The sequence below is a fragment of the Trichocoleus sp. Lan genome, assembly GCF_039961855.1.
GTDB lineage: Bacteria > Cyanobacteriota > Cyanobacteriia > Cyanobacteriales > FACHB-T130 > FACHB-T130.
The window spans coordinates 57672-115342 of record NZ_JAMPKA010000011.1; the positions used below are offsets into that span (position 1 = coordinate 57672).

General features: G+C 47.1%; 53 protein-coding genes (2 of these 53 cut by a window edge). 22 read left to right on the forward strand and 31 right to left on the reverse strand.

Annotated elements, in window-relative coordinates:
* Nucleotides 1-26 carry the 5' portion of a GPW/gp25 family protein gene (locus NDA03_RS11710; protein ID WP_190412625.1) on the reverse strand. It extends 388 nt beyond the left edge of the window, so the window shows 26 of its 414 coding nt (coding positions 1-26); its start codon is at nucleotides 24-26; its stop codon lies off the left edge, out of view.
* A gap of 628 nt (nucleotides 27-654) precedes the next feature.
* Here NDA03_RS11710 and NDA03_RS11715 point away from each other — a divergent pair.
* Nucleotides 655-2331, forward strand: coding sequence for a WD40 repeat domain-containing protein (locus NDA03_RS11715; protein WP_348238093.1), 1677 nt, complete (start codon nucleotides 655-657; stop codon nucleotides 2329-2331).
* A gap of 141 nt (nucleotides 2332-2472) precedes the next feature.
* Here NDA03_RS11715 and NDA03_RS11720 read toward each other — a convergent pair whose 3' ends face one another.
* The 7 genes from NDA03_RS11720 to NDA03_RS11750 all read right to left on the reverse strand — a co-directional run bounded on the left by NDA03_RS11720 (nucleotide 2473) and on the right by NDA03_RS11750 (nucleotide 14286).
* Nucleotides 2473-2763: a PAAR domain-containing protein gene (locus NDA03_RS11720; protein WP_190412623.1), complete on the reverse strand. Its 291-nt coding sequence runs from the start codon at nucleotides 2761-2763 to the stop codon at nucleotides 2473-2475.
* Between the two features lie 113 nt (nucleotides 2764-2876).
* Nucleotides 2877-4970, reverse strand: coding sequence for a VgrG-related protein (locus NDA03_RS11725; protein WP_348238094.1), 2094 nt, complete (start codon nucleotides 4968-4970; stop codon nucleotides 2877-2879).
* 449 nt (nucleotides 4971-5419) lie between these two features.
* Complete coding sequence (locus NDA03_RS11730; protein WP_348238095.1) at nucleotides 5420-5950, reverse strand: hypothetical protein; 531 nt, start codon at nucleotides 5948-5950, stop codon at nucleotides 5420-5422.
* Nucleotides 5951-5978: 28 nt separating this feature from the next.
* Entirely contained in the window at nucleotides 5979-10895 is a 4917-nt protein-coding gene (locus NDA03_RS11735; protein ID WP_348238096.1) for a hypothetical protein, read from the reverse strand.
* A 19-nt stretch (nucleotides 10896-10914) separates the two neighbouring features.
* Nucleotides 10915-11505 carry a phage tail protein gene (locus NDA03_RS11740; RefSeq protein ID WP_190412619.1) on the reverse strand — a complete coding sequence of 197 codons (591 nt, stop codon included), beginning with the start codon at nucleotides 11503-11505 and terminating at the stop codon, nucleotides 10915-10917.
* On the reverse strand, nucleotides 11505-11792 hold the full coding sequence (locus NDA03_RS11745) for a hypothetical protein (RefSeq protein WP_199299674.1): 288 nt from the start codon (nucleotides 11790-11792) through the stop codon (nucleotides 11505-11507). The genes NDA03_RS11740 and NDA03_RS11745 overlap by 1 nt, the downstream gene beginning before the upstream one ends.
* Before the next feature lie 142 nt (nucleotides 11793-11934).
* A complete protein-coding gene (locus tag NDA03_RS11750; protein ID WP_190986726.1) occupies nucleotides 11935-14286 on the reverse strand; it encodes a substrate-binding domain-containing protein in 2352 nt (783 codons plus the stop codon).
* A gap of 72 nt (nucleotides 14287-14358) precedes the next feature.
* Here NDA03_RS11750 and NDA03_RS11755 point away from each other — a divergent pair, with 72 nt between their 5' ends.
* Nucleotides 14359-14568: a Nif11-like leader peptide family natural product precursor gene (locus NDA03_RS11755; protein WP_190986725.1), complete on the forward strand. Its 210-nt coding sequence runs from the start codon at nucleotides 14359-14361 to the stop codon at nucleotides 14566-14568.
* A gap of 111 nt (nucleotides 14569-14679) precedes the next feature.
* Here NDA03_RS11755 and NDA03_RS11760 read toward each other — a convergent pair whose 3' ends face one another.
* From NDA03_RS11760 to NDA03_RS11775, 4 genes are all read right to left on the reverse strand, one after another.
* Nucleotides 14680-16719: an ATP-binding protein gene (locus tag NDA03_RS11760; protein ID WP_348238097.1), complete on the reverse strand. Its 2040-nt coding sequence runs from the start codon at nucleotides 16717-16719 to the stop codon at nucleotides 14680-14682.
* On the reverse strand, nucleotides 16716-18062 hold the full coding sequence (locus NDA03_RS11765; protein ID WP_348238098.1) for a DUF4255 domain-containing protein: 1347 nt from the start codon (nucleotides 18060-18062) through the stop codon (nucleotides 16716-16718). The genes NDA03_RS11760 and NDA03_RS11765 overlap by 4 nt, the downstream gene beginning before the upstream one ends.
* A 100-nt stretch (nucleotides 18063-18162) precedes the next feature.
* Nucleotides 18163-18840: a response regulator transcription factor gene (locus NDA03_RS11770; protein ID WP_190412614.1), complete on the reverse strand. Its 678-nt coding sequence runs from the start codon at nucleotides 18838-18840 to the stop codon at nucleotides 18163-18165.
* A 79-nt stretch (nucleotides 18841-18919) separates the two neighbouring features.
* Nucleotides 18920-20074, reverse strand: a complete 1155-nt coding sequence (locus NDA03_RS11775; protein WP_348238099.1) for a HAMP domain-containing sensor histidine kinase — start codon at nucleotides 20072-20074, stop codon at nucleotides 18920-18922.
* Between the two features lie 240 nt (nucleotides 20075-20314).
* Between NDA03_RS11775 and NDA03_RS11780 the strand changes: the two genes are divergently transcribed.
* The 8 genes from NDA03_RS11780 (at nucleotide 20315) to NDA03_RS11815 (ending at nucleotide 25346) form a co-directional block, all read left to right on the forward strand.
* Entirely contained in the window at nucleotides 20315-20863 is a 549-nt protein-coding gene (locus NDA03_RS11780) for a Pvc16 family protein (protein ID WP_190412612.1), read from the forward strand.
* Nucleotides 20864-20962: 99 nt separating this feature from the next.
* Entirely contained in the window at nucleotides 20963-22681 is a 1719-nt protein-coding gene (locus NDA03_RS11785; RefSeq protein WP_190412611.1) for a phage tail sheath C-terminal domain-containing protein, read from the forward strand.
* Between the two features lie 82 nt (nucleotides 22682-22763).
* Nucleotides 22764-23234: a phage tail protein gene (locus tag NDA03_RS11790; RefSeq protein WP_190412610.1), complete on the forward strand. Its 471-nt coding sequence runs from the start codon at nucleotides 22764-22766 to the stop codon at nucleotides 23232-23234.
* Nucleotides 23235-23341: 107 nt separating this feature from the next.
* Entirely contained in the window at nucleotides 23342-23842 is a 501-nt protein-coding gene (locus tag NDA03_RS11795) for a phage tail protein (protein ID WP_190412609.1), read from the forward strand.
* Between the two features lie 122 nt (nucleotides 23843-23964).
* A complete protein-coding gene (locus NDA03_RS11800; protein WP_190412608.1) occupies nucleotides 23965-24471 on the forward strand; it encodes a phage tail protein in 507 nt (168 codons plus the stop codon).
* On the forward strand, nucleotides 24458-24817 hold the full coding sequence (locus tag NDA03_RS11805; protein ID WP_199292022.1) for a hypothetical protein: 360 nt from the start codon (nucleotides 24458-24460) through the stop codon (nucleotides 24815-24817). The genes NDA03_RS11800 and NDA03_RS11805 overlap by 14 nt, the downstream gene beginning before the upstream one ends.
* A gap of 8 nt (nucleotides 24818-24825) precedes the next feature.
* Nucleotides 24826-25203: a phage tail assembly protein gene (locus NDA03_RS11810; RefSeq protein ID WP_348238100.1), complete on the forward strand. Its 378-nt coding sequence runs from the start codon at nucleotides 24826-24828 to the stop codon at nucleotides 25201-25203.
* Complete coding sequence (locus NDA03_RS11815; protein ID WP_339380423.1) at nucleotides 25197-25346, forward strand: DUF6760 family protein; 150 nt, start codon at nucleotides 25197-25199, stop codon at nucleotides 25344-25346. The genes NDA03_RS11810 and NDA03_RS11815 overlap by 7 nt, the downstream gene beginning before the upstream one ends.
* A gap of 52 nt (nucleotides 25347-25398) precedes the next feature.
* Here NDA03_RS11815 and NDA03_RS11820 read toward each other — a convergent pair whose 3' ends face one another.
* A complete protein-coding gene (locus NDA03_RS11820; protein ID WP_348238101.1) occupies nucleotides 25399-26208 on the reverse strand; it encodes a DUF928 domain-containing protein in 810 nt (269 codons plus the stop codon).
* Between the two features lie 546 nt (nucleotides 26209-26754).
* On the opposite strand from NDA03_RS11820, the gene NDA03_RS11825 reads away from it, so the two are divergent.
* From NDA03_RS11825 to NDA03_RS11835, 3 genes are all read left to right on the forward strand, one after another.
* Nucleotides 26755-29112 carry a CHASE2 domain-containing protein gene (locus NDA03_RS11825; RefSeq protein WP_348238102.1) on the forward strand — a complete coding sequence of 786 codons (2358 nt, stop codon included), beginning with the start codon at nucleotides 26755-26757 and terminating at the stop codon, nucleotides 29110-29112.
* A 117-nt stretch (nucleotides 29113-29229) separates the two neighbouring features.
* A complete protein-coding gene (locus tag NDA03_RS11830) occupies nucleotides 29230-29556 on the forward strand; it encodes an ArsR family transcriptional regulator (protein ID WP_190412603.1) in 327 nt (108 codons plus the stop codon).
* A gap of 286 nt (nucleotides 29557-29842) precedes the next feature.
* Nucleotides 29843-30604 (forward strand): MinD/ParA family protein, encoded by a 762-nt coding sequence (locus tag NDA03_RS11835; protein WP_190412602.1) that lies wholly within the window; start codon nucleotides 29843-29845, stop codon nucleotides 30602-30604.
* Between the two features lie 121 nt (nucleotides 30605-30725).
* On the opposite strand, the gene NDA03_RS11840 is transcribed toward NDA03_RS11835, so the two are convergent.
* The 3 genes from NDA03_RS11840 to NDA03_RS11850 form a co-directional block, all read right to left on the reverse strand.
* On the reverse strand, nucleotides 30726-30944 hold the full coding sequence (locus NDA03_RS11840; protein WP_190412601.1) for a hypothetical protein: 219 nt from the start codon (nucleotides 30942-30944) through the stop codon (nucleotides 30726-30728).
* 215 nt (nucleotides 30945-31159) lie between these two features.
* Complete coding sequence (locus NDA03_RS11845; protein WP_348238103.1) at nucleotides 31160-32092, reverse strand: SH3 domain-containing protein; 933 nt, start codon at nucleotides 32090-32092, stop codon at nucleotides 31160-31162.
* A gap of 136 nt (nucleotides 32093-32228) precedes the next feature.
* A complete protein-coding gene (locus tag NDA03_RS11850) occupies nucleotides 32229-32528 on the reverse strand; it encodes a hypothetical protein (RefSeq protein ID WP_190412599.1) in 300 nt (99 codons plus the stop codon).
* Between the two features lie 484 nt (nucleotides 32529-33012).
* Between NDA03_RS11850 and NDA03_RS11855 the strand changes: the two genes are divergently transcribed.
* Complete coding sequence (locus NDA03_RS11855) at nucleotides 33013-34266, forward strand: FtsX-like permease family protein (protein ID WP_190412597.1); 1254 nt, start codon at nucleotides 33013-33015, stop codon at nucleotides 34264-34266.
* Nucleotides 34267-34834: 568 nt separating this feature from the next.
* Nucleotides 34835-35527: an ABC transporter ATP-binding protein gene (locus NDA03_RS11860; protein ID WP_199292335.1), complete on the forward strand. Its 693-nt coding sequence runs from the start codon at nucleotides 34835-34837 to the stop codon at nucleotides 35525-35527.
* Between the two features lie 196 nt (nucleotides 35528-35723).
* Here NDA03_RS11860 and NDA03_RS11865 read toward each other — a convergent pair whose 3' ends face one another.
* A complete protein-coding gene (locus tag NDA03_RS11865) occupies nucleotides 35724-36740 on the reverse strand; it encodes an SDR family oxidoreductase (protein WP_348238104.1) in 1017 nt (338 codons plus the stop codon).
* A gap of 397 nt (nucleotides 36741-37137) precedes the next feature.
* On the opposite strand from NDA03_RS11865, the gene NDA03_RS11870 reads away from it, so the two are divergent.
* The 3 genes from NDA03_RS11870 to NDA03_RS11880 all read left to right on the forward strand — a co-directional run bounded on the left by NDA03_RS11870 (nucleotide 37138) and on the right by NDA03_RS11880 (nucleotide 39427).
* Nucleotides 37138-37749 carry a Uma2 family endonuclease gene (locus NDA03_RS11870; protein WP_190534678.1) on the forward strand — a complete coding sequence of 204 codons (612 nt, stop codon included), beginning with the start codon at nucleotides 37138-37140 and terminating at the stop codon, nucleotides 37747-37749.
* A gap of 135 nt (nucleotides 37750-37884) precedes the next feature.
* Complete coding sequence (locus tag NDA03_RS11875) at nucleotides 37885-38241, forward strand: hypothetical protein (RefSeq protein ID WP_190534675.1); 357 nt, start codon at nucleotides 37885-37887, stop codon at nucleotides 38239-38241.
* Nucleotides 38242-38710: 469 nt separating this feature from the next.
* A complete protein-coding gene (locus NDA03_RS11880; protein ID WP_190412592.1) occupies nucleotides 38711-39427 on the forward strand; it encodes a class I SAM-dependent methyltransferase in 717 nt (238 codons plus the stop codon).
* A gap of 249 nt (nucleotides 39428-39676) precedes the next feature.
* On the opposite strand, the gene NDA03_RS11885 is transcribed toward NDA03_RS11880, so the two are convergent.
* The 3 genes from NDA03_RS11885 to purS form a co-directional block, all read right to left on the reverse strand.
* Nucleotides 39677-40789, reverse strand: a complete 1113-nt coding sequence (locus NDA03_RS11885) for an iron-containing redox enzyme family protein (RefSeq protein WP_348238105.1) — start codon at nucleotides 40787-40789, stop codon at nucleotides 39677-39679.
* Nucleotides 40790-41003: 214 nt separating this feature from the next.
* Nucleotides 41004-41678 carry a phosphoribosylformylglycinamidine synthase subunit PurQ gene (gene purQ, locus NDA03_RS11890; RefSeq protein WP_348238106.1) on the reverse strand — a complete coding sequence of 225 codons (675 nt, stop codon included), beginning with the start codon at nucleotides 41676-41678 and terminating at the stop codon, nucleotides 41004-41006.
* Nucleotides 41679-41786: 108 nt separating this feature from the next.
* A complete protein-coding gene (gene purS, locus NDA03_RS11895; protein ID WP_190412878.1) occupies nucleotides 41787-42074 on the reverse strand; it encodes a phosphoribosylformylglycinamidine synthase subunit PurS in 288 nt (95 codons plus the stop codon).
* Between the two features lie 162 nt (nucleotides 42075-42236).
* Here purS and NDA03_RS11900 point away from each other — a divergent pair, with 162 nt between their 5' ends.
* Nucleotides 42237-42644 (forward strand): Fur family transcriptional regulator, encoded by a 408-nt coding sequence (locus NDA03_RS11900; protein WP_348238107.1) that lies wholly within the window; start codon nucleotides 42237-42239, stop codon nucleotides 42642-42644.
* Here NDA03_RS11900 and NDA03_RS11905 read toward each other — a convergent pair.
* Both NDA03_RS11905 and NDA03_RS11910 read right to left on the reverse strand, forming a co-directional pair.
* Complete coding sequence (locus NDA03_RS11905; RefSeq protein ID WP_190534665.1) at nucleotides 42641-43624, reverse strand: SPFH domain-containing protein; 984 nt, start codon at nucleotides 43622-43624, stop codon at nucleotides 42641-42643. The genes NDA03_RS11900 and NDA03_RS11905 overlap by 4 nt on opposite strands.
* Nucleotides 43625-43669: 45 nt before the next feature.
* Entirely contained in the window at nucleotides 43670-44125 is a 456-nt protein-coding gene (locus NDA03_RS11910) for an NfeD family protein (RefSeq protein ID WP_348238139.1), read from the reverse strand.
* 242 nt (nucleotides 44126-44367) lie between these two features.
* Here NDA03_RS11910 and NDA03_RS11915 point away from each other — a divergent pair, with 242 nt between their 5' ends.
* Both NDA03_RS11915 and NDA03_RS11920 read left to right on the forward strand, forming a co-directional pair.
* A complete protein-coding gene (locus NDA03_RS11915) occupies nucleotides 44368-46554 on the forward strand; it encodes a protein phosphatase 2C domain-containing protein (RefSeq protein WP_348238108.1) in 2187 nt (728 codons plus the stop codon).
* A 184-nt stretch (nucleotides 46555-46738) separates the two neighbouring features.
* Nucleotides 46739-46963, forward strand: a complete 225-nt coding sequence (locus NDA03_RS11920; RefSeq protein WP_190412587.1) for a ferredoxin-thioredoxin reductase variable chain — start codon at nucleotides 46739-46741, stop codon at nucleotides 46961-46963.
* Nucleotides 46964-47026: 63 nt separating this feature from the next.
* Here NDA03_RS11920 and NDA03_RS11925 read toward each other — a convergent pair whose 3' ends face one another.
* The 6 genes from NDA03_RS11925 to NDA03_RS11950 form a co-directional block, all read right to left on the reverse strand.
* Nucleotides 47027-47251: a hypothetical protein gene (locus tag NDA03_RS11925; RefSeq protein WP_190412586.1), complete on the reverse strand. Its 225-nt coding sequence runs from the start codon at nucleotides 47249-47251 to the stop codon at nucleotides 47027-47029.
* A gap of 62 nt (nucleotides 47252-47313) precedes the next feature.
* A complete protein-coding gene (locus NDA03_RS11930) occupies nucleotides 47314-48105 on the reverse strand; it encodes a YdcF family protein (protein WP_190436911.1) in 792 nt (263 codons plus the stop codon).
* Between the two features lie 186 nt (nucleotides 48106-48291).
* Nucleotides 48292-48606, reverse strand: a complete 315-nt coding sequence (locus tag NDA03_RS11935) for a hypothetical protein (protein WP_206753696.1) — start codon at nucleotides 48604-48606, stop codon at nucleotides 48292-48294.
* A gap of 164 nt (nucleotides 48607-48770) precedes the next feature.
* On the reverse strand, nucleotides 48771-50339 hold the full coding sequence (locus NDA03_RS11940; protein WP_190677858.1) for an AAA family ATPase: 1569 nt from the start codon (nucleotides 50337-50339) through the stop codon (nucleotides 48771-48773).
* Nucleotides 50340-50465: 126 nt separating this feature from the next.
* Entirely contained in the window at nucleotides 50466-51074 is a 609-nt protein-coding gene (locus NDA03_RS11945; RefSeq protein WP_190412582.1) for a 50S ribosomal protein L25/general stress protein Ctc, read from the reverse strand.
* A gap of 125 nt (nucleotides 51075-51199) precedes the next feature.
* Complete coding sequence (locus tag NDA03_RS11950; protein WP_190425281.1) at nucleotides 51200-52540, reverse strand: adenylosuccinate synthase; 1341 nt, start codon at nucleotides 52538-52540, stop codon at nucleotides 51200-51202.
* A gap of 168 nt (nucleotides 52541-52708) precedes the next feature.
* Between NDA03_RS11950 and NDA03_RS11955 the strand changes: the two genes are divergently transcribed.
* Nucleotides 52709-53752, forward strand: a complete 1044-nt coding sequence (locus NDA03_RS11955) for an adenosine deaminase (protein ID WP_348232890.1) — start codon at nucleotides 52709-52711, stop codon at nucleotides 53750-53752.
* A 149-nt stretch (nucleotides 53753-53901) separates the two neighbouring features.
* Here the strand turns inward: NDA03_RS11955 and NDA03_RS11960 are convergent, their stop codons facing one another.
* The 3 genes from NDA03_RS11960 to NDA03_RS11970 form a co-directional block, all read right to left on the reverse strand.
* Entirely contained in the window at nucleotides 53902-56655 is a 2754-nt protein-coding gene (locus tag NDA03_RS11960) for an EAL domain-containing protein (protein ID WP_348238109.1), read from the reverse strand.
* Nucleotides 56656-56715: 60 nt separating this feature from the next.
* Complete coding sequence (locus tag NDA03_RS11965; protein WP_190534649.1) at nucleotides 56716-56853, reverse strand: hypothetical protein; 138 nt, start codon at nucleotides 56851-56853, stop codon at nucleotides 56716-56718.
* 312 nt (nucleotides 56854-57165) lie between these two features.
* A protein-coding gene (locus NDA03_RS11970) for an ATPase domain-containing protein (RefSeq protein WP_348238110.1) crosses the window boundary here: on the reverse strand, nucleotides 57166-57671 show its 3' end. Its footprint extends 1639 nt past the window's final position; the window shows 506 of its 2145 coding nt (coding positions 1640-2145); its start codon lies beyond the right edge, outside the window; its stop codon occupies nucleotides 57166-57168.

Genomic DNA, 57671 nt, shown 5'->3' on the forward strand with positions numbered 1-57671 from the left:
CGCTGCTTATCCGATCCTTCTGGCATAAAAGTGACTCTGTGCCTAGTATCGCAGCTACTTTACTAAAGCTGAAAGTCCCCGACTATTCGCCAAAAGTCGAGTTATCCCAAGCTGTCTGTAGTCCTAGGTTCTAGAGGCGGTGCCCTTCTACCTCAAAGCGGGTTGTAGCCGAAGGCAACAGTCGCCAAGCGCAGCCAGTCACCAGCACATACAACATTGCTTAAATGACCTGAATCAGTTTGACACTGCGGGAGCTACCCCGTGTTTAGTGGCTGACTAATCGTTGACTCTCTACCCAGTATCCTGTTTTTGATGGAAATGGAGGTTTTATAAAACCGGGATGCTCTTTGTGTGCGAGGCATACTCCAAGAATTAGTAATGTAATAAGTCGTGCTTGGACAGCACCCCAGAGCAAGTGGTTGGAGCGAATTGGTCAGCAGTTGAAGACAGAGGTTATTGTGGAGCGGGATGCTTTCGCTTGCGGAGCGTTTAAGGCTTAGGGTGGAAACTTTAGCGACTGAACAAGACTTTTGAAGGGTGCTTAGAAGAGATTCTGCTGAAAAGTAACATTATTCTTTAGGAAAGTGCAAGCTCAAATCTGTGGTTTTCTTACAGATATGATTTAGACACCGAATTTAAGATTCTTTTATTGTTATGACAGAACAAATAAGGGAAAAATTCATCTATAACGGGAAAATTTACTATTTAGCTGGCTTAGAACCTTCTTTAAAATATCCGGTTGATGGGATTAATTCTACAGCCGAAGAATCGGTAGATTTTGATGGGATAGAAGATAAAATATTTGATTTATTAAATGAGGAATCAGTTCCTTCAAACGTAATAAAAGTAGGAGTCTTAATTAGACCGCACGACTATGGGATGAAAGAGATTCTATTTTCTACAGCTTGCCGGAGAGGATTTTATTCAACCTATGAAATTGTTAATGAAGAATTGTTTTTGAAGGAAATGACTGTCGGTAGTGTTACTGGTGGTCATAAACCTATAGAAGGAGTTATGCCAACCTACGATAACCATAGTGGTTTTTGTTATCGGAATCTTAAAATTTTTACCCGTTTTACTGGGACAATCACCTTAGGTAAAGACTTCATTGATGGAATTTTCTTAAAACCTCTTTTGGAGATGACATTTTATCAAGGCAAATTAGTTGCGGTTCAAGACCTTTCATTAGACATTTCCATTAGTCTTGCTGTTATCTTTGGCGGGTTAGAAGCTGTTAAGAGACGCTTGGCTAGTGCAGTGCCAGCGCAAAGAATTCTTGCATTAAGTGGTGCCCTCTATTATGGCGAATCAGGCTTGGATTTGGTGATTCCTGCTTTGCTAGATGAATCGGCACAGGTAATGTGGGCTGCTTACTCGCTACTGCGGACAAGGACGGAAACGAAAGCCAAAATTGCCTTGCAAGAATTCAATCCTTATCAATTTTTTGAATGTCTTTGTACCTTTGAGGGGCATTCTGACTATGTTAGTTCGGTAGCGATCGCGCCGGATTGTGAAACCATTGTTAGTGGCAGTGGCGATATGAATATCAAAGTGTGGGATATTCTGACGGGCAAGTGTAGGGGCACCTTCGAGGGGCATTTAGCCTCGGTTGATTCCGTAGCAATCGCGCCAGATGGTAAGACTTTTGTCAGTGCTAGTAGGGACAACAACTTCTGTGGTAGAGGGGGCTTAACGAGTATCAACGTATGGGATATTCTGACGGGCAAGTGTCAGCGCAGCCTACAAATACTAGGAATATTCCCAGATGGTAAAACTTTGATTCATGGTCGTCAGTATAAAACCATCAAAGCGTTAGATAAAGAGACGAGGGAGTGCCTCCGCATGGTAAATAAGTTTTTATGGGATGTTTATTTCGTAGCAATAGCCCCGAACGATCAAACGATTGTTAGTAGCAATGATGACAACATCCTCAAAGTGTGGGATATCGAAGCAGGTAAGTGGAAGGGTTCGCTACAGGGGCATTCACGCCGAGTTTATTCCTTAGCAATAGCCCTGGATGGAAGGACGATTGTTAGTGGCAGTAAGGACAATACTATTAAAGTGTGGGATCTCGTGACGTGCGAGTGTAAGGGCACACTAGAGGGACATTCAGACTATGTTCTTTGCGTAGCAATAGCGACGGATGGTAAAACTATTGTCAGTGGCAGTAAAGACAACACCATCAAAGTGTGGGATCTTGAGACGTGCGAGTGCAGAGGTACGCTAGAGGGGCATTCAAACGTAGTGAGTTCCGTAGCAATAACCCCAGATGGAAGGACGATTGCTAGTGGCAGTTACGACAACACCATCAAAGTCTGGGGAATTCGATAAGGGAAGTTTGAAGTATTCCCTGGCGAGGATGATTTGGGCAATTCAGGGCTGCCCTCGTCGGGATTTGCCGACGCACCTTGGGGAATAAACGATCGCTAACCCAAACTAGAAATAACGAATTCTACCTCTTATAGTTGCTCATTAAGGAGCAACTAATACAGTGACTCCTGTGGCAATCACAGGTAAAGAAATGGGAACTGGAGGCACAGTAGGAGTTGCTCCCACTGCCATTGTGCCCATATGCGCCACTGGACGCCCGCAAGCCAGAACGGTGACAGAACAAGGCATCGCGAGAGCGCCAGCAATTGACGGACCCGTGACAGCATCTCCCAGACAAGCGATAGGTCGCCCCATAACTAAAACGGTTGGTGCCCCCGGTCCGATAATGGGACTACCACTAGCGACATCGCCCAATACGGCTACTGGTAACATAAAACCTTCCTTAATCGTTAATCGAGAATGGCTAATTGTGTACCACGTTTCTATGGTTAGGCATTAGCCATTGGTCGCGATCGCAATTGCTTCTTGCCCGCTCCCCTCAATTGTTAACAATTCAGCCGAATCAGCGGTGCGGTCATACTCGCTGTGGCAGCTGCCATAATCGCCACCGCAGCACCTGCTTGCAGGTTCAACGCTGCGCCAGACTGTACGCTTACAGCAGCAGCCGACTGCGCCGACAAAGCACCGCCGGATTGTAGCGACAACGCCGCACCAGCTTTCATAGTGGCAGCACCCCCAGACTTCAAGTCTAAAACTCCGCCTGCTTGAGCGCTTAACTTGGCTGCGGTTTGAAGTTCTATGCCAGCAGGTGCGAGTTTTATACTACTAGGGCCTGATTGCAGCAGAATTTCCATTGGTGCTGAAATACTCACTTTTTGCACTGCCTGCATCGTGATGGTGTTGGTCATGTCATTCATCAGCAACTTCTGACCGCCAGTTGTTGTGATATCCAGCTTCTTATTGAGATCGTCGATGAGGATCTTATGACCGCCTTTGGTTTTAATTTCGATCTTCTTATTTTGATCGTCTAGGCGCACATAATGACCGTCAGTCGTTTTAATTTCCACAAACTTTTCGCTGTCATTCATGTGACATTTATGAGCGCCTATCGTCTCAATGTAGACACCAGCCTTGCTAGTATCTTTATCCTCTTCCACAAACTGTAATTTATGCCCGGTACGGGTTTTAAATGTCCGCAGGCGGACTTTGCCTTCACCTGAAATTGTATTATCCACATCTTCCGGCGGTGCATCTGTACCGTTCCAGACACCGCCAATGACGTAGGGGCGATGAATATCGCCGTGTTCAAAGGCAACCAATACCTCGTCATTGACCTCCGGCAGACAGTCAAACCCGCGATTTACACCAGCTCCGGCTCCCACCACTCTTGCCCAGTTACTTTCGTGTTCCTCTGTTAAAGTGGGAAACTTTACTCTCACTCGACCCCATTTTTTGGGATCTTTGTTATTCGTGACAATTCCTACTAACAATGTTTGCCCTGCTTGGAGATGGGTTCGGGGAGACAGGGTTGCCAGAAGATCGTCTCCCCGCAATCCACGCACGCTAAATTCGGTAGTGTAGAACCGTTCCTGATAAACGTGACGGGTTGTCGTGACGTAATACTTGCCGCTGTATTTGCCCATACTTGCCAAGTCCACGACCCGTCCCGGTCGAATTCGAGGATCGCCTTCAGCTTTGGCATCAGCGTAGACAAATTCCCCCGATAACTCGTTATACAAAGCTTGCGCGATCGCGTCTGATTCTGCCTGAGAAGAGACTGGCTGATCGACAACAATCATCTTGGGGGTACTGCTAAAGCTAGTGCTAGTTGCTTTGCCCTTGCCTTGTTTGGTATCGGTAATGACTTGTGTTGTTTGACTGCTTTTAGTAGATGCAATCACCTGTTTACTTTTATAATCCCAAGCTCTTACCTCAACAGAATCTACCTGCTCGGCACTTGTTACCCGAACTTGGAAACTATGTATTTCTTGTAACCACTTGAGAGCCAAAGAAGCACCCGCCACCGGCTTGCGGAAGTGCAGTTTCCCATCTTGCACAAACAACTCAAAACCGTTCCGGGCTGCCCGTTCTCGCAAGAATTCCATGTTGGTTTGATTTTCTTGGAAAATATAGCCAACGGGATCGCCAAAGCCATAAGGCCCGCCACTTTCGTCAATGGTGCCCGCTGAAATCCCCAATTCACCAATAATCTGCCGAACAATGTCGGTGTCGGTCATGTTTTGGAAAGAGCGGTTGTAGCGTCCCCGATGTAGGCGGTGGGAAACGTCATACCCGCGAATCACGACCGGAGCTTGAGAACCACTGGTAAAGTGGGTTTCAATTGCTGTAATCTCGCCATTTAAAATGTTGCCCTGCTGTGGATCGTCAAAATCAGCATCTTCTGTAGTGCTAGATTTAAAACCTATTTGAACGGGTTTACCAATTGTTAATAAGTTTTCGTAGCGCCAAAGTTCATCCCCTTCGCGTCCCGGAAAGTAGTCGTTCCTGATGATTAGGGTAAACATGGCTGGGAGATGGAGGCTTTCTTCCACGGAGATTTGAAGAATATCTTCCATCAAACTCACAGGAGCATCATCTCCATCAATTTTTATTTGAGGATAGGATATATACTTTGGCATTTGTAGGCAACATGTAAATGATTTTAGATTCTAAATTTTAGATTTTGGATGAAAGACTGACTGGCAATTTTTTATTTTTTGGTATTTGAACTATAGGGATCTTTTGCTTTATTGCCTGACAAATCTCGAATTTTTAGACCAGATTTTGTAATCTTAAATCAGAACTGTGAGTTTAGTTGGGTAAAAAAACGCTCTACCAAAACTAAGCTAGGATTTTTTAAAACAATCAGGCGTTTTGTTAGTCAAGCAAGGTAATCTACACGTGGATAATTTCTCAATCACCGAAAGGATATTTAAATCCGTGCAGACGTTCATCCAAATTCAAAATTTAGACCGCAAGTTTCAGCTAGTTTAGAAGAAACTCTACGCCCTCGCCCATTCTCCAAAGGTCGAACTACAATTTTTTTCTAACCGTTCTGGTTCGGCGCAATCCAACAAATGATGACCGTTCATGTAGCTTTTCGAGTCTTGCTGCCTCGACTTTCCCCGACGCGATTCACACTAGAAGGAGCTTCTGGAGAGCCTGGGGGGATAAGTACATCTACTTCGTGGAGGGTCAGGTTAGCTGAAGCACGCACTGGAGTGCCATCAGGCAAAAACATGGTCAGTTCGTAGCTGAGCGATTGCACAAAGCAACGGAGGTATTCTTGGGCACCCCAAGTAAAGACATAGACGGGCGGGACATCTTGACCATCGGGAAACTCAACAGCTTTTTTTAGTTTGTTGATGTACCAGAGGACGCTGGTGCCTTCTTCATAGGTATCAAACAAAATTTCTGAGATAGTGAGTTTGTAAGGATCTATACTTTGGAAGCTGACTTTCGGCAGTCCTTTAGCAGTACGTGCGCCTTGAGGAGAATTGATTTGAACACTCCTGCTGAAGGAAAGCTTGGTGGGGTTGAACATGAACTCGATGGTGTCCACACCCTGTGCTGGAACCTTTGGAATAAGTTTTGCTTTGACCAAACGAGTGGTTGACATATTATTCTCCTTAATAATGGCAGTGACTTTACCAGGGCAGGCGTCCTGAATAGTTATTTCCTCGACGCTCTCGCTCTATTTCCAACCGTTGCCGGATAAAACTATAAACTTCACGAGCTAGAAGCTCTAAGTTGTCGGTGGCTTCTTCACTAGAAAAATCATCAACGGTAGATACGCTTTGATCGATTGCTCCTACTTGGCTATCAGTGTCCCCCATTAACTGTATAAGAGCTTCCATTCCAGAGGCTGATGTGCGACGCGAGGGCATGGAATAGGTCTGAATAACATTGCCCAAACTATTGTTTTGTGGGGAATTCATCAGGGGGTGGGAAACATTTGATTGGGAGCTGTTAGAGTCGGATGGTTTGGAAATTATCGGCTTTTGCGGTGCCTCCCACGTCCTCTGTTCTGAGAGAGGTTGTACAACGATTGATTCGCTTGCTTTAGGCGTATTCTCCCCTATTAATTCAGAAATACTTGACCAAGATGTTGGTATCTCTCTGGTGTTCGTAGAACTGTTTGAGGAAGGTAGAGTTTCAGGGGAAGAGGAAAAGGAAAAAGGTGCCATTTGCACTTGTTCTACACTGCTTGAAAATGCTGTAGCTTCTTGGTTATTCTGCCCTGAATCTTCTGGCATTCTCTGGATAGGAATAGGCGGCTCCGAAGCAGACGAGAAGTTTGAGGAGAGCGGTGCAAGAAAGGATTCCTCAACCTTATTGCTGCCCATGTCTGGAAATGGGGAAGCGAGAAGACTGGATTGTTGAGCTAGAGGGCTGAGAATGGATAGATTAGTCAGCACTTGAGGCAATTGAGGCAGTTCTTCGCTCTCGTCAAGCGACTCTGTTTCCACCAAAGGTTGTATAACGGTGGGTTCTGTAATTTGTGTGCTTTGAGGCACCTCTACAGGGGGATTGGCAAAGGATGTAGAAGCGATCGCGTCTTGTGCCAAGCCAGCCAAATTTTCACGTGCTGGTTCGGTTTCTAATTTCGGTTGAATGAGTGTAGCGTCTGGCGTTGTTGTACTTTCAGGTACTTGTATGGAATCGGTAAAAGCGATCGCTGCTGGTGCTAGCCCAGTCACCTTTTCACTTACTAGTTCGGTTGCTAATTTCGGTTGAATGACTGTAGCATCTGGCGTTGTTATGCTTTCAGGTACTTGTCTGGAATCAGTGGAAGCGATGCCTTGTTTTGTATCAACCGGAAAATCTTCACTTGCTGGTTCGGTTTCTAATTTCGGTTGAATGAGTGTAGCGTCTGGCGTTGTTGTACTTTCAGGTACTTGTATGGAATCGGTAAAAGCGATCGCGTTTGGTGCCAATCCAGCTAAATTTTCACTTACTGGTTCGGGTTCTAATTTCGGTTGAATGACTGTAGCGTCTGGCGTTGTTGTACTTTCAGGTACTTGTCTGGAATCGGTGGAAGCGATCGCGTCTGGTGCCAATCCAGCCAAATTTCCACTTACTGGTTCGGGTTCTAATTTCGGTTGAATGACTGTAGCGTCTGGCGTTGTTGTACTTTCAGGTACTTGTCTGGAATCGGTGGAAGCGATCGCTTTTGGTGCTAACCGAGTCAAATCTTCACTTGCCGATACGGTTTCTAATTTCGGTTGAATGACTGTATCGCCTATAATCGGCGTACTTTCGGGCGTCTGTAGAGGAGAGTCGGTTGATTCAGTAGGTGAAAGCGCCAAGTTGAACGCTTCAGGCTCTTTTACCGATGATTCTATGGGGAGTGGTAATTCAGCGATGGGTGCCAAGAATTCTGGCAACACTTCTCCCTTTGTTTGTATAGATAACTCCCCAATCGGTTGTATTAGCGTGGATTCTGTAGGCGTCGTTTCTTCGCGTACAGATTTTGGAGCGATCGCAGAGGTAGGAATCGGGGGAGACGAGCTTACCTGCGATGGAAATTCAGCCCTTAACTGTACCGCAGGCTCAAATGGTTCCAGGACATCTGACACTGGTGATGTTGAGTCAGACGGCTGTGAATTTAAGCTGGCTTGTACAAGGGTTGATATGTTAGGTGTGGTTTCAGGTGGCGCAGTAGCTGGTGTGGAAAGCGAGGGTGTGGGGGCGAAGTTGTCAGTTACTTCTGAAGAGAAATTTTCCTCCATCCTTTGTACCAGTGGGGGTTCACCTGGTTCTGTGGCTGTTGAAAGCGCTGGTGCCTTTTGAACTAGGGATTCTACCTTTGTTACAGGCGCTGTGCTATCCGAACGGTCAACTGTTATATTCTCAGAAGCGATCGCTGGCATTTCAACTGATTCCGCCTCTGTCATCCCAGAAAATGACATTGGTGACTCAATCGATTCCGTAACCTTCGATAACGTAGTTTCTGTGTGGTTTGCTGCTTTTGTTTCCGACAGAGGTTGTACAACAACTCGATCTGTAGTGACTTCTGGCACAGCCTCGGAAGTAGTCAAATTAGAGACTGCGGCTAAGTTTTCGTTTACTGCTGAAGTAAGTTCTAACTCTGTCTCTGGTGGCACCGATGCCGCTTGCGGTGCAGTTAACAGAGGCATTTGTACCTTTTGAACTTGCAGTTCAGCTTGTAACAGCGGTTGTTCTACGGTTGGTGCGATGGCGGCTGTATCTGGCTGCACAGATGAAGGCATAGTGGGTGAGGACGAATCAGCCAGAGGGTTTTTCACCGGAGTCATCTGTTCTGGCGCTGGTGCTGTAATAGATGACGTGAATTCCTCAACCGCTGGTGCCCTTTGAACTTGTGGTTCTGTATGCGAAAGGGTTTGTCCCAAAGTTGGTTGGCTATCAATGGGATCTCGCTGGCTAGCAATGGTGTCTCGTGGTGCTGATGCTACATTTGGTGCTATTTGTTCGTTAATTGCTGGTGCTTTTTGAACTTGTGGTTCTGTATCCAAAAAGGCTTGTCCTAACCTTGCTTCGGTTGCGGCTGTCTTAGTTGGCACCGATGAAGGTGTGGTTGAAGAGGGTAAACTGATCTCGTTGCTTCTTTCAGTTCCTAGTGCTGCATCTGGTTCCGTGGCAACCTCAATCGCCACTGTCCTTTGAATTATGCTGGCTGAGGGTGAACTAGCGATCGCATTGCTTCTCTCAGTTGTTGGTGTTACACCCGGTGTAGAAGCCTCCATTGCTTCTACCCTTTGAATTGTGCTGGAAGAGGGCGAACTAGCGCTCTGATTGCTTATTTTAATTCCTGCTGCTTCAAGGGGTGCCGTGAGAGCATCTATTGGCGACTGAATTGTGCTAGATGAAGGCCAACTAGCGATCTCATTGTTGATTTCAGTTCCTGGTGATTCAATAGGTGCCGTTTGTTCGTCAATTTCTGCTGCCCTTTGAATTGTGCTCGGTGAGGGTGAACTAGTGCCCTGATTGGTTATTTCAGTTCCTGGTGATTCAATGGGTGCCGTTTGTTCGTCAATTGCTGCCGCCCCTTGAATTGTGCTGGCTGAGGGCGAATTAGCGATCTCGTTGCTTATTTCAGTACCTGTTGCTTCAAGGGGTATTGTGCTGGCTGAGGGCGAATTAGCGATGGCATTGCTTCTCTCAGTTGTTGGTGTTACATCCGGTGTGGAAGCCTCAATTTCTGCTGTCCGTTGAATTGGGCTGGATGAGGACGAATTAGCGCTCTGATTGCTTATTTCAGTTGTTGGTGTTACACCCGGTGTGGAAGCCTCATCAATTGCTGCTGCCCTTTGAATTGTGCTAGGTGAGGGCGAATAAGCAATTTCATTGCTTATTTCAGTGCCTGCTGCTTCAAGGGGTGCCGTCTGTTCGTCAATTGTTGCTGCCCTTTGAATTGTGCTAGGTGAGGGCGAATTAGCGCTATCGTTACTTCTCTCAGTTGTTGGTGTTACACCCGGTGTGGAAGCCTCAATTGCTGCTGCCCTTTGAATTGTGCTAGGTGAGGGCGAATTAGCAATTTCATTGCTTATTTCAGTGCCTGCTGCTTCAAGGGGTGCCGTGAGAGCATCTATTGGTGGCTGAATTGTGTTGGGTGAGGGCGAACTAGCGCTCTCATTGCTTATTTCAGTTCTTGGTGCTGCAATGGTTGCTGGTGTTGAATCTGGTGCCGTGGAAGCCTCAATCGTTACTGCCCTTTGAATTGTGCTCGGTGAGGGCGAACTAGCGATCGCATTGCTTATTTCAGTGCCTAGTGATTCAATAGGTGTCGTTTGTTCGTCAATTGCTGGTGCCTTTTGAATTGTGCTGGAAAAGGGCGAACTAGCAATCGCATTGCTTATTTCAGTGCCTGCTGCTTCAACGAGTGCAGTGAGAGCAGCGATTGGTGGCTCAATTGTGCTGGGTGAGGGCGAACTAGCGCTATCGTTACTTCTCTCGGTTGTTGGTGTTACACCCGGTGTGGAAGCCTCAATCGCTGCTACCCTTTGAATTGTGCTGGGTGAGGGCGAACTAGCAATCGCATTGCTTATTTCAATTCCTGCTGCTTCAAGAGGTGCCGTGAGAGCAGCTATTGGTGGCTCAATTGTGCTGGGTGAGGGCGAACTAGCGATCGCATTGCTTATTTCAGTTGCTGGTGCTGCAATGGGTGTCCTGATAGGACCAATCCCTACTGCTTTAGCTGGTGGTTCGGTAGCTAAAACAGGTTGCACTAATGTTGGATCGGTTGCCCGCATAACTGGCAAAGCAGCCTCTGCCGAGATCGGTGCCGTGTCAACATCGACCGATTCACTTGATTTTGAGCCTTGGGATTCTGCAAAAAAGGGTGAATTCTTGAAAGGATTATCTGGCGGAAATTCATCCGCCACTTCCTCAGAGAAAAAACCGGAAGGATTGAAAACGGTAATCGATCTTGCTCCCAGCGGGTGCAAAAATTTAGGATTTAGTAAGCTCTGCCCTAACGGATTAGGTGGAAGCAAGGGGTTTTTGATACCAAGGGGTTCCTGGGGTATCGTTTCTCCATCGGGAAAATTGTTCCTTGGTTCTGTGCCCTCATGTTCCGCCATATTTTTGTTGTGTTAATTTCTAGGCAAAGTATCCCAAACTATCGCGTCCACCGGAAATTGAAGATCCGCCATTGCGTGACTTATCAACCTGTAAACTCTCGTATGAAAGTGTTAACTCTTCAATTGCCACTGCATTGGAATCCGCGCTTAATGAGGCTGACTTCCAGGCAACAGGAACGGCACCAATTAGTGTCCAACACTGCATTGTTTCTCCTGCTGGGTTGAATACCAAAATATTAATGTTACGACGTTCTTTTTTTGGTAGATTATTGCCTTGATTACGCCCAACATCGCTTAATATTTTACTAATCCAATCCCAAAAAACTAAATCATTAGTGATACCCCGCTTGAGGGTCACATCTGAAAATTCTGCCTGACCTAGAAAAATTCTCTGTTGATCGTTGACACCGCCTTCATAGTGTTTTTGAGCTTTGATAGTCACACCCAAGCCTTGGCACTCGGTGAAACAGGCAGTAATATTACTTTGAATTTCTACATAAAAACGATTGGCAGTAACGTAGTTTAGTTCGCGGACGCTAGTGCCATTTTTGTTCTGTCCATTATTGCGACTTGACGCAGACGACTGTGCTGGTGGCAGTGGGGCGGGCATCAGAAGTATCCTCCGTAGTTTCTACTGCGTTCCCTTTGACGACGTAAATCTTCAAGCATCAATTCATAAACGCGATCGCTCAATTGCCTCAGCAATAAAGGATCGCGCAGAACTTTAGCGGCTGTCTTTGATACCGCAGTTTGGTTATCTTTATCGTTACTGGGAACTAAACCCGGTGCTGCGTACCCAGCCGGACGAGTGCTACTCCCAATGGGTTGTAGATAAGATTGTGTCCCCAGATTAGCGATCGCGCCGGAAACCGCTTGTTGGGAAGAATACCTGTTCATAAAAAAACCAAAACTTCCTGTTATTTTAGGGCATCCGTTTTTGGCTGATTGCTAGACAAAGGTCTAAATTCAGCTAATAGCTATTCACCATTAACCTCTAGGAATCTAACCCACTCTAATCCAGCAGGTAATTATCTAAAAACTATTCTAGCGGTTGTAACGGCACCAGTCCGGCTTTGCTCAGCAATCGCTGTGCCTCAAGAGTTCTCAGCAGCTCGGCGAACTTTTGACCGGCAGGGATACGGCGGTTATCTCCAGAATAAATAACGGTTATCGGATATGCCAAGGGGTAGGTGCTATTTTTGAAAAATTCTATATTAGGATGATAACTTCCTTTATCATCACAGAGGTCTGTTGTTGGCTCTACAGGCTTCCCATTATCTTGAATTAACGCCTGGATTGCTGGTTTATTTCCGTCTTTTAAAGCTAAGGGATAAGCCGAACATTGACCGAAAACTTTGCTGATTGTGCCAAAGGCAATTCCCCCAACCTCATCATCCTCAAAATCCCGAATCACCTGTCGTAGAGTCTCGAAAGTTGACAAAGGCTTAATTTCTGGCTCGAAAGAGTTTTTAAACAAAGGAGGTGGTTGCTCGCTCTTTTGAATTAATTTTCTAAATAGAGCAATTTTTTGCTCATCTTTAAGAACTCGTTGCTCAAATATTCGTACCGCCTCAGTTTCTTTCGGAATATAGAGTTTTACAGGTAAATCAGGCCCTCCTAAAACTTGCCAATTAGTAATTTCGCCAGTGTAAAGCTGACGCAATTGCTCAAAAGTAATTTGACCCTTGAGAGACTGAGGAAGGCTTTTCTCTCGTTTGGCGTAGCTGAAGGCAACAAACACGACCAGCCCATCGTAGGCAACTGGTTTATACTTCAATTCGCTGGTCAAATCACTCACCAAGCTAGAAATCGCAAAGTCTACTTGCTGCGAACTGACTTTCGCGATCGCTTCCTCTCCGGAAGGCTCAGCTTGATAATTCAACTCTAATTTTGGCTGACGTTCTCTGAGCTTGTCTTCTAAAGTTTTATTCTTTGAGATGAGATTGGCGTGGCGCAGGATATAGCTCCATGTTCCGTCTTTTTCTGCTGTGTAAGTAAACTTACCCGCAGGAATACCAGGGATTTCCTTGATGCAACAAACCAGAAAATCATCATCGGCGGCACGATTACCCGCTTGGGACTTCGGAATCAAAAACCAGATGAGTATTCCCAACAAAGTCACTCCCAAAGCACCCAACAGCAACCAGGGAAGACGGCGCAGCTTGGTTTTTTGCTCTTCTAGCGGCACTGTGTCTACAACTACTAGATCGACTGGTTTCTCTGGCGGCAACTTCAACAGTGCTTGTCGTGCTTCCTCAGCACTCTCAAAACTGACATCTAGCCCTAAAAGGCGAAAAATGAACATTTTGAGGTGAGGTTCCACCACAGGCCATTGCTGCTCATCCTTGGGGTCGAGCAGTTGACCGGAAACGGGGTCAGTAGAGCGTCCTACTAATAGGTAAAAAGCCACGTATCCCAAAGCGATTAAGTCTTGGGTAACTGTAGGGATAATGGTTTGGGCAGTTGGCAGGTCGAACAGACGTTCCCAAAGCGCCAAATCGCATACATGGATAAAAAATTTCTGGTCGTCTGTCACCATCAGCAGACTATCCAAACTAATATTGCCGTGAGCGATTCCCTGCTGCACCTGACCGGAGGGCAGACTGAACTTTTGACCGTGGAGAAACTCCAGGGTTTGCAGGACTTGGTTGAGAACTTGGCGCACTTGCCGACTGGTCATCGCACCATTGGCGGCAAGGCAGGCGTTTAGAGTTGGATGGGTATCTAAATTGCTCGTGGTAACAAGATAGCAGCGTTCCTGGATCGGGTCAGAAATAGCGTCCCAAGGGTGACGCAAGCGAACATCTTGGACTCTTCCATCTGCTAGACTCAAACCGGCTGCTAACTCGAAGGTTTGCTGACGCAGGCGGGTTTCTTCCTCGTTAAAACAACGGTCGGGAAGCAGGTACTCTTTAATCACAACAGGCTGCTGATCGGCAACCTGAATTCCCTTATACAGTCGCCCCATTCCCCGGCGTCCCAACAAGCCTTCGATCCGATATCTTCCCCGACGCCCCCGGATCTCACTTTTCTCGGCTAAGGTAGCTGGGAAACTACATTCTGAGCAATATTTGGCGGTTGGATCTTGCTGAACCGTTTGTAGCGGTAAGGTGCAGCTTAAGGCTTCACTATACTTGCAACGGTACTGTCTGTAGAGGTGGTCAACTCCCTGAACCTGCGGGGTAAATTGAGGCGGCGGTACTTCTGTTAGGTCTGATGGAGTCGTTGGTTCTTCTAGCGTTAGCGGATCGAGTTCGGTTTTGATTTCATCAACGACAGGCGCAATCCATTGGTATTGACTCAACCAACCGTATTGGTGGAGTCTGAAATGGGGGGGGTTCCGCCTTAGATACTCCCTCAGAACAATTTTGGGAATGTTTGTCAGTGCCACCGAAAATTCTCCGGATAAGCGATAGGTGGATGGTAAGTTAACATTGATTTAACGTACTGGGAATATAGAGTGATGGCAAAAGAGGAAGTAATAAAACTTTTTAGAGCTGTTCAAACTGACTCCGGCTTACGAGAAAAGCTCAACTCTGCACCCGACTTGGAAACATTAGTCAAAATGGCTGAAGAATGTGGTTATTACTTTACAGTTGAAGAATGGAAAGATACAACCGGATTTAAGGTAGAAGAGTTGGAAGGGGAATTGTCAGAAATCCCTGGTTTATAAGTTTAATCAGCTGTAAAGAATAATTAGCGCGATAGCGTACAGCCCTTTGGGCATGAAAACAGCGAAGCGAGGCGTTAGCCTAGCGCCGACCTGTCGGTTCGCTTTCTTATTTCACACCCAGCCTTTCACTTCCGCATCGGTGAGAGGTCTTTCCAGTTTGACATATTCGCTTTTTGCTGCTTGCAAAATGTGTTGCATCCCGACCGGCTCATTGGCATCTGCGGCGATAAAGGCTGCATTGAGGGCAATATTGCGAATGTTTCCCCCGGCGACGTTTAGCCGTGCTAGCTTCACAGGATCTAGCCGTTCAGTCGGTGTTTTTCTGGGGAAGATGCGCTGCCAAATTTCAGCTCTTTGGGTGGCATCAGGGAAGGGAAACTGAACGATAAAACGAATCCGGCGCAGAAATGCCTGATCGAGAGAACCTTTTAAATTAGTCGTCAAAATCGCTAAGCCTCGGTAAGCTTCCATGCGTTGTAACAGGTAGGCAACTTCAATATTGGCATGGCGATCGTGGCTGTCTTTCACTTCAGAACGCTTGCCAAACAGGGCGTCAGCTTCGTCAAACAGCAGAATTGCTCCCCCAGCTTCTGCGGCATCAAATACGCGCCGTAGGTTCTTTTCTGTCTCCCCAATATACTTACTGATGACAGAACTCAGGTCGATGCGATAAAGGTCTAGCTGCAATTCTCCAGCCAGTACATCTGCTGCCATTGTTTTGCCAGTGCCGCTGCCTCCGGCAAATAAGGCGCTGATGCCCAAGCCGCGTCCGCTGCCGCCAAATCCCCAGTTTTCGTATACTTTGGCACGTTGCCGAACGTGAGCGGCAATGTCGCGCAACACCTGTCGCTGTGCCTCTGGCAATACCAGCTCATCCCAACTGGCTCCTGGGATAATGGGTTGAGCCAGGTCGTTGAGTCTCTGGCGAGCTTGTGAACGGCAGGTATCCCATAAGAGGGTGCTGAGCGTTTCTTGAGGACTGAGGGGTGAGGACTGAGGGATGAGGACTGAGGACTGAGGACTGAGTGAACAGAGAGATTCTTGATTATCTCCTCTACCTTTTGCCTCAGTACAAACAGCGTAAATAGAAGGGGCGCTAAGGCTGAAATGGGATACCAGCGTATCTAGATGTCCGTTCAAGCTTTCTGCTGCTTCACCCAAAGCATCTTGCCAGATAGCCCGTTGTTCGGGGGCAGTTGGCTTGCTAACATCAATCGTAATTGAGGGACGCTGCCGCGATCGCCTTCTTTCGGGACTAGTGACGATTATCGGGCTGGTGACTCCTTCAATCAACGTGGCGATAACATTTTCTCGCGCTGGATCGCTTGTCTCGACATCGTCACAGTCGAGTAACAGGACACTCTCACTTAAAATGGCTTCCCGATTCCATAGCCGCAGGATACTGTTAAAGTCGCTAGGACTGGTGGGAATGACTTGGGCGGACATCGCATTTAAGTTGAGCTGCAAAAGAGCGCAAGTTGCAGATGCGATCGCTCGTTTGCTGGCAGTCTCATCTCCACATAGCTGCACGACAGGTAACGCCGAACCTTGTTGCGATGCCTGCAACCACGTCTCTGCCAGTTGTTCTGCAACTTGTCGGTGCGATGGCACCAAACTTTGAACCGAGCGGTGCAATGGCTCGATAATGCCTATGAGCCGTTCATCTAGATATTGCACGCCAGCGATGTAGTGCAATATTCGCTCGTCAATTCGCAAGGGACTGGAGGTGAGTGTAGTGCCTGTCCCAACTTCAATCAGTTGCCAGCGACGCAAAGATGCCGTGGGGGTTAGTGCATCCCAATGGGAGGCAGGTAGAATCGCCAGCGCTAAGCTCATTGTCGGATATGCCTGCCGCTCGTTGCCTTGAGCGATCGCGCATAAAGAAGGAAAACTGGGGTCAAGTTCCATCCCCACGCACAACAGCAGGATATCCCGCTCAAAATCTGACAAACCGAAGGTTTTGCACAGTTGTTCTAGTGTTGCTGGAGGCGAAAGGTTCGAGGTCAGAGGTAGAAAATCTTCTTCCTGGACTTTTTCCTCTCCTTGCATCTTTGCCGCTTGGCGTTCTAACGCCTGACGCACGCGAGCAACTTCTCCCATGAAGTAGCGCTGATTCGCTGCTTGCCAGCGATCGCTAGTCGTGGTCATCATACAATCGTTACCTTTGGGTCAATATACTGCTGGAAGGTCGGGCTGTCTTTGTCCGTATTCACGCTCAACATACTTTCCGCTCCATCTACGTGTACCCGCACCAAATACTCTCCTGGCTTCACATCCCGAACCGGAATGATTACCGAGGTTGTATCGGCTCGACGCGGTAAAGCATCAAACAGATAAGCGCCTGGGTTATCGATTGAGCGTTCGTTCAGCGCCACCACAACTCGCTGCTTGTTGCCGATAGTAAGATTTACTTGCAGCGTCAGGTTCGCCGAGCGCAGTTCATCTCCACTTCCCTGAATGTCGGTAATACTTACTTCTGTAATCGTTGGACGCAATACAAACGGTGCCACATTCGACTCAACACTGCGTTGGAGAGCAGGCTGGAGGCTTAACGCAGGGGTCGAGTTGCCTCTGGATGTTGCGCCGTTAGATTCGACTCCACCGTTTGCTACAGGGGCGCTGGGAGTTGAGAGGTGATGAATCACCTGTAGACTTTGTACGCCTGCGCGGAGCGACTCGGCAGAAAAGGCACTTAGGGGCAATGTGACCTGGGTTTCGTGAACTTCTGAGGGCGTCGCTTCCACCTCACCAAGACGCACCCGCGTGATGTTGCTATTCAAATTTTTACCCCGAATCAGCAACGTACTGTCTGCCAAGATTGCCTGAAACCTGCCCGCTTGAGACACTACCTCCTGAATCACCGGCTGATTGGAGAACGGTACCACACCGCTGAACCTGTACTCGCGCACGGGTAAAGCTTTCTGGGCTGCTTCTTCCCCTTCTATCATGACTACGGTCGCTCGGTAAGCCACTGATAGGGTGTATGGGGTTTGGAAGAATACCGACCAAACTTTAGATAAATCTTCTAAAGATAAATCCATTGGCACGAAGCTAATTTCTTCGAGCTGTTCGGAGAGGTTAGAGTCAGCTAAGTAAGTAAAGTTAGAATCAGCGATCGTGTCCCAAATCATTTCCTGGGTTAGAGTTGAGCGATCTTTAAGGGTACGAACGACGCTGCCTAAAAGTCGTTGCGGTTCTAACTCAACCTCATTACCATAGAGACTGATCATGTAATGCAGATCGAGAGCATTGTGCGATCGCTTTGCCATTTCGCCCTTGCGATTGCGATTCCGCACATCTGCACTGCTGCGCCACACGGGATTGAGACTCACTTGATACAGGTAGATGTTCACTCCCGTCTCTGGGGTGCCACTCCCTAAGTTACTGGGTCGCACCGTTGTCACTCTTGCGCCATCCAGGTCTATTTGTACAACAGCTTGCAAAGTTCTTTGCAAAGCAGCAGTGACAGTAGCGATCGCTAAATAATTGCTCATAAAAAATATTTCAGCAATCAGCTTCGTGAAAAGCTGATTTATTCGTTTTCACAGTTTAGCTTGACAAAGGTTTCTTTTGATAATGACCAGATTCTGACCATTAAGCACTAACTAATCCCAGTTTTAAGGCTTTTACAATTGCTTGCGTGCGGCTGGTGACACTGAGTTTTTCAAAAATTGCTGTTAAGTGAGCTTTAACTGTAGCGACTGTGATGTAAAGGCGGCGGGCAATTTCTTCATTAGAAGATCCTTCAACGAGCCAGTGTAAGACTTCTCGCTCTCGTTCGGTTAAGTGAATGCTCCGACCGGAAAGATGCGATCGCCCTGCATAAAATTGAAACAATCGAAAGAAGCAAGCTGCAACTTCTGGCGATAAATACACTTCATTTTTCATGACGGTGTTAATTGCTTCGCACAGTTGAGTTGCTACCCGGTCTTTAAACACGTACCCGCTAGCACCCGCCTGCATCGCCCGAAACACCCATTCGTCTTCCCGGTGTCCTGAGAGAACTAACACTTTCCCCTTATAGGACATTTCTCCCAAACCAATCAAGGCGGTAATTCCATCTCCAGGGGGCAATTCCATGTCCAGCAAAATCATCGCTGGCTTTTGCTCAGCGGTTAATTTTAACGCTTGCTCTACAGAAGCCGCCTCTCCAACAATCTCAAATCGAAAAGAGCCGTTATTACTCAAGAAGTCAAGTAGAGTCCGTATCCCCGCTCGGAAGCGTGGTTCATCATCCACGAGTAAAATCGAAATTGGCGCTGGTGCGGACATTTTGGAGAACCTCAAGGCGACTGTTCGTTTTAGAGGGTGAGTAACTCATTTATCATTCCCACTGACTCACTGAAAATTGCTATCGAGGTAGGGTGAAGGAAAACTGTGCCCCACCAGAAGGCAAGTTTTCTACCCAAATGGTTCCTCGATGGTCGAGGATAATTTTTTTTGCGATCGCCAAACCCAAACCAGTACCGCCTGGACGCTTAGAATAAAAAGGTGTGAATACTTGTTTCAAGTCTTCTTCAGAAAGCCCGGAACCGCAATCGGAAACTTCAACAAGCACTTCAGATTGAAAGACTTGCCAATTACAAGTAATCATTCCCCCAGGGGGGCTAAAATGAACTGCATTACTCAATAGGTTGTCAAATACCTGTTTCATCTGCCATCGATCCCCGGCCAGCGTGACCGGCTTCTCCGGATAGCGGATATGCAGTTGTTTTTCTTCTAACCAAGGTTGCAGACCTTGGATACTTTCAGCCAATGTTTTCCGCAGCTCATAAGGTGCTACCTGTAGTTTTGCCTGCTGTCCGCAATAAACCAAATCCGTTAAGTTTTCAATTAACTCATTCACGGTTTCGCGAACAATCCCAGCCTGCTCTTGCAAGCAGCCGGATGGCAACCCCAAACATAAATTTTCGGCGTAAAGACTAATCAGTGCCAAGGGATTTCGCAGTTGATGTTCTGTACGACCTAGCACTTGCTCAAGTAATTGAATCTCAGCTTTTTGACGGGAACACTCGCGAGACATCACCAGGTAGTGACTCAGCAATTGAGCCTGTTTTTCTACGCCTTGTTGTTGCAGCGAAGAAAGGGGATTTTTACTCCATAACAGCAAATACCCAACTTCTTTGGCTTTCTGCTCGCTGAGAGGGCAAACATAAGTGTTGTAGATACAAGCGGCGTCAGCAGATGCACTTTTAGCACGCTTGGTTATTTCGCTCAACTTCAGCGCAGGTAGGGAATCTTCCCACCCCACCTCAGCAAAAAATTTGGGCAACTCTGCGTAATTTCCTTGGCGCTCGTCTGAATAATAGGCTACTAATTGACGCTTTTGGGTATCTAAATCTTGGTAAACAATCCAGGCGGCTACAACAGGTAGTTGTGCGCCTATTTGTTCGAGATGGAGCTTGCAAATACTCCTAAGATCGGGAGGGTACGGTGTACCTAGCGAACCGAGTGTGGAGGAAGGTGGATGCACCTGTACAGCAAACCGTTTTATTCCAACCTTCATCTGTAACTCCCCGCCATACAGGATATTTCAGTAACGTTGAATCGGATGTAAGCACCACTGAATTTTCATTTTGCGGAGCTTGTCATCTTCCGCAAGAAATAAATGACAAATCTAGCTTAGTCGGGGATTTCAGTCTTCATCCGTATTTACACACATTTTTTAAAGTTTCGACCAAAGTCTAATAAACACTCTGGGGTTGTCTTCCTAATCTAGACCTATACAGCCTAAACACCCAGTCTTATGATCCCTGCTGCTGCCCAGACTTTGGCAGAAATCCTGGCTGAAGGGACTTCCCTGCTCAGTACAGAGCAAATTGATTTCAACCACCCTAGTATGCGGCAGGATGTAAGACCAGCACTGAACCTGTTCTGCTACAACATCGGGGAAAACAGTCAGGTAGACCACAGGATTAACCAGGAAAAACCGCATCCACCCACTTTTGGGAAGTATTCCCCATTATGGTTTGACATTTCCTTCCTAGTCAGTGCCTGGGATCGTACCGTCCTGGGAGAACAGCGTCTGCTGTCAGAAGCCTTGATGCTGTTGTTACGTTACCGCTGGCTACCAGAAGAGCTGCTAGCGCCTTCACTACGGGGTTATGGCAACTTGTCAATGACCATTTCTGCCGTTGGGCTTATTGATGCCGTCGCTCTATGGCGTGCGCTGGGGGTTCCATTACGTCCAGCTTTATATGTAACCGTGACAGTTCCCTTTAACCAGCTAGGACAAGGAGAACCAATCACACCTATAGAAGTAGTAGGGAATGGGGTAGTAGGTAGTAGGTCGTAACAATTACCTACTACTCTAGGGGCGACCTGCTAGATCGCCCCTACCAATTACCGATTACCAATTACCGATTACCCACCACTAATCAAGGAAGACTACGCTATGCCAATGGATTATTTTGCTCCTGGTGTCTACGTCGAAGAAGTAGACCGTGGTAGTCGCCCGATTGAAGGCGTAAGCATGAGTGTTGCTGGGTTTGTTGGCTTTACCGAGGATGTACGCGGTGATGCCGAACTGTTCAAACCCATGATGATTACCAACTGGAGCCAATACCTAGAGTATTTTGCCAAACAAGGCTCCGATGGTTACACAGACTTCAACGCCTACCTCCCTTTTGCCGTCAATGGCTGGTTTATGAACGGCGGTGGACGCTGTTGGGTGACTAGCATTGGTACCAAACTCCCCGGTTCGGAACCACCAGCACCAGAGGAAACAGCCACAAAGCTCAGAACCTCTGGAAATCGTCCCTCTTTGATGTTTGCGATTAAGGCATCCGAAGGCGAAGAGGATGGTAGCTCAGCTCTTGCCTTACCCGGTGGACGAGTCAATGTTTCAATCCTTCCCGATGAACCTAAAGCTCCTGAAGATCCAGAGGCAGAACCCCCACTCAACACGGGTGAATACTTTAAAGTCATCGTTAGTCGCGGTGGAGAGAAACTCGAAGAGTACAGCCACCTGACCATGAACCCGGACGTCGAGGCGCAAGTGGGTACCTATGTCATCACTGCGATTAATGAGGGGATTGGCGACCAAGAGGCATCTCAATTTTTGTCCGTCACCGATATGTCCACCAGCGGACAACCCCTGTCTCGACGACCTGTCAACGGCACCTATGAAGTCAGCCCTCCACCCGTCATTTCTAGCCCTGAACGCTTTCCACGGGATGTAAATGGGGTGCGCGATGACCGCACGGGCGTCCAAGGGATTTTTGAAATTGACGAAGTTTCGATGATTGCTTGCCCCGACCTAATGCTGGCATACCAACGCGGCCTGCTGGATTTGGATCAGGTTCACGGCATCATGGAAATGATGGTTAGCATGTGCGAAAACAACGCACCCAGCCCCAACTATCGCATGGTGGTTCTCGACCCACCACCTTGCAAGGGAGGCGGCGAGCCTGTACCCCCTGAGCAACAAAAGCCTCAGCACGTAGCTCAGTGGTTAAGTAACTTCAATCGTCGTTCCATGTTTGGGGCGTTGTACTATCCCTGGATTAAAGTAGCGAACCCACGCAATGCCGGACGACCGATTTTGGTTCCCCCCTGCGGTCACATGATGGGGATTTGGTGCCGCACCGATGAGACCCGTGGCGTTTTTAAAGCACCCGCCAACGAAGTTCCTCGCGGTGTCTTGGGTCTAGCCTACGAAACTAACTTCCGCGAACAGGAACTGTTGAACCCGGTGGGGATTAACTGTATCCGCAACTTTGCTAACTACAACCGAGGTTTCCAAGTTTGGGGCGCACGGACTCTGGTAGAACCGGCTAATGTCCAGTGGCGCTATATCAGCGTCCGCCGCCTGATTAGCTACATTGAGCGCTCGATTGAAATCGGTACCCAGTGGGTTGTGTTCGAGCCTAACGATCAAGATTTGTGGGCGCGAGTTACTCGCACGGTCAGCAATTTCCTCGAACGACTGTGGCGTGCAGGGGCGTTATTCGGTGGTTCGCCTGGTGAATCCTTCTACGTGAAGTGCGATGCCAGTATCAACACCCATGAAACGGTAATGCTGGGTCGTTTGTATGTCGAAATTGGAGTTTGCCCAGTCCGACCAGCGGAATTTGTGATCTTCCGCATCAGTCAGTGGTCTCCTAACCAGTAGGTTAAAACTCTCAGATATCAGCTCTTGATCAAGAGCTGATATCTGAGCTGATATTGAAAAATTTGTAAGGAGGTTTTGAATAATGGCGATTATTACCGTTGAGAATTTTGAATTAGAAATTAAGGGCGTAGGTGACGGTTTACAGTTTAAAAGTGTTGACTTACCAGCATATAAGACTGACGTTCAACACGGTGATGCCCTAATGTCTGGTGCCAAGGGAGCTGTACGGCAGACTCTTACTAAGAAAAGGGAAGCCGCGGTTCAAATTACTTTAGTAACCCTAGCGAGTGGAGATGCAAAAAGCACTAGCTCACTGATGCGAAAGTGGTTGCTACAGTGTATGCCAAAAGCAGAGGATGGTGGCGGTTTTCCAACGAGTGCCAGGATGGCAGAAGGCGTAATAAAATCCTATAACTCAGCCGGAGAAATGGTGGACTCTTGGAAGATGAGCGGAGTTTGGATTTGTAAATATCAAATCGGGAAACTCAGTGCAGATGGCGGGTTGCTTGAAGAAACCTTTACGCTACAGGTTGACCAATTTGATCCAGCTTGATCTATCTAAGTCTGGGTGTTTGAGACAATATTCTTAATTTTGTTCGCTTTAAGAAGCGATCGCAAAAATCATTCCTTTGCACTTTGTAATTGATTGGAAGGTTATTTATGGCTGATGCTGTTGAGTTACTATCTAGTGATAACTATGATGTAGCAATTGGTGATATCAAAGACATCATTATCAAAGAAGTCAGTGGGATGTCAGTAGATATGTCCCCAAAGGGTGCTGATAATGCCATCGGTTCTGGCCCGAAGGGAAAATCGCTGGTTCTCAGTGTTCCAAGTCAACCGAAGTATGGCGAGATAACGCTCGTTTTGGTGCCAGGAGCGCATCAAGGCGGAAATGACGATAAGCTGTGGGAGTGGTACAAGGATTGCGCCTCGAAAGCTAACCTTGGGGAAGCTGCAAAAGCGCGAACTTTACGCAAAGAAATGACAATTAATGTCTATTACTCCGGTTCAGAGGGGAAGGTGGGGTTAACCTACAGCTTTGTAGGGGTGCTTCCCAATAGTTTTGATGTTCCTAAGCGGGACGCAGGGAGTAGCGAACTGGAAACTTGGACGCTTAAGCTGAACTACGAGCGGATGAAGTTTACTGTATCGGCGTAGAAGGAATTCTAAAGTCAACTCCCTGTAAAACTGCGCTGGTGAGGTGAGATGTTGCACAGTCTTATTCACCAGTCATTGATTTATCAGCTCGAAAGCTCATTGGTTGTAAGGCGGTATCAACTGTGACAGACTTCCCTGAAATTCTTACCACTTGCCGATTTTTTCTAGAACTAAAACTAAATGGCAGCAATGATGCAGTAGACGGCTACTTTATGGATTGTAGCGGTTTTAAGTCTACCCAACAGGTGATAGAAATCTCTGAGGTGACACCTCAAAAGTGGGGAAAAGATGGGGAATCTAAGGGTCGAATTGTCAGTACAAAAATTCCGGGTAAGGTTAGTTACAGCAATATTACTCTGCGCCGGGGCCTGACTTGTTCGATGACGTTATGGAACTGGATTCAAGCTGTCCAGGATGGAGATTGGGCTGAACAACGACGAGATGGTTCTTTGGTGATTTATAATCAAGCGGCGGAAGAACAGTTTAGATTTGAGTTTCAACGGGCGTGGCCTACTAGCTATAAAATTTCTGATGTGAATGCGGCTGGGGGTGAGCTGGAGATTGAAGAAATAGAAATGACAGTTGAACAGTTAAAACGGATTCAAGTAGCAAGGAATGATTCAAACTGAGTTTGAATTTACTTTACCGAAGGGATATCTCGATGCGGATGGCAATCTGCACCGCAAAGGTGTGATGCGTTTGTCGAGGGCGATGGATGAGATTGTTCCTTTGCGAGATCCGCGTGTTAAATCAAATCCTGCCTACGCTACAGTGATTATTTTGTCCCGCGTGATTGTCCGCTTGGGAGCGTTGGAGGAGGTCACGCCTTCAGTGGTTGAAGGCTTTTTTGCTTGTGACCTGAATTATCTCCAGAAATTTTATCGTCAAATTAATGACCTAGAACAGGAAAATGCAGGATTGAAAGAAGCCACGAACCCCTCTGCAAATCCTGTACTGGCTTCTGATTCTGAGTAAAGCGTCTCATGTCCAGCGATCGCATCCAAACAGAATTTGAATTTGTCCTCCCTAGAGGATTGATCGATGCTCAAGGGGGCGTTCATCGCCAGGGGGTGATGCGTCTGGCAACGGCAAAAGATGAAATGTGCGTCCAAAAAGACCGGGGCGTTCAGGAGAATCCAGCTTATGGAGTCTTGGTAATGCTCTCGCGGGTGATTACCTGTATCGGTACTGTAACCGAGGTAACGCCTACACTGTTAGAGGGTCTTTTCTCGCGAGATCTAGCATATTTGCGGGAGTTTTACAATCGCATTAACCAGGAGGGGGAAGCTTACATTCCGGTTCAGTGTCCCCAGTGCAATCGTCAATTTCAGGTGGAGCTTTCTCTATCGGGGGAATTCTAGGCTACCCTTCGGACGTACTACGCCAAGAGGTAGCCTTGATAGCTTTTCACTTTCACTGGTCTTTAGAGGATATCCTCAATCTAGAACATCGCGATCGCCGGGATTGGGTGACAGAAATTAGTCAGCTGGTGCAGCCAGAATAAAGCAGGGGCAAGGGGAGAACCCTTGCCCCTGCTTCATCTACAATGCTTTATTTTAGGGCGTTGGATTCTGGCTGATGTCTACCTTCACTAAGGGTTCTTCAGCAACTGTGCCGAGATTAACTGACTTTAACAAGTCTTTCCAATCGCTAATTAAGCTGGAATCTTTAGGATTGGCGTTACGTAAGTCAGCTAGAGAGGCGACGGTATCAAGCCACATCCCCGCATCTGCATAGATTGCTGGGCGGTCGCGCGGTGCTGCTTTCGCTAACGCATTGCTCAGGAGGGAACTCGGTTGGACTCGTTGAATCCATCCTTCTACAAGAATATCTGCCCCCCGATCTTCGGGGTCACAAATTAGTGATAACGACCAACGGTATGTTTTTCCAACAACTAGCGGTGGTGCATCCTTTTGAGGAAGGCGAATACTAACAACACCTGCCTTATTCGGAATCGGAAATGTTGTTTCGTATTTTGCCTGCGTACTTTTTTCCCCGTCATACAGCGCAAACTCTGCTTCCTGTGCGGAAGTTCCGGGAACGGCAACAAAGAAGGTCGGGTGAGCAGCTACACTCAAGCCTACATTTGTGCTGGGCAACAATGCCATGAGCGACTTTCCTTGGGCGGTGCAGCTGCTGCTGCTACCACGCGATGCTCCCGGTTCTCTAGTTTTGGGTGCCCCAACCCTTGGCAGCCTAAATCTTAAGCGACCTGCCACACGCATTTCCCTACGGTTCAGGCTGGGTTGTTGAATCGGTTTGCTTTTTGTGGTGGCGGTGGCTGGAAAGCTGGTAGCGATCGCACTAAGCCCCACAAACAAGGCTAAGGAGAGTGTTGTGAAATACACAGAAGACTTGTTCACCATAATCTTTAAGTTGTTGCAGTGGGTTTACCTAGCAAGCAGCAAGCGGAGTGCATACAAAAGGATCGAAACACTTTCCAAAGGGATCGCCTCCATGAGGCATCGTGCTTTGTAAATAAACTCGATCGCGACCGTAGTGGTTTTAGACAAAGACTCTTTGATCTTCAACAAAGTTTCCCACTTTTCCTGGCATATCTCTAGAAATTAGCGATTAATTTTGTCATGTTTCTTGCCTTAGTGGGTACTTAAAAGCGCTGGTTTTTGCTTAGTACAAAATTTGATGTTATAACTACTATAAAATTATCTCTCAATTTGGCACTTTTTCTTTTCTCAATCAAAAAAATTATCTACTTGTCCGATTTCTTCTCGAAAGCTTCATAAAGTTTTGTAGTCAATTAATTTTTTGGTTCTTGACGGCTCAATTTGCGGCTTAAACAATTTTCAAGGACACAAGGATACATACAAATTCTTAATCTTAATTTCCTCTGTTTAAGCTACACATTGAGCGAAGATTAAAACTCTAGCCCCTAGAGAGGAGGCGGCAATTATATGGTTTCTCAGCTCAGTTCAAAGATTCGCTCCCTGCTATCAAACACAAACAACCTACGCACAGCAGCTTTAAATTTTGGTGGACAAGTTGTTCTGACCAGTGTGGTGGCGACAAGCTTGGTCGTGGGAGCTAGGCAACTAGGGATACTCCAAGGACAAGAGCTGGGTGCTTTTGACCAGCTGACTCGGATGCGTCGTGATGAAGGTCCAGATAATCGCCTGTTGCTGGTGGAGATTACTGAGGGAGATATCCAAACTGAGAAAGGGTGGCCTATCTCGGATGCCACAATTGCCAAAGCGTTAGAGAAACTAGAGCAGTATGAACCGAGAGCCATCGGTATAGATATTATTCGGGATGTTCCGGTCAAAGAGGGGAATGCCAATTTATTGAAGATCCTCAAAGGAAGCGATCGCATTATTACGATCTGCCAACTCAGTGATGGTAAACAGGCAGGATTTCCGCCACCGCCTGGAATCTCACCAGACCAAGTGGGATTTGCTGATTTTGTCAAAGAACCTGATGGATGGGTTCGCCGCAGTCTCTTAGTTGCAAATCCTCCCGCCCCGAACGCTCCCTTAGAGAACCCACATCTTTGTAGCGATCCCGAAGAGCAACTCACCTCCTTGGATTTGACCCTAGCACTCATGTACCTGCAAGCTGAGGGAATCGAAGCAGAACCTTCAGATGACGGGAACCTGAAGATCGGTTCCACTCTCTTCAAAAGCCCCGACCCGAATGCTGGCGGATACCGGAACGCCGACACAGAAGGGTTGCAGATGTTGATTAACTACCGTTCGGCAAATCTGCCTGCCCAAAAGATAACGCTCACAGATGTACTCAAGGGCAAGATAGATCCGGCTTTAGTGAAAGATCGCGTTGTTTTGGTTGGCTACACCGCAGTTAGCGTGAATGACGACTTCAACACGCCCTATAGTGCTGCTCAAGAAGGCACTCAGAAAATGCCCGGAGTGGTCATTCATGCTCAGGTTGTCAGTCAGATCCTCAGTGCAGTTCTGGATAAACGACCGCTATTTTGGTACTGGAATGAGTGGGGCGAAATTGGATGGATTTGGGCCTGGTCGTTGGTGGGAGGCTTAGTGGCATGGCGAATTCGGCGTCCCTTGCTCTTGGTGATTGCGGGAGGGGGAGCGATCGCCCTCTTGTTTGGAACTTGTTATGTTTTGTTTCTCAAAGCGGGATGGATACCCCTCGTGCCCCCAGCATTGGCACTGGTGACAACGGCAGTCGGCGTCGTTTTGATAGATAGAGGATACGCCAAAGCCATCTATCAAGGCGTCAAAGGGTTTTTAAAAATCGATATTGAGATTGACCAGGAAAAGAAAGAACGCCAAGTATCGGAAATTACAGAAAGTGACTACTTCCAAGAATTGCAGGAAAAGGCGAAAAATCTCAGGAGTCGAGAAAGCAATCCTTCTGAAAAAACAACTTCTAAATTAAAAGTCGAGAGGTCAGAAGCGGCTGAAACAACGGCAGAAACGGACTACTTACAACAGTTGCAGCAAAAGGGAAAAAGTTTCAGGAATCGATCCAATAATGGGGAAGCAGAAGCTACCACTGAGCCAACCGTTGAAATCCCAGAAGCCGCTGAAACAACCACAGAAATCGACTATTTACAGCAGTTGCAGCAAAAGGGACAAGAGTTAAGAAATCGCTCCAATGATGGGGAAGCAGAAGCTACCACTGAGCCAACTGTTGAAATACCAGAAGCTACACAGGCAAGCCAAGCCACTGAAACAACAGAAGAAATCGACTACTTACAGCAGTTACAGAAAAAGGGTAAAAAGTTAAGAAATCGGCATCATGATGGGCAAGCAGAAGCTGTTGCGGAATCAAACGTTGAAATACCAGAAGTTGCATTGGCAAGCCAAATTACTTCTCCTGTCGAAGAATTAAGCAATCAGCAGGACGGACAGGGAGAAGCCGCAATTGAGTCCAATACCTCCACCCCAAAAGTCCTCCAGCCAAGCCAAGAAGTTGAAGAAACCGAAGAACTCGACTACTTCCAGCAGTTGCAGCAACGAGCAACCTTGAGAAATTGGGAGGAAGATAGGCAAACCCAAGCTGCCACTGAGTTAAATACCTCAATAGCAGATGTCACACCAGCAAGCCAAGAAACTGAAAGCGAAGAACTCGATTACTTCCAGCAGTTGCAGCAACGAGCAAACTTGAGAAATTCGAGCAGCGACGGGCATGCAGAAACCACTACCGAGTCAAATTCCTCAACAATAGAAGTTCTAGAGACTAGCCAGGAAGCTGAAAGCGAAGAACTCGATTACTTCCAGCAGTTGCAGCAACGGGCAAAAACCGTGAGGAATACAGAGACTGAATCTACCTGATGCCGGCGAGATAAAGCGCTATTAGAGGACATCTATCGATACATCGAACTGAGGATGCTACGCCGGATGCGTAGGCTCGCGATTCACATCATTAGCTGAAGAACAAGGAAGGAAAAGATGAATCAGGATCGAATCGATCAATCACCCACCGATTCCAGTGGACACCAAACTGATATTGGTCTGAATATGCTTGATATGATGAATTTGCCCGATGACCTGCAAAAACTCGTCAACTGGATGATGCGTCAAAAAAACGTGACCTTGCCGGAAGTGGCAGCTCACACTGGCGAAAGTGAGGAAGTTGCCCGCACCCAGTTAGAAGCTCTAGTCGCTCAAGGCGTCGTGCAAGAACTAGAAGAGGGAGAAACACTCCGCTACCGACCTCGCCTTGCCTCTAAACAGCGAAGCAAGCTATCTACAAATATCTGGCAGAACCTGGAGTGAGTAAACGAAATAAGTGTCTATCAAGCTGTGGGAATTAGCCTAAATGCAAGTTTCTATTACCTTGATAAGGTTGTAATCCTATTTGGGTTGTGAGGCGCTAGATTAACACTTCTTCCAGCCCCTCCCTAACGATTGAAAAAAGAGCAGCTGAGAATCTATATGTTGCAACCAAAAGACAAAATAGTATAGCGTATAAGCCGCACGGTTCATTCCCCCGCCCTTGAGTGGGCTTTCTCGATTGTTTTCTGTTAAGGATGAAGAATCCTCTCACATATTGAGGTAAACCATGTCAAAAATTGTGTCCATCCACTCATTCCGGGGTGGCACCGGCAAATCAAATTCGACGGCGAATCTGGCAGCTTTAGTGGCTCGCTTTGGGTATCGCGTTGGTATCGTTGATACCGATATTCAATCGCCAGGAATTCACGTGCTTTTCGGTTTCGATGAGCAGAAGATGGAACACTCTCTCAATGACTACCTGTGGGGTCGCTGTTTAATTGAAGAAGCTGCTTATGATGTCACCTCAGTTTTAAGAAAAACTGGCGTTAAAGGCGGCAGCATTCATCTGATTCCTTCTAGTATCAAAGCAGGGGATATTACTAAAGTTCTGCGCGAGGGATTTGATTTTGGTCTCCTCAATGACGGTTTCCAAGAGATAATGGAAACCTTGAATCTGGATTACTTATTTATTGACACCCACCCAGGTCTTAACGAAGAAACTCTACTTTCTATTACTATATCTGATATCTTGGTGCTAATTTTGCGTCCAGACCGCCAGGACTTTCAGGGGACTGCTGTGACGGTGGAGGTGGCTCGGAAATTACAGGTGCCTAAGATGTTGCTGCTAGTAAATAAGGCGCTACCCGTTTTGGATTTTGATGCCTTGAAGCAACAGGTAGAAAAAACCTACAATGCTCCGGTGGCTGGAATTTTGCCGCTTTCAGAAGAGATGATTCAAATGGCAAGCAGCGATCTCTTTTGCCTGCGGTTTCCAGATCATCCCTTGAGTAAGGTAATGGAAAAGGTTGCCAAGATGATTATGGCTTAATAGGTAATTGTCAGTGCAACCGAAAAAACAACTGAATTTGTAGGGACGGGTTTGACAAAATATTGGTGATTAGCTAAGCATATTGATAAACTCCCCTACACTATGGACTTTTGCTATTTAATTAATTGCCCGTAACCATTCGCAAAATAGTTTGGGGAAGTTGGGTTATCTGCTGCCAAAGGTCTTGGGGGCCAATGCCAAAGAAGAGTTGTAAAACGAGAACAACTGCCGCAATTAAAATGGCTGTGCCGATGCTGGCTTTCACTACCTTAATTAGTAAGGTGAAGACTAACCAGGATACGATGAGTGCGGCAATTAGAATGATTAAGTCTACTGGCATGGACGTTGCTCTCAAAGGTATTCATCAGGCTGGAGAATTTTGACAAGGTAACAGAATCTTTGCTTGGCTAGCTCGAAAATACAAAGATAGTTTTCGTGAAGTCACCTTTGCGAACTTCATTTACCTGGCTTCAAGCTTTAGTCTGTAGGAAACTTGCTTTTAATTCCCGATCGCCTGTCTAATTTTCCCCGAAATAGCGATACTTTTACTTTGATTTACTCTCCACCGGGCATATAAAGCAGACGCCATTGCCCCTTCACTGTGCCAAAGACGGCTTGATATTCAAGGGGAGAATAAGCAAAGCGATTGGAAATGTAGCCCGGTTTTCCATTTGGCAAAATTACGGCAGTCCACCCGTTGATGGAACTGTAATCTTCGCCTCGTTGCGCCCGTTCTCTGGCCCGTTGTTCTTCGATTTGACGATTGACTTTGACGACTTCGTTTGAGAGTAAGCCGACTACTGGACTCTCTAGGCTGGGTTGCGATCGCACGTTCACATTTTCACCTACAACGATGACGCGGCTTAATTCGTAGGAAACGCCATCGGCAGAATTTGGTGCGGGATACTGTCGAGCAAAATCGCGCGGTACGGTGTTACAAATCCAACCTGGAGATTGGAGGTCAACGTCCGGTTGCCCCTGGTTAGTGGTTTGAAAACAACCGGCAGCTAGGGCTTTTTCTAGCCATCCCCAGATTGGGGCATTGTGATTTTCTAGCTTCAAATCGGGGAGGGTGCTGATGCCGTGACCAATGCCAATTTGGTTGAGGGGCAAAATGGATTGCACAAACTCAGCATCGCGCGATCGCACTGCTTCCCGCAACTGTTGCCGAAATTGAGCGAAGTCACTTCCTGGGTTTACTTCATCTACCAGAACGATGCGTTGATGGGGAAAGTCATCTAGCTTTGGCTGTATTGCCACATCCGTTTGAGTCGTTGTCTGTGGGGTTGTGGCTTCAACTGCATCGTTGTTGGTTTTAACGGTGGAAGCGATCGCAGTTGCTTGTGAGGTCGAAGTTGATTCCGGTATATTTGTTTCTATGCTTTGTTGGTTCTGTGCCCCAGTTTGGCGACCGGCTGTTGCTAGAGTGGCACCAGTAATTGCCGAAATCGCAACTGCCCCCATAATCAAAAAGTATATTTTTTTCATAACTAATGCCGATAACGTCTTTTTGTTACCTACAGTTGAGACGCTAGGATTTCAGGCAAAGTTATTAAATTTTTGTTTTTAAATACATGAATATGCCGGGAGGCTGATGATCGGCGCTCCCAGCAAAGGTCGTATATTATTTCTCTTCTACATACATTGGAGGCTCAATCGCAAAATTGTTTAGCTGCCCCGCTTCATCCAGGATGTAACCCTCGGTCGTATCTAAACCAGTTCCTTCTTCTTGTTCTCTAGCTGCTTCAACTTGGTGTTTATTCAGCTCTTTATCCACATTAGATGGAATCACCGCATCTGCTGCATTCACGCCCAATACTGATTGCGATAATTGAACTCCAATGTGGTTGTTTCCTGGTGCCCCTCTTCCCGGTTCTGCTTCGCTGGGATCTTCTGGCAATACTGGATTTTGTTCGTCGCTCATGAATTTTTCTCCTATGTTATTTTAAGTTGAGCGTAGTCTGTTTATTACGATGTTTCTATTTATGAAGGTAGCTTAGTTAGTATCGCTCTTTACTCTTTCGCGGGTATTAAATTGGTAAAGGCAAAGGTAGAGAGCGCAGCGGCATTGCTTGATAGCAGAGGCTTGGCTTGACGCTGGATAGGCGAGATTTCCTCTGACACGGAAAAGACGCGATCGCATTGAACTCCTCTCAGCACGTCGGTAATTATAGGGAAATCGCAGCCAGAACCAAGCTTAATCCTTTCACAGTAAAATAAATTTAAAAAATCCATCTTAGTGCGGATATATCGGTAAGCACAATGAATAGGATTAGCAAATCTGATTGTTCTAAGAAATCGGGTTTGGGGTACTGTAACGCAATTTTCAGTTTATTTCGCTCGTTTTGCGGAAATTGTCTTTCAATTTTCCGGTTTTATAATAAACACGCTAGTAAACAACTCCTTTCATGGCATCAATCGCCCGCAAAAACCTATTTGAGGATATTCCCCGCTTCCTGGCAGCTCAGGCGGGGATTATGTTTGCAGTTAGCTTAGTCACTATTCAAACGGGTATTTTCAATGGATTTACTCGCGCTACGACTTTGCTAATCGACAATTCCAATGCTGATATCTGGGTATCCTCAGCGGATATGATTCACATGGAGCTGACACTACCCATACCCGCGCAGCGAGTTGTTGAGGCTCGACGGGTAGAAGGCGTAGAACAAGCTGAACCGCTGATTGTCCAAGCATCTTTGTGGCGAGATTCTCGGAACAAGATTTCACCGATGAGAATCATCGGATTCAATCCAGCCGGAGAATTATTTAGTCCAGGGAAAGTTATTCAAGGAAGTTTGAGTGCCTTAAAGCAGCCTTACACGGTGATGCTGGATAAATCTAATTTGCGTCCTTTGAACATCAAACAAATTGGCGATGTTGCTGAAGTTGGCTCATTTAAGGCACAGTTAGTTGCTCTGACGCAAGACACTCAATCAATTACATCGAATACTTTTTTGTTCACCTCGTTGGAGACTGCCAACGCTTACGCAAATTCCCGCGTAACGACGAGTTTAAACTGCAAGCTCCAATCGGGTGACATAAAGTGTACCAGTGCGTCGGCGAGTTTTAATAACCCACCCGCTGCGAATAATCTATCTGCTCCTGCACCCCAGAAATTAACTCCTACTGATTTAATCACCTATGTATTGGTGCAGGCAAAGCCCGGTCAAGATTTACAGCAACTCAAGAAAAAGTTAGAAGCAGCACTACCAGATACCCGCGCTTATACGAAGGCCGAAATGGCATCGCAGACGCGGGTTTTCTGGCAGCAGCGTACGGGAATTGGGTTTATTTTGGGCTTGGGTGCCGTTGTTGGCATTATTATCGGGATGGCGATCGCAGGTCAGATCCTCTACGCTTCTGTATCTGACCACTTAAAGGAGTATGGTACGCTCAAGGCGATGGGAGCTTCTGATTGGAAAATTTACGGTGTGATTGTCGAGCAGGCGCTCTGGATGGCGGTTCTGGGCTACATTCCCAGCATGGTTCTTTGCCAGGGGTTGGGAGCTTGGACGTTTGCTACTCAGGGAATCATCATTTTAATCACGCCTGGAAGTGCGATCGCCATCTTTGGGATTACGACTCTGATGTGTGTTGGTTCAGCTATCTTCGCTATCCAAAGAGTGACTCGTGTCGATCCGGCTATTGTTTTTAAGGCATGATTTCAGAATTTTGCCGCTTTAGGATAATAGTCGATGGTTTTCAGGAACCTGATATACTCAATGACCATCAATAATAAATGTAGATGTCTGTTTTATCCTAACTGATAGTGAGTTGAACTTTATATTGGCAACAGGGCAGAACAATTAGAAATTAAAACATTATACAAACCTATTTTGGAGAGTATGCGTACTTTAAGTAGGTGAGTGTAATTCAATCTCACTTGAAACGGTGAGGGGAGCAGGGTTCGTACTACCTAAAGTCACACCTACTATTTAGTCTCTAATGTCAATCTCTATAAAATAGATTGATTCCTGCTCGCTATTCAATAGTCGAACAGCCTTTATCTAGAGTAGGAGGCATTAATGTTCGGTTTCTTCTTAAAGTCTGCATCTGATTCTTTCCTTCGATGCTTCCGTTGAAATTTTGTCCGGAGTATGGTTACTTAAGACAGATTGCATTTAGTAACTCGTTGTAGTTTAGACCTAACGAATAGAAATTTTGATGATTCTTTCCCAAAGCAACCGTACTCAATTTGCCAGTGTCCGAAATCTAGATGCTATTCCTTCTATGAGTTCGCTTCAGGCTCACAGAAAAGCCATTATCGGCATCGGAGTAGAAATGGTATTCCAGTCGGGAGGATCGCGTTTCCAAGCCCTTAAAAGAGTCAATCTGGAAATCTTCAAGGGCGATATTCAACTATTGATGGGGCCATCTGGATCGGGTAAAACGACCTTACTCTCAATTTTGGCTGGGATTTTGACGCCGACTGCTGGCAGCGTACACTTGCTGGGGGAAGAGATTACAAGGATGTCTCGGAGCCAGTTAGCAAAGTTCAGACTGGAAAATATTGGCTTTATTTTTCAAGGATTTAACTTGTTTCCGGCGCTGACTGCGGCTGAGAATATAGAAGTAGCGCTGAATCTGAAAGGGATTCGGGGACGAATGGCACGGCAACAAGCACAAATTTTGCTAGAACAGGTGGGATTGGCGGATAAGGCGAAAAATTTACCCCGCGATTTATCTGGGGGACAAAAACAACGGGTAGCGATCGCTCGTGCTTTAGCTGGCAATCCTCAGTTGATTATGGCAGATGAGCCTACGGCGGCTTTAGATTCTCACTCCGGACACGCTGTGATTGAGTTACTGCGTCAGCTCGCGAAGGAAGGCGGTTGCACGGTTCTGATGGTGACACACGATAGTCGAATTATGGATGTTGCCGATCGAGTGTTGCATCTAGAAGATGGAAGGTTGAAGGCATAACATCTAATTTGTGAATCGGGTCATTGATAGTTTGTTGCTGTTTGGGAATGGAGAAGTGGAAATGAAATTAGGCGTGCCTTCTTTCCAATTCCCCATTCCTTTTAAGAATTATGAGAGCGATCGCAACTTTAGATGAGAAGGCATCTGAGGTTGGATGCGATCGCTTCAACCGAGTAGTGTCCCTGATGCGATCGCCTTAAATATTATTTCCTGGGAAAAACTCTTTGACGACTGCGGCAACTCCCAACGCCGCAGCTGCTACAGCGCCCCATTTAACCGGCGGATTCTTATCCAGCCAGTCAGTGAAGGAGGGAATCGTTAGATTGCCAAAATCTCCTTCTACTTTGTCATGGCTGAGAATCGGCTCGTAAAGATTATCTGGAGCATCTTCAGACTTTGGCTCGTTGGTTTTCTGAAAATTGAAGCCGATGAGAACCAAAATTTGATCCACCAGTCCCGGTGAGATGCGCTGAACCACGTCTAACATCTTGCCCACATCCCCCACAATAAAGTCACGAGTGGGGTGTTCGGCTACGTAGAGAATCGCATCGGCAACAAGGTTCGGCTCATAGTAAGGCGGTATTCCCGTCGGCTTGACGCCTAATTTCGTGCGACCGTTGTTGTAGAAGGGCGTGTTGATCACGGATGGCTTCACACTCGTTACACTGATGGGGATTCCCTCATGTTGCAGCTCGACGCGCAGAGATTCTAGAAAGCCCTCAACCCCGTGCTTTGCTGAGGAGTAGGCGCTCTGGAGGGGTAATGAACGCCTGCCTTCCATTGAAGAGATGTGGATCAGCGCCCCGCGCCCTTCACGCTTGAGATGAGGTAGCGCCGCCATTGCTCCGTATACCTGCCCCATCAGGCTGATATCGATAATCCGCTTAAACTCTTCCGGTGTTGTGTTGTCGAAAGTGGCAAAAACGCCCGTGGCGGGGCAATGCACCCAGGTATCGAGTCGCCCGTATACCTGCACGGCTTTATCTGCGATCGCTTTTACTTGCTCGAAATCCGTGACATCAGCAACGACTGCGACTGCTTCACCGCCTTGTTGCTGTATCTCATCCACCAAAGACTTTAACCCTGGTGCGCTGCGAGCTGAGACGACTACTTTTGCGCCTCGGTGGGCAAACTGCAAAGCTGTCTCGCGCCCGATGCCGCTAGAAGCGCCAACGACGGCGACGACTTGCTCTGTGATTGGCTTTAATTGCATTGTTGCTCATCCTTTTATTAAAGTTGCTGACGACAAACCATTCACCTTTGCAGCTCAATTGCATCCAGGAACGTTGCCTTAGTTGTCGAATGTTAAGTTCTATTAACTAAATTAATCGACTCACGGCGGGTTACATCAGTCTCAGGGTTGACCTCAAGGTTGACAATGGGGATGGGAGTAGCGCCCTTTGCCTAGATTTTGCGATCGCTGGATAGCTGACTTTTACAGAAGTCAGCTCCGAATTCGTGCAGGTAGTCCACGACTAAATTTTCCAGAATGAGAAAAAAAGAAAACAATTTATTTAGCGCCCATACAGAAGCAAGAAGAAGCGAACAAATTTTATAACAGAGCGATAATAGACTAAAAAATATAAGCAAGTGAATACTTTAATAACTTTATGAACACAGCAACAATTACTTTACCTTCTACCCTCAAATTAACAATTGACTTGACAGACGAGCAGTTTTTCCAGTTATGTCAGAACAATCGGGATTTAAGATTTGAGCGCACAGCATCGGGCGAATTAATCATTATGCCCCCTACAGGTAGCGAAACTGGAAATCGTAATATCGATTTATCGTATCAACTCCAAGCTTGGAGCCGACAAAACAATTTAGGGCTTGCCTTCGACTCTTCGAGTGGCTTCAAACTGCCGAATGGTGCAGATCGTTCACCTGATGCGTCTTGGGTAAGACGCGTTAGCGAAGCGGCTCCGGAGGAGCGTCGCTGGGATGCTTTGACCCCCGAAGAACAACAGGGATTTGCACCGCTATGTCCTGATTTTGTGGTTGAGTTACTCTCTCCTAGCGATTCGCTGAAAATCGCACAGGCGAAAATGAGAGAGTATATGGAAAATGGCGCTCGTTTGGGTTGGTTGATCAACCGGAAAAACCAGCGAGTAGAAATCTATCGTCAAGGGCAGGATGTGGAAATTCTAGAAAATCCGGCAACTTTATCAGGAGAAGATGTGTTACCTGGGTTTTTATTAGATTTAAAACAAATTATGTAGTTTTAGACGAGATCGTGCAGTTTTGGTGGGAAAGCGATCGCAGTCGTATGTGAATAAATGTGATCAACAGCCGTGAGTGCTTACAGGCGATCGCAAAAAGTCTTGTAAAATCTTGCCATTCGATATAATGAACAGATGTTGGACTTTAATTCCCTCTCTGAGTTTTCACGCGCCCACTGTATCGCCATTTGCGCGTTTCTGGTTCCAGCCAACTTGGGTGCTACCATCTGGACAATGATTCTGGCTGCACTCTGTCGCCCTCAAGTTCAGGTGTGGCGGAGTGCTGGAGTGGCAACCGTCTTTGCTCTGGTGATGGTGCTACACGTCTTTACTTGGTTCCAGGTTGGGGTAGTGCTGCCTCCCACCTATATCCTGCTATGTTTGGGAAGCACCTGCCTGGTCACAAATATTCTAGCAATCGCCTACAACTACAATACAGTTGTCCTCCGCAAACGCTACCCTAATGCTTCTAGCGCTATCAACCACCCCTGAAACAGCTTCATGTCGTCAGTATTGCCTCGCCTTTGGTTTGATGCTTGTAGTAACAACGTTAGGCAATGCTGGCTTCTGATGGATGTGCGTTCACACAGATATCATCCCAGGTTTTGTTAACAAAGATATTTTGTAGCTTGCTAGCCAAACTCCAGGTACTCATCAAAGATTAGTTTATACCTGTGGATTGAATGGCGATCTTAACCAACTGGCAGTAGTTGCTTAACTTTTTATAGCTCCATTTATTACTTAATGATGACTCATGGCTAATTGCTAAGTGTTGAAAAGCAATTAGCCATTTGTTGTTTTTTGTTCAGAAAAACAGTGTTTTTTAAAAGTCTGTAAAAACACCTTAGAAAATTATAAATAAATGTAAATGCTTGTCAATGCCTTTGGGTATAATTCTCTTGATAGATCACAAAAGCATAGAGGATGAATTAGCTTTGTTATAGTTATTACCGAGAAAACTATGCTAATTTCATCCAGGCCAGTAAAAGATGTATTCTATTGCCCAGAAGAATCTAATTTTTATTCTCAATGTTTAGAAAGTTTAGTTTTAAATGAGGGCGCTCATGGTAAAACTATTATCGAATTTGGTTCAGGAGATGGAACCCCAGTCATTAACTCCTTAATGAGAACCAGATTTGATGGAATTATACATGGCTTTGAACTCAATGACTTAGCCTGGAAAACTGCCAAATCAAATATTCAGGAATACGAACTTAGCGCCCAATATATCATTCACAATACTTCTTTCTTTGAGGCATCTCTTCCCAAGGCCGATTATCTGATCTCAAATCCACCATACCTTCCAGCGCCAGATGAGAATATTTATCAACCCCTGTTACATGGGGGTACAGATGGGTCTAAAATTGCCAAACGGCTTTTATCTTTAGATTATGAAAACGTCTTACTAATGCTCTCTAGTTATTCTAATCCGGAGGGCTTTATTAATTATGCAATCATGCAAGGCTACTCGATTGCTAATTTTATCGTCTCCCCTCTAAACTTTGGTTATTACAGTTGTGAGCCAAAGGTTAAAAACACAATTAGAGAGTTGCGAGAAAAGAAAATGGCTTTTTACTCAGCGAACATCTATCTTTTAGCAGGTGTTTTGTTTAGGAAGCAGCAGAAATGTCAAGTGGATTTATCTACTGAGCTGATTCAGATCATGACATCTTTGTAAAAGCTTGAACAGGGAGGGGGAGAGCGATCGCTAAAGAATCTTTCCTAAACCCAAAAGCCACTTTAGACGGGAACGAATCAAGGGTATTGAGAAGTTAACAGTTCTCAGTGCCCTATTCTTATTGTTTAATTTCTAACTAAAACTAGAAAAATTCAAATTTATTCTCGTTCTCAGGGTTCAACCTAAAGAACGAGAATGGAAGACGACTGACTGTTAACAAGTCGGCAAGTATTTTAGGCAAAATGTATTTTATCGATTGGCCTCGCGATCCGCTTCTTTTGCCGAACGCGCGATCGCTACACCAGCGCGATCGCCCATTAGCTTCTCTTGGTCATATCCCAGGACAATTTCCCAAGCATCATTCGGGTACTTGTCAACCAACGGCATTGCCACATCATCTAACATCCATTGACCGTGACGTTCGTCTTCCCGAATGTGCAGTTCCCAGTAACCCATTGCTGCATCAGAAAGTTTCAACCGTTGCGCTGCGGCTAGATAGGTTTTGTATGCCGCAGGACCTGCCACTTCAAAATAAGTCAATCCACCGCAGTAACGCAAGAAATAAATTTTGCGCTCGGTAACGAGAAAGTTATGATTAGCGCAGGCTAGCACTTCCCAAGGTACTAAATCGAAGTAGCCCTCTGGCTCTGTGTTCATGCCAAACTCGTCAAGCATCTGGGCAAAAAAGGTAGAGTGCTTGCGGGAAAGGCGACCGTTGCCGTACTCTTCCAACAACACTTTGACGAGGGTACATTGTACTGCGTTGGCGGTGCCTCCCAGAATGCGCGACAGGCGGCTGCCTTCAACTAAGCCATCAAAGGAACCAATTGCCAAGATTCGGCGATAACCAGCCTCTGTTGTCTGCTCCCGCAAGTAGCGACTACCTTCCGATAGGGGAGGATCTAAGTCGGCTGCACCCCGCTCGCTCAGCGCTTGCTTAACATCGGCTGGGGAAAGTTTTTGGAGTGCTTCTACATCAAAGTGTGCCAGTTCCCACTGCTGCCAAGCGGACTCGATTTGGTTGCGAACTTTTTGCAACCAAATTGAGCGTTCGTTGGTGTAATGGTGCAGATCGTCATACCAAAACAGCTTGAGCCGATTGATGCGATACAGCACGCGCTGCAAAAAGAGGTGTGCGGCTTCAACTGGCTCATCACCACTTCCTACCTTGTAAGCCGCCTCAATTGCGGTAGCGATCGCACTTTCAACGTCGCTTGCTAGTTCAGGTTGTGCAGCTAGCTTGTTGTCTAAATCTTCCATTTCGAGCAATTTTATAAATTGCTGCTCAGATTTGTTGTAGCTTGTGGCTGTTTCTTGACTCGTTGCCGTATTCGTTGGTTGAAAATCAGTAATCGCGACCATAATTGCCCATGAATTCCGTCTTTGCACTTTTTTGATGCTAGTGCTGTCCGGTTGGAACAATTGTCGGTCTGTGGGGGGAACTTGCCACAGCCAAACGTATTTCTACCTAAATATATAGGTGTTTGAAGATTAACCACAAAGACATGAAGACACAAAGAAAGTACGAAGTTTTCTTTGTGTCTTTGTGGTTCAACAAAACATTTTTGCTATGGCACTATGCGATCGCTGCCACCGCAGACAGTAATCCTTGGAACAACCCAATGCCATCCGTACCGCCTAAAATCGGATCTGAGGCGCGTTCTGGATGAGGCATCATTCCTAGCACATTTCCTTTTTTATTGCAAATACCCGCAATATTATTTAAAGAGCCGTTATGATTCTCGCCGTGATAACGGAAGAGAATTTGATGGTTGTCTTCCAGTTGTGCCAAAGTAGCGGCATCGGCGTAGTAGCGCCCCTCACCGTGGGCAATTGGGAGGGTAATGACTTGTCCGGTAGAATAGGCTTGCGTCCAAGGGAGATGGGTGCGTTCGACTTTCAGGGGAATGCGATCGCAAATAAAATGCAATTCTCGATTTCGGGTGAGTGCCCCTGGCAGAAGTCCCGCCTCCGTTAGCACCTGAAACCCGTTGCAGATACCCAAGACAAACTTCCCTTGCTGGGCGTGTTTAATCGTTGCTTGCATCACCGGAGAGAAACGAGCGATCGCGCCACAGCGCAGATAATCGCCGTAGCTGAAGCCACCCGGAATCACTACCACATCGAGATCGGAAATATCCGTGTCTTCATGCCAAACCATCCGCGTCGGCTGATGTAGCAAATCGCGAGTCACATAGGCGACATCGCGATCGCAATTAGAACCCGGAAACACAACAACCCCAAATTTCATATTGCTAATCGCTAATGGAAGACTGGCTAGCCAGAAGTCATCAGTAGCGATTGGTTCTTCACAAATGAGCGATCGCTACTAACTACCAACTACCTAGCCCCTATTATCCTAAAAGAATATCTCCGTCTCTATCTGACCCGACATCTCAGTTAGGTCAAACCGATAGTTTTCTGTTACCGGATTCGTTAACAACTGATCGCACATCCGATCTAATTGATGCCGCGCCTCATCCTCACTCTCTGCCATCAGAGTCAGTTCAATATACTTTCCGATTCGCACCTGCTCAACATTGGCATATCCCATATGCCCCAACCCAGACTGTACCGCCGTGCCTGCTGGGTCTAAAACTGAAGGGCGCAGAGTCACGTAGATTTTCGCTTGATATTTCCGATTCACAGCCATTCCTATAAATTATTCCCTTAGATAGGTGATATTTGTTTTATTCTAAGGGGGGAAGGGTGTGAGCTGCGTGAAGTTCTCGCAATTTAAGCTGGAAAGAGATAAAGGTATCAGCGACAACCTGAAACATATTAAGGATATCTAGCAAAACTGAAGACCATGAAAGCCCAACGCACCCGCAGTCAAGAGCGTATTTTGAATCTGCTCAAGACGATGAACCGAGCTGTCTCAGCTCAAGATATTTATGTAGAACTTCGCAATCGTAGCCAAAGCATGGGACTAGCAACCGTCTATCGTTCCCTGGAAGCCTTAAAACTGGATGGTGTCGTCCAGGTACGGACATTGGCAAGTGGCGAATCGCTCTACAGTTCCGTGCAACAAGACAAGCATCACCTGACTTGTTTGCAGTGCGGAAACTCGATTCCCATCAATCAATGTCCAGTCCATGAATTAGAGAGCCAGCTGCAACAATCGCACTCGTTTAAAATTTTCTACCATACTCTGGAGTTTTTTGGACTGTGCGATCGCTGCTGTGTTGCTCAAGTTGCTAGCGATGCCTTAGATTAACTATCGTCGCCTAAATCTAAAAATTGAGCTTGGTTCGTGTCTCCGACAATCGAGCGAATGCCTTCCAACGTAGCTGGGATAGTGCGCGGGTCCATAAACATCACCTTGCTGCTACCGCTCTTGCCAATCGCCATCCCCATTTCTAGATAATTCTGAGCGAGTAGGTACTGAAGAGCTTCCTGGGCGTTGGGGTCGGTTTTGAGCGTTTTAGAAATCACTTGGAGCGCTTCAGCAGTAGCCTGAGCCTTGAGAACTTGCTGCTGCCGTTCCGCCTGCGCTTTGAGAACAATCGTCTTTTGTTGCCCTTCTGCCTCCAGAATCGCGGATTTTTGACGGGCTTCTGCTTCCAAAACTTGCGCCTCAGCCTTACCTTTAGCAGAGTTCACGGCTGATTCGCGTTCGCCCTCAGAGGTGAGAATTGCCGCCCGCTTGCGACGTTCCGCCGACATTTGCAATTCCATCGATTCTTGCACAGCCTTGGAGGGAACGATATCTCGCAGTTCTACCCGTGTCACCTTCACTCCCCAAGGATCGGTAGATTCGTCCAGTTCTCTGAGCAAAAGTTCGTTAATTTGAGTCCGGGCAGTAAAGGTTTCATCCAGTTCCAGTTTGCCCATTTCCGAGCGAATCTGCGTCAGCACCAAATTCACCATTGCTGACTGGAGATTTTCCACTTTGTAGTAGGCTTTCTCCAAATCCAGAATGCGCCAGTACACGACAGCATCAGCGGTAATCGAAACGTTGTCGCGGGTAATACATTGTTGGGGAGGAATATCGAGAACTCTTTCCCGGACGGTTGCTTGGTAAGCGACTCTTTCGTAAACCGGGATCACGAAATTCAAACCGGGTTTGAGTTTTTTGCCGCTATATTTACCTAAAGTTTCGACTAAAGCTTCGTTTCCTTGCGTAACCACTTTGACGCCTGAGAGGGCAGATCCGCCTAAAACTAAAGCGATTAATAACCCAAAAAATCCTTCCATTGTGAACCTCGTTTTTACAATATCGCAGATTGATAAACCCTAGAATTAGGATTTCAACAGGTGTTCTGGAAGCACGACCAGAGTTGTGCCTTCCCGTCTGACGACGTACACTCTTTGATTGGGAGCGATCGCCAGTTTCTCATCTTCACATCGTGCCTTCCAAGAATTTCCTTCGTAGAGTACCCGCCCCATCTCTCCTGGCAAAATCTCTGTTAAAGTCTGACCCTCGGTTGCATCTTCCATCGAAGACACCTTTCGCCTCGGCATCAAGCGATGACCCAGGTAAACGAAAGCAATTGAAAACACTAACCAAAGCACCACCTGTAAAGCCGCCGGTAATGGGAGCAGCATGACTAACAGTGCCACCACGAAGGCGCTGATTCCCATCATGAAAGCGGTAAAAGCTGTTGGTACAACTAGCTCTATCGAGCAAAGGATCGCTCCTACCAGTAACCACAACAAAGTCGGGCTGAATCCGAAAGGCTGGATCGGCAGTTGCATCAGTAAAGGAGAATCAAACAACCCTGCTAAAAACCAAATTGTCATAAAACTCAATCCCTGCTTGATATCCCGGTAAGGATAGTTATCAAGGTAAGATGAACTATTCCAATGAAAGCCAGTTAGGATTGGGAAGGCATCTTGCCTTTCTGTTTACTACAACATTTCATCTATAGATTTCCTAGAACCCAGTGGAATTTTTCCTTAAGAATCTCTTGGAAGCTTTTTTATAAAAATTTCAGTTTATGAACAGTTCCCAGTTGAAGAGCGATCGCTATCTTTGGGCAACTGGCTCAGTTGCTGCAACGATCCCGGTCGGAGAATTCGTGCAAGACAGATATCAAGTTGTTGCACCTCAAGTTTGGCTCGATACTCAACCGACACAGCCGCCTCAGATCCCCGAACAGTTCCCGGAAAATCTTTACCCTTACCTGCGCTTATATCCCCAGTGGTTTCATCTCCCCGAAGTCTATGGATATGCAGCAGTGGGAAATTCTCCATCCCCGACTGAGATTCTGTTGCTAGAAAATGTCCCGATGGATGCCACAGGCAAGCTATTTCCTTCCATTTTGGACGCTTTGCCCCAAGCATCGGCAGTACGCCAGATTTACTGGCTCTGGCAGATGCTAGAACTTTGGACGCCCCTAGCGGAATTTGGGGTAGCTTCTAGCCTTTTAGTTGCGGACAATCTCCGAGTGGAAGGGTGGCGGTTGCGGCTGTTGGAACTTTACGCCGATCCCGTCAGCGACCCAGAGATGGAAGTTGCCCATACAAACAATGGGAATGGCATCTCCGACCACAAGCAAGTCGGAGGAAGTCGGCGGGAAGAGAAAAAATTTCTGCCTCTCACCTTGAGCCTTGAACCTTTTGCCGCTCACGCCTTAGCGGAACCGACCGGGGATCAAATGGTCGCGGGGTTTGGCCCAAGTCTCCGGGATCTGGGTCTTGTTATCGCGAGTTGGTGCAGATTAATCCAGGCATCAGCGGTGACGCCACTTTTAGAAATTTGCGAACTGATGCAAGCCGAAGATGCGACCGAAAGCGCGATCGCCGAACGGCTAAATCAGCTATTACTGGAGCAGGCAGCTGAACTCCCCTTGCGCTTGCGGGTTGCCGGTGCCACCGATACGGGTCCCCAACACGATCATAACGAAGACACCTGCTATCCCACGGCGCGGGATTTGCTAGCCGCAGACTTCACCCAAACAACTGACCCGCTGATTCCCCACTTGAGCATCGTTTGCGATGGGATTGGCGGTCATGAAGGTGGAGAAGTTGCCAGCCAGCTAGCAGTACAATCCCTGAAACTGCAAGTTCGGGCGCTTTTGGCGGAAGTGGCAGAGCAAACGGAAATCGTGCCCCCAGAACTGGTGAAAGAGCAACTCGCAGCAAGTATCCGGGTAGTCAATAACCTCATTTGTGCCCGCAATGACGACCAAGGACGAGAGTCTAGGCGGCGGATGGGAACGACGCTGGTGATGGCTCTCCAGCTGCCCCAGAAGGTGGCGACAGCTAACTCTGGTGTGGGGAATGCCCACGAACTCTATATCGCCCATGTTGGAGATAGCCGCGCCTACTGGATTACCCCCCATTCTTGCCAGCTGCTGACCGTAGACGATGACGTTGCTGCTAGGGAAGTACGAATGGGGCGCAGTCTCTACCGGGAGGCGTTACAGCGACCCGATGCCGGGGCGCTCACCCAAGCGCTAGGCACGCGGGATGCCGAGTTTCTTCGTCCGAATGTGCAACGCTTCATTGTGGAAGAAGACGGACTGCTGCTGCTGTGTTCTGATGGTCTGAGCGACAATAACTGGGTTGAGCGATCCTGGGCAGATTATGTGGAGCCGGTGCTTCAGGCTAAAATTCCCCTGGAGGCGGCAGTCCAGTCCTGGATTGACTTAGCGAATCAGAAGAACGGTCACGATAATACTTCAGTCGTGATTACTTACTGCCGCGTTTCCCCAGAGTATCCGGTGCTACTCAATTTTGGCGAGATCGGGAATCTCACCTTAATGCCGAAAGCTAGTCTGCAAGCTGAAGCTGAAGATGTGAAGTATGCTGAAGCGGTGCCGGTGGAGATCGTTCCGGCAAAGCCAAACCGACTGCGTCGAGGGAAAGGGTTGGTCGTCGCACTGGGAGTCTTCCTCCTACTGCTGGGGGGCAGTGCGGCTGGGTTATATGCTTGGTGGAAATACAATCCTCAAGGGTTCCAGCAAATACGCGATCGCTTGTTCAACCCCGCACCGTTGCCCGTTCCAGTCCCCGAAACGCCATCTCCCGCTTCCAGCGTGCCGCCATCACCGCAAAACTCTCCGTCTCCATCTACACAAGTGCCGCTACCTCCCGAAAATTCGGCGTCACCAGTTCCCTCAGTACCCCCGCCCGAAAATTCAGCATCGCCAGTTCCGTCAGCACCCCCTCCAAGTCCATAAAGAGGAAGTTACCGTCCTGTGCAAGAATATTAAGGTTGTTCACAATAGCACAATGCTTGGGTACTGGTAAGAGCCAAGCGTCTTGATAGGCAACGCTCCCAGCTCACCACGCTTGGTGGAAGCAGTTATTCCTCAAAAGAAGGCTGCACCAGTTTGACTCAGATACCCAACCGGAGATCAAGAAATGAAAGTAGGCGATCGCGTCCGCGTTATCAAATCTGTGATTGTTTACCACCATCCTGAAAATAAGGGTAAGCCTTTTGATGTCAAGGATCGGGAAGGAGAAGTGGTCTCAATCATTCACGAATGGCAAGGCAGACCCGTCAGCGCCAACCTTCCAGTTTTTGTCCAGTTTGACAAAAAATTTAAAGGTCACTTCCGCGAGGATGAGCTAGAAACTCTAAATTAGGCTCATGGTCAATGGCTCATATTCGCGATTAGCTATGAGCCATTGACCATGAGCCATTGACTATCATCGCCTACCGCGATTAAACCAGCCGAATATATTGATGTCACCCCGCATTCTCTGCAACTCTTGCCGGTTAGCTTCCGCTGTCATCTGATACCACTGGCAGTAACGCTCAAGTTCCTTTCGGTACTCGGCTTCCCGGTAAAAGTCATGAGTCATTTGGTAGGTGGCAAAGATGTCCGCTACGGGGGGAGGTGCTGGAATAAAGTGTGGGAATTCTTTTGGCATTTTTGAAGGTTGGAAGGTTGAAGGTTGGAAAAATAATCGCTTCAAACTACTGTCTAAACTTTTTAAAGCCAGCCTTTAAGGCGATAGATCCCTGTTCCAATGTATTCTTTTAACGCTCTGGTTGACCTGTGTAACCGCTCGGCATCTGGTAAAACATTTAGGATTCGAGCTTGCAGGCTCCTGTTGGATTCGAGAAAGTCTGCTTCTGTCACCAAAAAGTCGGTGGGTGCGGGGATGGCTTGAATTCCCTGACGCTTGAAAATCAGGAGCGAGCGCGGCATATGCATTGCCGAAGTCACTAATAATACTCGGCGAATCCCCTGCTTTTCTAAAATTTGCCGCACATTCACCGCATTTTCATAAGTGTTCAAAGAGCGAGGATCTTGAAGAATGGCAGATTTGGGGACGCCTAATGTTTCTAAAATTACAGCCATATCCGCAGATTCCGGTGCCCCACTGCCCCGCCAGTCGATGCGTCCGCCGCTAGCAATCACGACAGGAGCTTTGCCTTCGCGGTATAACTGGGCACCATAGAAGACGCGATCGCCTTCTTCGCTCAAATCTACACTCGGTCGAGGCGGCGAAGCCGATTTCGTGGCACCGCCCAAGATAACAATCGCCTCAGCAGTTGGGAGTTCGGCTGGTGGGAGATTTTGCCATTCTAGCGATCGCAATAACGAGTTCTCCACCCAGCCATTACTCCCCACCAGCAAGGCAATCAATGCCAAAACAATCGGCACCGCCGCCCAACGAGGGCGTTTCCACAGTAATACCAGTGCCACAATCATTAGCACGCAGGCAATTCCCAAGGGATAGATAAATAGCGGTAGCAGTTTTGAGAGAAACAAAAACATAGAACAAGGTAATTAGTAATTGCTATACCATTTCACCTTAAAGCCACTAAAAATCAATGCCTCAGCGTGTCTACGGACAAGACTTGTACGAGCCAAAATCTAAAATCCAGAATCTAAAATCCAAAATCTAAAACAGGATAACTTCCTGTCCCCCTTTTGCGCCTCTGCTTTTCATCCCCAGCAGAATCATTCTTCCCGGTTATCTTCTGTGTTGTCTTCCCGGCTATCTTCTGTGTTGTAGGCTGTATTGTTTTGTTGGTTATTTCCTAGGTTGCCCCGGTCGCGACGACCACTTAAGCCACGATATTGTTTTTTGGGTTTACCATAGCGTTTTCGGTTTGCCGAATTATTCCGATTCCGCCCATTGGAACCTTCTTTCGTCTCCTCTGAGCGTACCTGCCGGGGTTCATCTTTGGCTTTTGACCAGGCAACCACCCATGCCCCTGCAAAACCCCCAACCGCCCCTAGAAAGATGCTCAAGGGCACCCGATACCCCAGCATTACAAAGCAAATTAGAAAAAACAACCAGTACTTCAACCCAGCAGAGAACCCACTTGAGAGTCCCAGGGATCTGAACCCATTGCCTTTGTTCGTCATAAGTGTCTGGCTAATCCAAAAGTGGCTAACCGAAGAGTGGTTGAATCCTTCAATTAGCCACTTTTCGATTAGCTATTTAATTGTGACTCCCAATCCTGAGTCGTGTCTAAAGTTTTCACGTAGGCTTGTTCGGATTGAGTAAAAGGTTCAGCAGTGGCTTGTTGCTTCGCCAATAGGTCAACGGTAGCATCAGAAACATCACCAGTACGGGAGGCGAGACGATCCTGGCAAACTTCCATTGGTGCCGTGCAGTGGAGGATTTGCAAAGGAATTTGGTGAGCAGTGGCTTGAGCGATCGCATCTTCTCTCAACTTCTGCCGATCGTACTTCGCATCCAAAATCACCGACCAACCTTGGCTAGTCAGCATTATCCCCAATTCCAACAACCGGCTGTAGGTCTTCTGAGTCATCTCATCGGAATAAAGGTCTGCCCCCCCTGGTTGTTCTAAGGGAACGCCTCCTAAATGTTTCCGCAGCGCATCCGAACGGATGTGAATTGCCCCCAAGCGCCGCGCCTGGAGCCGCGCTACCGTACTCTTCCCGGAACCCGATAGACCAGACATCAAAAACAGCTTTCCTTGGCGGGAGGAGCCACTAACAGAGGCATACGCCGGGGACGGCGATCGCGTGTATTCCCACGCCAGTTGGTAATATTGGGCAGCAGTGGCGGCGGCTTTTTCCTTATCCACGGCGGGAACAGCCGGATCGTTCAACAAGAAAGAAGTCACCTTCGCCCGTACATAAGCTTGACGACTCAAGTACAAAGGCAACACCTGCAACCCTTCCCAATCTCCCATCTGCTCAACATAAGTATTCAAATAGGCATTGCCGAGGTCTGGACGCGATCGCGCATCCATATCCATCACTGCATAGGCAATGTCGAACATGACATCGACAAAGCGAAACGGCTCGTTAAATTCAATGCAATCAAATAGCAGAATCTTGTCTTGCCAGAGACAAATATTTCTCAAATGCAAATCCCCGTGGCATTCCCGAATCCAATTATTTTGAATTCTGCTTTTAAATAACTCCTCTCGCTCAGCAAAGAACGAGTCTGTATACTGCCTGGTTTCCTCGTAATGTTCCTGAGTTTGCGGCCCACCAATATAGTTTTCAGTTTGCCGATAATTTTCATCAATGGCATCCCGAACTTGAGTTACTTCTCCAAATTTACGAATATAGTCATCTGTGTGCGCTTTTTCATGGAATTTGGCAACAACCCGTCCCAAATCCTCCATAAGTTTTTCCGTCAGCAAGTCTTGCTCAAACAGATTGCTGAATAAGCCATCTTGGGGAAATTGGCGCATTTTCAGCACATATTCCACCGGCTCGCCCGATCCATTTAAATGAAATTGGTCGTCTGTCTGAGTAATGGGCAAAATTTCTAAATAAATTTCCGACGCACCGCGCTGATTCAGCCGGATTTCTTCATTACAAAAATGCTGCCTTAGCTCTAAGGTTGAATAGTTTAAAAAGCCAAAATTCATCGGCTTTTTAACTTTATAAACCAAATCACCCGTCAACAACACATAAGAAACGTGTGTTTGAATCAGCTCAATTGGTTGCGTCACCGGATGAGGATAAAAACTCGGCTGCAACATCTGCTGAATTAAAGGGGGAAAAGAAGCTTCTGTCATATTTTTGCGTTCTATAGCGCGATCGCGCATGGCTTCACTAATGTGTCTTTACGGTTAAAAAAAAGCCAGGGGCTTAACCCCTGGTTTTCAAGGCAATGAGAAAAAAACTGGCAAAAAGCCATCGTCTCATGCTTCAGATTCAGTTTCCGACTCAGTTTCTTGATCTTCAGCTTGGACTTGAGGTTGGAGGACACTTACAGTCACTTGATCTGGCTCACCAAGCGCTGTCACCCCAGGTGGCAAAACGAGTTCGCCGATATGCAATTTATCTCCAATATGCAAATTAGAGACATCAATCTCAATCGAATCAGGGATGCTTTCAGGCGCACACCGCACCTGAAGTTCGTTGAGTACGGGGTCTAATACGCCGCCTTCTTGCTTAACACCATAGGCTTCTCCTACATAATGCAGGGGCACTTGCACATCCAGATCGCCATGAGCCGCGACCGCAAAAAAGCTGAGGTGATACAGGGAGGTTCTTTTCCAAGGATGCGTCTGCACTTCTTTGAGCAGTGTTTTACCACTCCAAGAAATCTCAGGAATGTTGAGCTGAATCAAGGTGTTATTAACAGAGGCACCTTTGAGTAAGGTTTCAGCCTTTTTGGCTTCCAAAGTCAACTCAATAGATTCAGTTCCTTTGTGCCCGTATAGGACGGCTGGGACTAATCCACTGCGACGAAGGGCATTCGGCTTGCTCCCTTCAGGGCGCTTTTGACATTCAACTGTATGTTCCATCTTCGTTGTTTGTGAGTTGCTAATAGTGACTTGGTAATTGGCATCTTCATGAAAAATTAGAAATTAAAAATTAGAAAATCGTCTTTCTTCAATTTTTAATTTCTAACTTTTAATTTTTTCGCCTATTACCGATGTGATGTTACCGGCGTGCCATTGGCGTGCAATAGCGCCCGCTTGGGTCCGTGGATCGGATCTTCTACTATAATCGTTTGATCGCGGCTAGCACCGAGGGAGACGATCGCAATTGGGACATCCATCAGCTCTGCCAGGAACTTGAGATAATCCAACGCCTGCTGGGGTAAGTCTTCCAGGGTACGGCAGTCAGCAGTGGATTGTTTCCATCCGGGCAGAGTTTTGTAAACCGGCTGACAGCGGGAAAATTGACGAGAGTTGGTGGGGAAGTCTTCGGTGCGATCGCCATCAATTTCGTAGGCGACGCAGACGTTAATTTCCTCTAGTTCGTCGAGAACATCTAGTTTGGTGATCGCGAGACAGTCGAGACCGTTAATTCGCACGGCATAACGACCGATCACCGCATCAAACCATCCACAGCGGCGCTTGCGCCCTGTGGTGGTGCCAAATTCCGCCCCGCGATCGCACAACATTTCTCCGACGCTACCATTCTGTTCGGTGGGAAACGGCCCTTCTCCTACCCGCGTCGTGTATGCTTTCGCTACTCCAATCACGCGGTCGATCATCGTTGGTCCCACCCCAGCACCCACGCAAGCTCCCCCGGCGACTGGGTTTGAGGAGGTAACGTAAGGATAGGTTCCGTGATCTAAGTCTAAGAGCGTTCCTTGGGCACCCTCAAACAAAACATTGCGCCGTCGCCCAATCGCGTCGTAAATCTTTAGGGAACTATCCACGATATGCGGACGCAAACGCTCGGCGTACCCCAGGTACTGCTCGATCACGATTTCTGCATCCAAGGGCGGTAAGTTGTAAAGCTTTTCTAAAATGACGTTTTTATAATCGATCGTCCATCGCACCTGTTCGCGCAACCCTTCGGTATCCATCAAGTCTAAAACCCGAATGCCGGTTCGCTCTGACTTATCTGCATAAGTGGGGCCAATCCCACGTCCGGTGGTACCGATTTTATAGCTACCGCGTCGCTCCTCGGATGCCTGGTCAATTAACCTGTGGTAAGGCATCGTGACGTGGGCATTCTGAGAAATCAGTAGATTACGGGTAGATATCTTCAGAGCTTCTAATTGATCCAGTTCTTCAATCAGAACCTGCGGATCGATGACCGTCCCACAACCAATAATGCACTCGGTGTCCGGATATAAAATTCCAGAGGGAATCAGGTGCAGTTTAAAGGTCTGATCCTCCACCACGACGGTGTGCCCAGCGTTGACACCCCCTTGGTAACGTACTACGACATCTGCTGATTTACTCAGTAAATCAGTTATCTTACCTTTGCCTTCATCGCCCCACTGGGCACCGATCACAACTACGTTAGCCAAGGGTTTATTAAAAGAGCTAGAGTTTTCACAAATTACAATTATTAACAGATGGTGCTACCGCTGTCAACTTCAGATTAACAATTCGCAGCTTCACATCTACAAGGGGCGCACCGCGCACCCTTAGCAACTAACAAGATAACAACTCCACAACTACGGCAAGAGGTTCCTGTGTCTTTATATGCTGAATTACATCGCCATCTAGGCGGTTCTGTTGTACCTCGTATTCTTTGGCGGTATTTCCATCGCAGCGATTCTGAGCTAGCTCAACGATTTCCGAACTATCCAGAGTTTGAAGAATTTTACACGCGACCCCGCAACACCCTCGATGAGTATTTAGAACTACATACGCTGGTGGAAAGTACGCAAACGGCAGAAACTTTGCCCTATTTCATCTATCGGCTGATTCGGGGTGCTTATATCTTTGAGAATTTGGCTTATTTGGAGTTGCGATATACACCGTATCTGCGAACGTCCGAGCATTTAAGCCAATCAGAACGAATTGATCAAATGGCGACGATTGTGGACATTGTCGGTAAAGCCAGCCGGGTGCCTGAATATCCGATTGTCACCAGTCAAATTCTGTGTATGCACTCGCGGCTACCTTATGAGGTAAACCGGGCGATTGTTGATTTAGCAGCACAGAAGAAGGAATATGTCTGTGCGGTGGACATGGCGGGGGGAGATGCTCAAATTTCCGAGCGTTTGGATGAATTTGTCCAATTATATAAAGATGCGCGATCGCTCGGTGTTAAAACCACGGGTCATCTCTACGAAACCCCTTCTGGCTGTTATCCGGAACTGCTGCCGTATTTGATGCGAATTGGTCACGGCATCCAAATCCCCCTGCAATACCCAGAATTATTACCACAATTGGCTCAACAAAATCAGTGTTTGGAAGTATGTCCTACCACGTACTTAAAAACAGGCACGTTGGAGGATATGCGTCAACTCAAACTGGTGTTTGACCGCTGTTTTGAAGCGGGTGTAGATATTGCCATCTGTACTGATAATGCTGGATTACACAATGTGCGTCTGCCTTTTGAGTATGAGAATCTGCTGACACTGGATATTATTGATTTTGAACAGTTGCAAGCTTGTCAAGAGGCGGCATTCCGTCATGCCTTTGCTTGGCCTTACAGCCAACGTCCGGCATCACTTTTGACAGGATTGCTGCACCCTGCATCCACGAATGTTTTAGCAGCTAGTAGCTAGGACATTAATCGAGAAATCGATAGCAATTCTCATTTGAATTAAATACGGCACAAGAACCTAATTTATTCTTCTCGATGCTGACTTATCTCCAAATCGTTAAAGTTGAGTTGTCAGAAATGAGTGAATTCAATACTTGCGAGTTGCAGGAATCAATGAGTGTTTGAGCTGGCAATGAGCGATCGCGCAGTGTCAGCATCGACCGGCTTCGAGAAGAAATATCCTTGGGCGTATTCGCATTGAAGCGATCGCAGTTGAGCCAGTTGCTCTACGGTTTCCACACCCTCTGCGATCGCATTCATTCCCAGATTGTGAGCCAGCATCACGATTGTCCGGACAATCTCCAAACTCTCATTATCCCCTGCCATCTGGGTGACGAAAGATCGGTCAATTTTCAGCTTATCGATCGGAAAACGCCGCAGGTAACTTAAGGATGAATAACCTGTTCCGAAGTCATCCATATACAACTGAACGCCCAGCTTTCTCAGTCGCCAAAGCATCGCTGATGCAGATTCAACATTTTCCATAATGGCGCTTTCAGTAATTTCTAGTTTTAAGCTGCTAGCATCCACGCCAGTTTCCGCGAAAATCTCAGCGATGCGTTCCACTAAATCTGGTTGAGAAAACTGTTTACCTGAAAGATTTACGCTGATACTCAAAGGGATAGAACTCGGAAATTGCGTCTGCCATTCGCGCAATTTGGTACAAGCTTCGCGCAGTACCCACCAGCCAATCCGAGTAATCAATCCGGTTTCTTCTGCAACCGGAATAAACTCTCCCGGAGAAACGAGACCACGTTCGGGATGTTGCCAACGTAACAGGGCTTCAAAACTAACAACCTGGTTAGTTTGTAGAGATACAATCGGTTGATAGTGAAGGAGAAATTCTCCTCGTTCAGTCGCTCTTTGCAAATCAGTTTCTAACTGAAGCAGCGCCACTGCACGGGCATGCATATTTTTATCAAAGACCTCATAACGAGCCTTTCCCAGTGCCTTCGCTCGATACATGGCGATATCGGCATCGCGTAGGAGATCCTCTGGATGCTCATAACCCCCATAGTCGGAGCAAGAAGATCCCGCCCCTACAGCAATGCCAATACTGGCGGTGGTAAATACTTCATGCCCGTCTAAATTTAACGGCAAAGTCAGTTCCTGATGGATGCGATCGGCAACATGGGTAGCATCGCCGATCCCATTGATATTTTCCAGCAGAATCGCAAACTCATCTCCACCCAGACGCGCTACCGTATCGCCGTGGCGAAGGCTTTTTTCTAGGCGTTTAGCGATCGCAATCAGCATTTGATCGCCGACAATATGCCCAAGGCTGTCGTTGACATTTTTAAATCGGTCAAGATCCAAAAACAGGACGGCAAATAAATAATTCTCGGAATGCTTTGCCCGCTCAAGCGCCCGATGCAAGCGCTCCATGAACAAAGCTCGGTTGGGCAAATCGGTAAGAACATCATAAAACGCATTGTGCAGCAGTTGCTCTTCCGCTTGTTTGCGCTCCGTAATATCCATTTGAATGCCAACAAAATGAGTAACAACACCCTCGCTGTTGTAAATCGGCGAGACATTTAACTCATTCCAAAAATGGGTGCCATCTTTACGGAAGTTGCGTAAAACAACAGTCGCAGCTTTTCCTAACCGCAGCGCTGTTCGCAGTTCCTGTAACCCCGATTGATTGGTTTCTTCTCCTTGCAGAAAACGGCAATTTCGTCCGGTGACTTCCGCCGCCGTATAACCTGTAATCCGCTCAAAAGCTGGATTCACATAGATAACAGGTAAATCGGGCAGTCTGGCGTCAACGATAACAATCCCATTACTACTAGCAGCGATCGCGCGATCGCGCAATCGGGAAGTTTCCTCGACCCGCTGGCGTTCTGTCACATCCCGAATCACCAACACCCAATTGCTCGTTCCTAAACCCGCCTTGGCGATCAACGGTTGAGCGACGACTTCAAAAACCTGGCGCTGTACTCCCTCCAGCACCACCTCATGGCAAAACTTTCCCTCGCTCGGTGGCTGTAGCAGCATCTCCAAAGACTGCTCTCCTAAAAAAGTCACAATATTGCTCGGAGTAGAACTCTGGTTTTGTAAGAGCGCCAGATACTTCCAAGCCGCCTGGTTTGCCAGAACAATCCGCTGGTTGGCATCCAGTAGCAGCACTCCCTCCGGCAAATTTTCTACCAAGCTCTCTAAATGTTGTTGTTCAGCAGCCAGCAGCGTCCGCAACCGCTGAATAGAGGCAGAAGCCTGGTTCGCCACCGTGTACAGCAATCGTACCTGCTCTTCAGTAAATGCTCCCTCCGCTTGAGCTGCCACGAATAGCAGTCCTACCACTTGGTTGCCTTCAGCATTAATAATCGGCACTTGGAAAGACGAACCCAAACTGCGAATGGGCGATCGCGTTCCATCAAATCCCTGTGGCTCTATCGTTGTAATTGGGCATTGCTCCGCCTCTAGTTGGGTATTTTTCCCCCTCATGCGGACAAAAGTTTTGAGCAGCCGCTGTTGGATTTCCTCCTGAACTTCCGGCGCGAGGGTGCAATTCGGTTGGATGAAAACATGGCACAAGTCTTCAGTCATCAAGATGCTCGCTGAGACATCATGGGGCACGGCACGATGCAGGTGTGCCAACATCAGTCGCACCAATTCTTCGTAGTTTAAGGTGTAACCCAGTTGCCAAAAAAGCTCGTACAGCATCTCCAAAGTGCGGAAGCGCATCTGACTCGCCTCCAACTCTCGTGCCTGCTGTTCCAAAGCACTGACCAAACGCTGTCGCTCCATCACGGACTCTATATACTTCAACTCGGAGCCATCCACGGGTTGCAAGACCCGATAATCCTGAATTTCTATTGGATCTATCTTTAGGAGGAGGTCTTCCTCATCGATTTTTTTCAACATAATACGAGGCTTTTTATAATTCAGCAAAAATTTTAAGGAAAGCAGCAAAGCTACAAGCAGTTAGTCCTCAAGGAAGTAAGAAACAGCATCAAGGGCGCTCTTCACTAGATGCGAAGAAAGCGATCGCCAGTCCGCAAACGTGCGGCAAATCATGGCTAGCAATAGATGCAGCCAAAAATCCCAGAATTTAGCAGACACCCTTGGCGTTGTCTTTACGAAATAACTCCCCGATCGCGGTATTTATCCTGGCAGGTACTCCCTTAGCGCTTTCCGGGAGAGCCTACCAAAGGCTTTTTATTGATTTTGGCGCTTCAACAATCTGACCACGGTCAATTTGTCTAATGATATTGTTCCCTGTTTTGTAGTATTCGTCGATACACTATGTCAAAGATGGGGGGTTCTACCCATACCAGAGGTTGATCGATTTGGTGGAGTAGGATACAGCTTTCCAGCCTTCTTTCTCGTTATCCGTAGGAAGGCTCTTTTTAGTAAAAGCAACCAGATATAAATTTAAATTTCTCCGTAAAAGCCTTCTTGGACGCTAACTCCCTTCCCTTGGCGAATCGTGTAAGGATAGGGGCGGGTGTCAGAGTGAGTCCCTCTAGATTTACGGACTTGAAGTACCCGAAAACCTTGCCCCGTCTGACCCATCTCGCCCCAGTTCGGAACGTACACATCCAGAACGACATCGTAACTATTAAGCAAGCTGTAAAGAATGCTCTCATTGAGTGTTTTGGGGAGAATTGTGTCAAATAATGCCACATCCAGTTGCCGCAGCAGACGATTCTTGCGTTCGATGAAGGTGATGAACTCATCCGGAGCATATTGGACAGCAAGCGGGGTCAGAGAATCTGTAATCAACCGACAGGGTTTGGGCATTGCCCGCAGGTGACGCTCGATATCGTAGAGAAAGCGTTCCATATCAGTCAGGTCAATATATTCTTCGCTAGAGAAAGGATGAGTATCTAAAATACGCAGGTGTTGCGATCGCAAATAGGACTCGATCTCGACTCCGA

What these genes read in the sequence shown, in the direction of transcription:
- NDA03_RS11880 (WP_190412592.1), top strand. Translation starts at nt 38,711, where the DNA reads ATGCTAATTTCATCCAGGCCAGTAAAAGATGTATTCTATTGCCCAGAA.
- NDA03_RS11835 (WP_190412602.1), top strand. Translation starts at nt 29,843, where the DNA reads ATGTCAAAAATTGTGTCCATCCACTCATTCCGGGGTGGCACCGGCAAA.
- NDA03_RS11775 (WP_348238099.1), bottom strand. Translation starts at nt 20,074, where the DNA reads ATGAAGGTTGGAATAAAACGGTTTGCTGTACAGGTGCATCCACCTTCC.
- NDA03_RS11780 (WP_190412612.1), top strand. Translation starts at nt 20,315, where the DNA reads ATGATCCCTGCTGCTGCCCAGACTTTGGCAGAAATCCTGGCTGAAGGG.
- NDA03_RS11720 (WP_190412623.1), bottom strand. Translation starts at nt 2,763, where the DNA reads ATGTTACCAGTAGCCGTATTGGGCGATGTCGCTAGTGGTAGTCCCATT.
- NDA03_RS11795 (WP_190412609.1), top strand. Translation starts at nt 23,342, where the DNA reads ATGGCTGATGCTGTTGAGTTACTATCTAGTGATAACTATGATGTAGCA.
- NDA03_RS11920 (WP_190412587.1), top strand. Translation starts at nt 46,739, where the DNA reads ATGAAAGTAGGCGATCGCGTCCGCGTTATCAAATCTGTGATTGTTTAC.
- NDA03_RS11715 (WP_348238093.1), top strand. Translation starts at nt 655, where the DNA reads ATGACAGAACAAATAAGGGAAAAATTCATCTATAACGGGAAAATTTAC.
- NDA03_RS11790 (WP_190412610.1), top strand. Translation starts at nt 22,764, where the DNA reads ATGGCGATTATTACCGTTGAGAATTTTGAATTAGAAATTAAGGGCGTA.
- NDA03_RS11740 (WP_190412619.1), bottom strand. Translation starts at nt 11,505, where the DNA reads ATGCCCGCCCCACTGCCACCAGCACAGTCGTCTGCGTCAAGTCGCAAT.
- NDA03_RS11755 (WP_190986725.1), top strand. Translation starts at nt 14,359, where the DNA reads ATGGCAAAAGAGGAAGTAATAAAACTTTTTAGAGCTGTTCAAACTGAC.
- NDA03_RS11855 (WP_190412597.1), top strand. Translation starts at nt 33,013, where the DNA reads ATGGCATCAATCGCCCGCAAAAACCTATTTGAGGATATTCCCCGCTTC.
- NDA03_RS11785 (WP_190412611.1), top strand. Translation starts at nt 20,963, where the DNA reads ATGCCAATGGATTATTTTGCTCCTGGTGTCTACGTCGAAGAAGTAGAC.
- NDA03_RS11930 (WP_190436911.1), bottom strand. Translation starts at nt 48,105, where the DNA reads ATGTTTTTGTTTCTCTCAAAACTGCTACCGCTATTTATCTATCCCTTG.
- NDA03_RS11945 (WP_190412582.1), bottom strand. Translation starts at nt 51,074, where the DNA reads ATGGAACATACAGTTGAATGTCAAAAGCGCCCTGAAGGGAGCAAGCCG.
- NDA03_RS11825 (WP_348238102.1), top strand. Translation starts at nt 26,755, where the DNA reads ATGGTTTCTCAGCTCAGTTCAAAGATTCGCTCCCTGCTATCAAACACA.
- NDA03_RS11730 (WP_348238095.1), bottom strand. Translation starts at nt 5,950, where the DNA reads ATGTCAACCACTCGTTTGGTCAAAGCAAAACTTATTCCAAAGGTTCCA.
- NDA03_RS11925 (WP_190412586.1), bottom strand. Translation starts at nt 47,251, where the DNA reads ATGCCAAAAGAATTCCCACACTTTATTCCAGCACCTCCCCCCGTAGCG.
- NDA03_RS11735 (WP_348238096.1), bottom strand. Translation starts at nt 10,895, where the DNA reads ATGGCGGAACATGAGGGCACAGAACCAAGGAACAATTTTCCCGATGGA.
- NDA03_RS11935 (WP_206753696.1), bottom strand. Translation starts at nt 48,606, where the DNA reads ATGCTGGGGTATCGGGTGCCCTTGAGCATCTTTCTAGGGGCGGTTGGG.
- NDA03_RS11830 (WP_190412603.1), top strand. Translation starts at nt 29,230, where the DNA reads ATGAATCAGGATCGAATCGATCAATCACCCACCGATTCCAGTGGACAC.
- NDA03_RS11915 (WP_348238108.1), top strand. Translation starts at nt 44,368, where the DNA reads ATGAACAGTTCCCAGTTGAAGAGCGATCGCTATCTTTGGGCAACTGGC.
- NDA03_RS11845 (WP_348238103.1), bottom strand. Translation starts at nt 32,092, where the DNA reads ATGAAAAAAATATACTTTTTGATTATGGGGGCAGTTGCGATTTCGGCA.
- NDA03_RS11810 (WP_348238100.1), top strand. Translation starts at nt 24,826, where the DNA reads ATGTCCAGCGATCGCATCCAAACAGAATTTGAATTTGTCCTCCCTAGA.
- NDA03_RS11745 (WP_199299674.1), bottom strand. Translation starts at nt 11,792, where the DNA reads ATGAACAGGTATTCTTCCCAACAAGCGGTTTCCGGCGCGATCGCTAAT.
- NDA03_RS11770 (WP_190412614.1), bottom strand. Translation starts at nt 18,840, where the DNA reads ATGTCCGCACCAGCGCCAATTTCGATTTTACTCGTGGATGATGAACCA.
- NDA03_RS11820 (WP_348238101.1), bottom strand. Translation starts at nt 26,208, where the DNA reads ATGGTGAACAAGTCTTCTGTGTATTTCACAACACTCTCCTTAGCCTTG.
- NDA03_RS11860 (WP_199292335.1), top strand. Translation starts at nt 34,835, where the DNA reads ATGAGTTCGCTTCAGGCTCACAGAAAAGCCATTATCGGCATCGGAGTA.
- NDA03_RS11725 (WP_348238094.1), bottom strand. Translation starts at nt 4,970, where the DNA reads ATGCCAAAGTATATATCCTATCCTCAAATAAAAATTGATGGAGATGAT.
- NDA03_RS11865 (WP_348238104.1), bottom strand. Translation starts at nt 36,740, where the DNA reads ATGCAATTAAAGCCAATCACAGAGCAAGTCGTCGCCGTCGTTGGCGCT.
- NDA03_RS11900 (WP_348238107.1), top strand. Translation starts at nt 42,237, where the DNA reads ATGAAAGCCCAACGCACCCGCAGTCAAGAGCGTATTTTGAATCTGCTC.
- NDA03_RS11840 (WP_190412601.1), bottom strand. Translation starts at nt 30,944, where the DNA reads ATGCCAGTAGACTTAATCATTCTAATTGCCGCACTCATCGTATCCTGG.
- NDA03_RS11765 (WP_348238098.1), bottom strand. Translation starts at nt 18,062, where the DNA reads ATGAGCAATTATTTAGCGATCGCTACTGTCACTGCTGCTTTGCAAAGA.
- NDA03_RS11885 (WP_348238105.1), bottom strand. Translation starts at nt 40,789, where the DNA reads ATGGTCGCGATTACTGATTTTCAACCAACGAATACGGCAACGAGTCAA.
- NDA03_RS11875 (WP_190534675.1), top strand. Translation starts at nt 37,885, where the DNA reads ATGTTGGACTTTAATTCCCTCTCTGAGTTTTCACGCGCCCACTGTATC.
- NDA03_RS11910 (WP_348238139.1), bottom strand. Translation starts at nt 44,125, where the DNA reads ATGCAACTGCCGATCCAGCCTTTCGGATTCAGCCCGACTTTGTTGTGG.
- NDA03_RS11905 (WP_190534665.1), bottom strand. Translation starts at nt 43,624, where the DNA reads ATGGAAGGATTTTTTGGGTTATTAATCGCTTTAGTTTTAGGCGGATCT.
- NDA03_RS11960 (WP_348238109.1), bottom strand. Translation starts at nt 56,655, where the DNA reads ATGTTGAAAAAAATCGATGAGGAAGACCTCCTCCTAAAGATAGATCCA.
- NDA03_RS11850 (WP_190412599.1), bottom strand. Translation starts at nt 32,528, where the DNA reads ATGAGCGACGAACAAAATCCAGTATTGCCAGAAGATCCCAGCGAAGCA.
- NDA03_RS11940 (WP_190677858.1), bottom strand. Translation starts at nt 50,339, where the DNA reads ATGACAGAAGCTTCTTTTCCCCCTTTAATTCAGCAGATGTTGCAGCCG.
- NDA03_RS11870 (WP_190534678.1), top strand. Translation starts at nt 37,138, where the DNA reads ATGAACACAGCAACAATTACTTTACCTTCTACCCTCAAATTAACAATT.
- NDA03_RS11805 (WP_199292022.1), top strand. Translation starts at nt 24,458, where the DNA reads ATGATTCAAACTGAGTTTGAATTTACTTTACCGAAGGGATATCTCGAT.
- purQ (WP_348238106.1), bottom strand. Translation starts at nt 41,678, where the DNA reads ATGAAATTTGGGGTTGTTGTGTTTCCGGGTTCTAATTGCGATCGCGAT.
- NDA03_RS11760 (WP_348238097.1), bottom strand. Translation starts at nt 16,719, where the DNA reads ATGATGACCACGACTAGCGATCGCTGGCAAGCAGCGAATCAGCGCTAC.